The sequence below is a fragment of the Kribbella sp. NPDC051586 genome (assembly GCF_044453965.1).
Lineage (GTDB): Bacteria > Actinomycetota > Actinomycetes > Propionibacteriales > Kribbellaceae > Kribbella.
Genome location: NZ_JBITDF010000004.1, coordinates 334,305 through 390,339, shown reverse-complemented (window position 1 = coordinate 390,339; position 56,035 = coordinate 334,305). Strand labels below are relative to the sequence as shown.

The following is a 56,035-nucleotide window of genomic DNA, read 5'->3' as shown; positions in this document are numbered from 1 at the left end:
CCGAGTACGCCGACGGCTGCGTTGTCACCATGCCCACCCGCGCGTGGGACTTCGGCTACCCACCCCGGACCCGGTCAGTCGGCGTCCACTTCAAGCCGTGGGGGCCGGCGCCGTTCCTGCCGATGCCGGCGGCCGAGCTGTGTGACCGGCCAGTGACGATAGAGCAGGTTTGGGGCCGCCCCGCCGTTGCTGAGCTGCGCGACCGGCTGGCCACGGCGGACGGACCACACGAGATGCTGACGCTGCTCGAGGAGGAGCTGATGCGACGGCTGTGCGAGACCGCCGGCCTGGGGCTGGTCCGCCATACGAGCAGCGTTATCGCGGCGACGAGCGGGGCGGTCGCGATCGGCGATCTGAGCGTGGCAACCGGGGTCAGCAGCACTCATCTAGCCAAGCGGTTCAAGGAGCTCGTCGGCGTCACACCGAAGCGGCTGGCCCGCAGTTACCGCTTCGCCGGCACCGTGTTGGCGATCGACCCCGCCGGACCGATTGACTGGGGCGAGCTCGCTGCTCGCGCAGGCTACTTCGACCAGGCCCATTTCGGCCACGAGTTCCAGGCATTCACCGGGCTCACGCCGACCCGGTACGTCGAAGTCCGGCGCCGGTTCCTGCGCGAACACCCCGGTCACACGCTGGACGGCTGGCCGCTACCGGCCGATTGATTTCGTACAAGAGCGACAGCTCACGACACGCTAATTTGAGGGCATCCCAAAGCAGAGGAGGGCCCCGTGGGCAAGGTGGTCATGTACAGCTCGGTGTCGGTCGACGGCTTCGTCGCGGACGAGAACGACCAGCCTGGACCGCTGTTCGACTGGCTGTCCGGCGGTGACGTCCCGTTGGACGAGAGCGGCGCGCTGAAGGTGTCGCAGACCTCCTACGACTACATCCGGCCGTACTGGGACCAGATCGGGGTGACGGTCGTCGGCCGCCACGTCTTCGACTTGACGGACGGCTGGGACGGCAAGCCGCCGGGCGGGATGGACCACATGGTCGTCGTGACGCACCGGCCGGAGCCCGAGGGCTGGGACTCTGAGGCGCCGTTCCACTTCCTCGACGGCGTCGAGGCAGCCGTGGCCAAGGCGCAGGAGCTTGCCGGTGACCGCCTGGTCGAGATCGCCGCCGGCGACGTCGGCGGCCAGGTGCTTGCCGCGGGCCTGGTCGACGAGGTGCGCATGGACGTCGTACCCGTGGTGTTCGGGTCCGGCAAGCGCTACTTCGGGTCGGTCCACGCGCAGCACCTGTTGGAGGATCCCGACGTGATGATCCAGGGCAACCGGGTGCTTCACCTGCGCTATCAGGTACGCCGTTGACCGATCCGAGCGGGATCACGCGGTCCGATGGGTGTCGGCAAAATCCGCGACCCCGTCGTGCGTGGGGGCGGTTACGGTCGACGGCGTTGTTCCTGGCGTTCTCGCCAGCCGCACGGGTTCTCGGCGTGCCAGCGTTGCGTGCGGGAGCGGGTGGTGTCGTAGAAGACCAGGGTGCAGACGTCGCGACCGCAGACCCGAATCCGCAGTGGGTCGATGGTGGCGAGTTCGCCGATGAGGCGTCGGGCAAGTTCCGCGACAACGGAGGCGTCGTCCCAGACCATCTGCTGACGCAGTCCTTCGTCGGCGACCACAAGCTCGACTCGCGCCGTTGCGCCGCGGGCCAGGATATTGAGCTGCCTGACGTCTGGACGGCGGCCGGCCACCAACGCGTCTGCTGCCTTGCTGGCCGCCTGCTGCAGCCGGCGAAGGTCGGGCAGGTCGGCCTCGCGAACGGCCCGGTCAACGATCCCGGTCAGCTGCCGGGCAGCCGTCTCGGGGTCGGGGAGCACCGGTTCGGCCTCGCTGGTGCGGGTCCGCGCGGGACGGCGCGGTCGACCGAGGTTGGCTAGCTGCACCAGTGTGTCCGCGCCCCCGGCGCTCGTGGGGCTAACAACGCCCATCGTCCGCGTTTCCCGGCCGGAGGTCTTTCGGGTCAGCCGGGTCGACCGTGCCATGGCAACCCATCAAGCCGGGTTTGCCACGATCCGGCGGCGCGGCTCGGTCACCAGCTCGTTGGCAGCGACGGCGTTGGGATGCCCGGCGTAGGCGCGCAGTGCGGCGTCCGCGGGTGCCTGACTCGTCCATTGGCTGACCACCAGCAGGTGCCCCGGATCGTCGGCGTCGACGAGGAGCTCGTGCCGCAGGTAGCCGTCGAAACCGAGCATGTCCTGCCAGATCGCCTTGGTGATCGTGCGCCCCCGCTCGGCTGCTTCAGGCGGGAACCGAGATTCCCAGATCGAGTACGTGGCCATGCCGCCTCCTACCTTGTCACGGTCTAACCATTAAATAGACCGTGACCATCGAACGCAAGACCTGCCTGGGCGCTCGCCGGGCCGCTCACGAGACGCAGGCTCCGCAGTGGCTCCGCAGGGTCTTCAACGTATCTCCGTGATCTGCCTCAACTGGGCAGCCCGCTCGCTCGACCTGCCACCTCGGACCGGAGCCCGCTGGAGCGAGATCCGCTGACCATGGCAGCTGACCACACGCCGGTCACAAGGTCACTCACAGGTGCACGGCGGGTACGGCGAGACCAGCGGGCCGCCCGGGTGAGGTGTGGAATCGTCAGTTTTGTGAGGCTTTGAGTTCGTCGCGGTGGTTGTCGAGCCAGGTTGCGAAGGACTCGAGTTCGGGGTTGAGGTCGCGGACCTTTGTGAGGTCGCGGTCGCCGGTGAAGCGGGCGTGGTCTTCGGCGTAGAACTGGAACATGTTGGACATTTCTACGGCCATCGGGAACGGGTACTCGCGGAACTCCTCCCACGACGGGGCGTGGTAGATGACCTCTTCGCCGAGGGCCTCGGACAGGGCGGCGGCGTATTGCTCACCGGTGAGGTGGTCGCCGGCGATGCTGATGGTTTCGCCGATGAGGTCGGGGTGTTTGAGGATGGCCAGCGCCGTGCGGCCGATGTCTTCGGAGGCGACGCCGGACAGGGGGCGGTCGGCCATCGGGATGGTGATGGTCAGCTTGCCGTCGGCGTTGCGGGTCGGCGGCATGCCGTTGATGAAGGCATCGAAGTAGAACGTGGTCCGCAGGAACGTCGTCGGCACGCCGTACTTCGTGAAGATCTCGTCGGCCTCGCCCTTCGCGTCGAAGTGCGGGACCTTGTAGCGCCCGTCGTCCAGGCTCGGCACGTCGTCGCGGCCGGCGAAGAACCTCCTCGTGTCCTCGAGCGTCGACCAGACCAGGTGCTCGACGCCGGCGTCGCGGGCGGCCCGGGCGGCGATCTCGGCCTGGTCGAGCTCCATCTCGGCGCGGGTCCGCGCGGCCTCCTCCTCGGGGGTCCGCTCGACCCAGTAGTTCGTCACCACGAACGCGCCGTACACGCCGTCGAACGCGGCCCGCACGCTCGCCTCGTCGTCGAGGTCGGCGGCGACCACCTCGGCGCCGGCCGCGGCCAGCTCGCGCGACTTTGCGGAGTCCGGGTTCCGGGTCAGAGCCCGGACGGCGAACTCGCCGGAGGTGTCGGCCAGGATCGCGCGGACGAGGCCGCCGCCCTGGCTTCCGGTGGCGCCGACGACAGCGATCAGCTTGCTCATATCTGCTCCCAGAAGGTTGGGTTGATGTGTCAACTCAACCGATCGTAGCTCGTTTGGTTGATGTGTCAACCCGACCGGGTAGGATGGTGTTCGTGAGCAAAGGACCGTGGCTCGACGACGACGAGCAGAAGGCGTGGCGCAGCTATCTGCTGATGACCCGGACGCTGGAGACGCACCTGGAGCGCCACCTCCAGCGGGACTTCGGCCTGTCCAAGTCGGACTTCGAGATCCTGGTCAACCTGTCGGAGTCGGCGTCCGGGCGGATGCGCGCGTTCGAGCTGAGCCGGTCGACCCAATGGGAGAAGAGCCGGCTGTCGCACCACCTGACCCGGATGGAGAAGCGCGGCCTGATCCGCAAGGAGGCCTGCGAGTCCCGCTACCCGGAGATCGCCATCACCGAGGAGGGCCTGGCCGCGATCAAGGAGTGCGCTCCGGCGCACGCGGCCCGGGTCCGCGAGTTCTTCGTCGACGTGTTCGGCCCCGACCGGATGACGGTCCTCGGCGAGGTCTCGGACGAGGTCGTCGCCACCATCGGCAAGCACTGCGACACCGCCTGCCCGCTGGAGGACCGCTCCTGAGAAGCCCTCTCAGAGAGCTTTCAGCAGAACTTGACGGTGGCTTGATCCTCTCTTGGAGTGCGGCTGAGGAGCTTCGACCGAGGCTGATGCCATGGTCACCACAGGCAAACCCCAGTCCACCCGCCGGCGCTGGCTGCACCGGGCGTCCGCAGCCGCGATAGCCACCGCCGTACTCGGCGTCGGCGCGACCGGGATCTCGGTCGCGGTCGTGTCGGCCAAGAACTCCGACAGCGGGAGCACCGGTACGACGGCAACGTCGACCAGCTCCGACGACTCAAGCTCGAGCAGCTCGGGCTCGAGCAGCTCGGACGACAGCAGCAGCTCGAGCGGGCTCGGCTCGTCGAGCTCCAGCTCCAGCTCCAGCTCGCAGGGTGGGAGCAACGGGTCATGACCGCCTCCCGCACCTGGACCGCGTGGAGTTGCACGGTCCGCCTGACCGTCGACGACCCCGCCGTACTGGGGGCGGCCTGCGGTGAGCTCAAGGCGCTGATGGACCGCGTCGACAAGGCCGCCAGCCGGTTCCGGCCGGACTCCGAGCTGTCGATCGTGAACAGCCGCGCCGGCGCGCTCGTACCGGTGTCCCGGCTGCTCGTCGATCTGGTCGACGTCAGCCTGGTCGCGGCCCAGATGAGCGGCGGCGCGGTCGACCCGACTGTCGGCCCGGCGGTGATCGCGGCCGGGTACGACGCCGACATCGAGACGGTACGGCGCCGCTTCCCGCAGGCACCCGACGAGGCGAAGCCGGTCGTGGGCTGGCAGGAGGTCCGCCTCAACCGCAAACTCGCCCTGCTCGGCGTGCCCAAGGACTGCGCTCTCGACCTGGGCGCTACCGCCAAGGCCTGGACCGCCGACCGCGCTGCCAACGTCATCAGCAAGCGCTACGGCTGCGCAGTCCTCGTAGAGATCGGCGGCGATCTCCGGGCAGCCGGTGCGCCGACGAAGCCCTGGGTAATAACGGTCGCCGAGCGCGCCGGTGAGAAGGGCATACTCGTCACGCTGGCTCACGGCGGTCTCACGACGTCGACCCGCACGGTACGGCGTTGGCAGACGCCAACTGGCTACAACCACCACGTGATCGACCCACGCACCGGACTGCCCGCGGAAGGTCCGTACCGGACCGCATCCGTCTGGGCGCCGACCGCAGTACGTGCGAACACCTTCAGCACTGCACTTGTGGCCACTGGCGACGCTGCACTCGGTCGGCTGAAGCTGGCCGGTCACCCGGCCCGGCTGGTCGCCGACGACGGTGAGATCACCGAGCTGTCGGGCTGGCCGACGACTCGCAGGGCTGCCTGATGACGCTGTGGTACCTGGCCCGCGCCGCCGGTGTGGTCACCATGGTCATGTTCACGCTGTCGGCCGTGCTCGGCATGGTCATGCCCAACGTCCGCCGACCGGAGCGCAGGTTCTGGCTGCAGTACGTGCACCGCTCGGCCGCTGTGACCGGACTGGTCCTCCTGGCGACCCACCTGACCGCGGTGATCGCCGACAGCTACGTGGCCATCAGCCCGACCGTTCTGGTGTGGCCGTTCGCCTCCGGCTACCGGCCGTTCGCGATGGCAGTCGGCGTGCTCGCTCTCTACAGCCTGGTACTGGCGTCTCTCCTCGGCGCAGCCCGTGGTCGGTTGGCCGCCTCCGCGACGTTCACGAAGTACTGGCGCAAGCTCCACATCGCCGCATCGGTCGGCTGGCTGCTGTCCATCGGGCACGCGCTCCTCGCCGGTACTGACCGCAGTACGCCGTGGATGCTCGCCATCACCATCAGCTGCCTGGCCGCAGTCGCCACTGCCGGCTTCTACCGACTCAACGCAGCCCCGAAGCTCACCCGTGCCTGGAGGACCCAATGATCACCGTCGACGACGTCAGAGTCATCGGTGAGGCCAGAGTCCTCGCCGGACTCGACCAAGGCCGCCTGGACCTGCAGCGTCATCTCCTGACTCATGGCAGCCTGCCTGGGCTGACCCGTGACCAGTACACCCAGCTGTGCGAAGCGGTGGGACTCAGGGGACGTGGTGGGGCGGCGTTCCCGGTTGCGCTGAAGCTGCAGGACCTCCCAGCTCGCGGAGTGGAGGCGGTCGTGATCAACGGCTCGGAGAGCGAGCCCGTCAGCCGCAAGGACCGCTTGCTCCTCACTCGGTCGCCACATCTCGTACTCGACGGTGCGGTCGGCCTCGCGCACGCACTGGGCGCGCCGCACGTGCTCATCGCCGTACACGATGCTGCTGCGGCCACCTCGGTTCGTGAAGCGCTGATGGAGCGTGACGACCGGCTGGCGATCGAAGTGACCGACACCCCCGGACGATTCGTCGCAGGGGAGGCCCGTGCAGTGCTGAGTGCCCTGGAGGGCGGTACTGCGGTACCTCCTGGTCGGAGGGTGCTGCCGACGCGAAAGGGGTACCACCAGCGGCCGACGTTCCTGTCGAACGTCGAGACCTTCGCACAGCTCGCCGTACTGGCGCGGCTCGGTTCACGTGGCTTCAGCAGCACCGGACTGATCAGCGAGCCCGGCACTCAGCTGCTGACGATCGCCGGCGCCGTGCAGCGGCCCGGTGTGATCGAGACACCGACCGGTATCCCGCTGGACACGGTCCTGCAGTACGCCGGGGCGGAGGCCGGACCTGTGCTGCTCGGTGGGTACCACGGCCGCTGGCTGGAGCAGACCCAGGGCGTGACGCTCCAGCGACCGGAGGTGTCCGCAGGGATCATCCTGGCGCTCGGATCCGACACCTGTCCGCTCGGTGAGGTCACTCGCGTCGCACAGTGGCTGTCCAGTCAGTCAGCCGGCCAGTGCGGGCCGTGCGTGTTCGGCCTGGCCGCTCTGGTCGACGACTTCGCCAGACTGACCGTCGGCGACCCGCAGGGCTGGCACGACGCGCACCGGCACCTCGGTCTGGTTCCGGGCAGGGGAGCGTGTGCGCACCCGGACGGGAGTGCGAGATTCCTCACGTCCGCGCTCGAGGTTTTCGACGACGACGTACAGCGTCACCTGACCGGACGCGGATGCGGCCGGCCGGTGCTGGGACTTCTTGGAGGAGCCCGATGAACACGCTCGAGATCGACTGGACCAGGTGCGACGGGCACGGCCTGTGCGCGGGCCTGGCGCCCGACGACATCCTGCTCGACGAGTGGGGATTCCCGGTCCTCCGCGGCCGCGAAATCACCGCCGGTGAACTGCCGGATGCGCGCCGCGCAGTCCTCGCCTGTCCCGCTCTGGCACTCCGCCTCGACAATCGCTGACAGGCCCGTCCCGACACCACACCAGTGACAAAGGTGGACTAATCTCTGAGTGACCGCACAATGTCGTGCGGTCCGGCGCGAGCGACGCCGACGTCACGTGTGGAGACGGTGGGGAATGCAGAGCAAGCTGGACGTCCAGAAGGCAGATGTGCTCGCCAAGGCGGTGGCCGCGGGCACCCACGGGCACGACAAATCGGTCGACCCGGGCAAGCTGAGGACGTTCCTCGAGCAGTACTACCGGCACGTCGCCGCCGAGGACGTCGCCGAGCGTCAGCCGAACGACTGCCTGGGCGCCGCGCGGCACCACTACAAGTCCGCGATGAGCCGCCCGCAGGGTACGGCGAAGGTCCACGTCTTCACCCCCACCGTCGACGAGCACGGCTGGTCCGCGAGCGGCCGGACCGTCGTCGAGATCGTCATCGACGACATGCCGTTCCTGGTCGACAGCGCCTCGATGGCGATCACCGACCGCAACCTCGAGCTCCAGCTGCTGATCCACCCGCAGTTCGTGGTCCGCCGTGACGTCGCCGGCACGCTGCAGGAAGTCCTGGACGACACCGCGCCGGCGGACGGGCACGACCTGGTCCGCGAGAGCTGGATGCACCTGGAGATCGAGCGGATCGCGGACGTCGCCGAGCACCGCGCCCTCGAGCGGGAGCTGCAGAAGGTGCTGAACGACGTGCGCGAGGCGGTCGAGGACTGGCCGAAGATGCACGAGAAGGCGGTCAGCATCGCCGCCGGGCTGAACGCCGCCGACCTGCCGGTCTCCGAGAGCGAGGTCGAGGAGGCCCGCGAGCTGCTGGAGTGGCTGGCCGACGAGCACTTCACCTTCCTCGGCTACCGCGAGTACGACTTCACCATGGAGGGCCAGCAGGGCATCCTGCGCGGCCGCCCGGGGACAGGGCTGGGCATCCTCCGGCCGGATCCGAAGCCGGGCTCTGGCAAGCTGCCGCCCGAGGTCAGCGCCAAGGCGCAGGAGCGGAAGCTGCTGATCCTCACCAAGGCCAACTCGCGGTCCACGGTGCACCGGTCGACGTTCCTCGACTACGTCGGCATCAAGCAGTTCGACGAAGCCGGCGAGCCGGTCCGGGAGTGCCGGTTCATCGGGCTGTTGTCGTCGACGGCGTACACCGAGAGCGTCATGCAGGTGCCCGTGCTGCGGCGCAAGGCGCTGGAGCTGTTCCGCCTGACCGGCTTCGACCCGAACAGCCACAGCGGCAAGGGCCTCCTCGACGTACTGGAGACGTACCCGCGCGACGAGCTGCTGCAGGCTCCGGTGGAGGACCTGCTGCCGATCGTCCAGTCGGTGCTGCACCTGCAGGAGCGGCGCGCGGTCAAGCTGTTCGTACGGCGTGACGTCTACAACCGGTACCTGTCCTGCCTGGTGTACCTGCCGCGCGACCGCTACACCACCGCGGTCCGGCTGAAGATGCAGCAGATCCTCAAGGACGCGATCGGCGCCGAGGGCGTCACGTACGCCGCCTACGTCACCGAGTCGGTGCTGGCGCGGGTGCACTTCGTGGTCCGGATGAAGCAGGGCGAGACGGTCGGGGAGTACGACGCCGACCTGCTCGAGCAGCAGGTGATCGACGCGACCCGAGCGTGGGCCGACGACTTCAACGCGGCCCTGCACGCGCAGGGTGGGGACGGCGCGGTCACTAAGCTGTCCCGCCGGTACGCCCAGGCGTTCCCGGAGGCGTACAAGGAGGACTTCGACGCGCGCGTCGCGGTCAAGGACGTTCACGTGCTGGAGAGCCTGCCTGCCGACGACGGCCTGGCCATGTCGCTCTACAGCCCGATCGACGAGGAGTGGGAGGGCGAGCGCCGCTTCAAGGTCTTCCGGACCGGTACGGCGCTGTCGCTGTCGCAGGTGCTGCCCCACCTGAGCGCGATGGGTGTCGAGGTGATCGACGAGCGGCCGTACGAGATCCGCTGCGACGACGGCACGATGGCCTACATCTACGACTTCGGCCTGAAGGCGCCCGAGGACACCGAGGAGCGGGAGGAACTGCGCAAACTGTTCTCCGACACGTTCCAGGCCGTCTGGCAGGGCCGGGCCGAGTCCGACAAGCTGAACGCGCTGGTACTGCGCGGCAACCTCAGCTGGCGGCAGGTGTCGATCCTGCGCGCGTACCAGCGCTACATCCGCCAGGGCGGTACGCAGTTCAGCCAGGACTACATCGAGAACACCTTCCTCAACCACGTCGACGTCGCCGGGCTGCTGGTGCAGCTGTTCGAGACCAGCTTCGACCCGGCCCGCGGCCCGGCCGACGACCCGGACCGCGTGATGCGGATGGACCAGCTGGAGAAGGAGATCCTCGCCGCGCTGGACACCGTGCGGAGCCTGGACGAGGACCGGATCCTGCGGTCGTACCTGACAGTGATGAAGGCGACGCTGCGGACGAACTACTTCCAGCCGGGCGCCGACGGGCAGCCGCGGTCGTACCTGTCGCTGAAGCTGGAGCCGAAGGCGATCCCGGAGCTGCCGCAACCGCGGCCGAAGTACGAGATCTTTGTGTACTCGCCGCAGGTCGAGGGTGTGCACCTGCGGTTCGGCGCGGTCGCGCGCGGCGGGCTGCGCTGGTCGGACCGGCGCGAGGACTTCCGCACCGAGGTGCTCGGCCTGGTGAAGGCGCAGATGGTGAAGAACTCGGTGATCGTGCCGGTCGGCGCGAAGGGCGGGTTCTACGCCAAGCAGCTGCCGGATCCGTCCGTCGACCGGGACGCGTGGCTGGCCGAGGGCATCGCGTCGTACAAGACCCTCATCTCCGGGCTGCTGGACATCACCGACAACATCGTTGCCGGAGACATCGTTCCGCCGCGCGACGTGGTCCGGTACGACGGTGACGACGCCTACCTGGTCGTTGCCGCCGACAAGGGCACCGCGACGTTCTCCGACATCGCGAACGGGGTCGCCAAGGAGTACGGGTTCTGGCTGGGCGATGCGTTCGCGTCCGGCGGCTCGGTCGGGTACGACCACAAGGCGATGGGCATCACCGCCCGCGGCGCGTGGGAGTCGGTCAAGCGGCACTTCCGCGAGATGGGCCACGACTGCCAGAACGAGGACTTCACCGTCGTCGGCGTCGGTGACATGTCCGGCGACGTGTTCGGCAACGGCATGCTGCTGTCCGAGCACATCCGGCTGGTCGCCGCGTTCGACCACCGGCACATCTTCCTCGACCCGACGCCCGACGCGGCGCCCTCGTTCGCCGAGCGGCGGCGGCTGTTCGACTTGCCGCGGTCGTCGTGGGCGGACTACGACGCGTCGCTGATCTCCGCCGGCGGCGGCGTGTTCCCGCGGACCGACAAGGCGATCCCGATCTCGGCCGAGGTTCGCGACGCGCTCGGCATCGACAGCAGTGCGGTGACGCTGACGCCGGCCGAGCTGATGAACGCGATCCTGAAGGCCCCGGTCGACCTGTTCTGGAACGGCGGCATCGGCACGTACGTGAAGTCGTCGGCCGAGTCGAACGCCGACGTCGGCGACAAGGCCAACGACGCGATCCGGATCAACGGCTCCGACCTGCGCGCCCGCGCGGTCGGTGAGGGCGGCAACCTCGGCTTCACCCAGCTGGGCCGGATCGAGTACGCCGCGGCCGGTGGCCGGATCAACACCGACTTCATCGACAACGTGGCCGGCGTGGACACGTCCGACCACGAGGTCAACATCAAGATCCTGCTGGACAAGGTGGTTGCCGACGGCGACCTGACCGAGAAGCAGCGCAACGACATCATCGCCTCGATGACCGACGAGGTCGGCGCGCTGGTGCTGAAGAGCAACTACCGGCAGAACATCGCGCTCGCCAACGCCGGCGCGCAGGCCGCGGCACTGATGCACGTCCACCAGGACTGGGTCCGGCGGCTGGAGCGGCAGGGTCTGCTCGACCGCGAACTGGAGTTCCTGCCCAGCGTCACGGAGTTCAAGCGGCGCAAGGCCGAGGGCCGCGGGCTGACGTCACCGGAGCTGTCGGTGCTGATCGCCTACACGAAGATCGTGATGGACGCCGAGCTGCTGAAGACGACGCTGCCGGACGATCCGTTCCTGAAGCACAAGCTGGCCAGCTACTTCCCGAAGGAGATCAAGGAGCGGTTCGCCGACCAGATCCAGAGCCACCAGCTGCGGCGCGAGATCATCACCACGCAGGTCGTCAACGAGTTCGTGAACACGTCGGGCATCACCGCGTACCACCGGCTCTCGCTGGAGACCGGCGGGACGGTCGAGGACGTCGTGCGCGCGAACCTCGCGGCCAGCAGGATCTTCTCGCAGCCCGAGCTGCTGTCGCGCAACGCCGAGCTGGACAACGTCGTCGACGCCGAGACGCAGACCCACATGCGGCTGGAGACCCGGACGCTGGTCGAGCGCGCGACGCGCTGGCTGGTCAGCAACCGGCGGCCGCCGGTCGACATCGAGGACCTCATCGAGTTCTTCGGCCCGGGGATCGCGAAGCTGACCACGGCGCTGCCCGACGTACTGCGCGGTCGCGAGCTGGCTCTGTTCGAGCAGCGGCGGGAAAGCCTTGTGCAGAAGGGGGTTGCGGACGATTTCGCGACCCGGATCGCGGTGCTGCCCCCGGCGTACGCCGGCCTCGGCATCGTCGAGACCGCGTCCCGCGACGACATCGACATCCTCGAGGTCGCCAAGGTCCACTTCGCGCTGGGCGAGCGGCTGCAACTCGGCCGCTTCCTGGAGCGGATCATCGGCCTGCCCCGCACCGACCGCTGGCAGACGATGGCCCGCGCCGCCCTCCGCGACGACCTGCACGCGGTCCACTCCCGCCTCACCCAACAGGTCCTGGCCACCACCGACGCCTCCGCCGAGCCCGAGGACCGAGTCATCACCTGGCAGGACCAGAACGCCGTAGCCCTGTCCCGAGCCTCCTCCATGCTCGAGGAAATCGTCGAAACCGAAGGCCCCGAACTGGCACAGCTCTCGGTCGGCCTCCGCCTGGTCCGGACCCTGATCGCCAACCAGGGCTGAAACAGCGCACCTCCGTTCCCTCGATCGGCAGACCGAACCGCGTCCAAGGTCCGGTCTGCCGACCGTGTGGGCGCGCGAACTCAAATCGTTATCCAGGGCCCGGGTCGCGGCCTTCCGGAGACATTTCCCCGTGCCGATCGAAAAACCTCCGTGCCCTCTGGTTTCGTCCCACGGCGTCGCGGCGCACGGGTCTGCCGACGACATCCCGTCCCTGCGTTCAGGGCAGTTTTTCGCGTCACTTTCATAACCTGAACCACCGAGGAATCCCATGTAGAACGGCAGTTTCGGCCCCATCGGGATTGTTGACGAAGGATGGTTGCTTATGGTCGAGTGATCGCCCGTCACCGAAATGCGGTGGCTTCAGTGGAATAGGGCGACGGCCATTGCCGTCGTGCTGACTGGAGGTCCCGTGTCTCGAACGGTCGGCCCGCACGAGCGCAATGTTGCTGTCCTGCGACGGCTTAACGCGGCAGAGTGCATCGTTGCCCTCCGCGACGGAGTGGCGGGTTCTGTTTCCGAGTTGGCTCGGGTGACCGGCTTGTCACGTCCGACGGTCGAGGCCCTGCTCGTCGAGTTGGTCGATCAGGGCCTGGTCAGCGTTGATCAGGCCCGGATCGTCCAGCGATCCACCGGAGGCCGGCCGGCCCGCCAGTACCGCTTCCGCGCCACCGCCGGCTATGTCGCGGGTGTAGAGGCCGGAGTCCGCGACATTCGCGTGCTGCTGGCGGATCTGGCGGGAACCGTCGTCGCCGAGGTCACCGTCGCGGTCCAGGACGGTGCGAACGCGGTCGATCGCGTCGGATGCATCCGATCGGCCCTCGACGAAGCACTCGCCACAGCTGGTATCGGCAAGCACGCCCTTTCCGCTGTCGGCATCGGCGTTCCGGGAGTCGTTTCGGCCGACGGCCGGATCGCGATCTCGCCGCGGATACCCGGGTGGACGGGGGTCGAGGTCGGCGCTCGGGTCGGTGTGGCGCTGTCCTGCCCGGTCGAGGTGGATCAGGACGTCGACCTCGCCGCGCTGGCCGAGCAGCGTCTCGGCGCGGCCCGCTTGATCGATGACCTGGTCTACCTCACCGGGACGGCCCCGCCCAGCGCCGCGATCGTCATCGGTCGGCGGGTCCATCGCGGCCGGCATCGAGCGGCCGGCGCGCTCGCCGCCGCGACGGGCCGGCCTGACGGCCAGGCCGGAAAGCTGACGAGCGCGGACGAGTTGGCTGCGAGCATCGCCGCACTGGCTGCCTGCGTCGACCCGGATGTGGTGGTGCTCGGCCAGGATGTTTGCGCCGACGCCGATCAGCTGGAGTCTTTACAGAACAAGGTCTCCGGCGATCAGGCGATTCCCTTTCCGCCGAAGCTTGTGCTCTCCGAGCTCGGCAGCGACGCGGTGAGTCTCGGAGCTTTGCTGCTGGCTTTCGACTCGGCGTCGGTGCACGTGTACGGGTCGGAGGCGGTGCCCGCGCCGATGATCACCCGAGCATCGCCCCAGGAGACGACGTACCCGAGCGAGCCGGAGCACGACGCGCTGCTCGCGCCACGGCCGACCGTGCTGGGCTTCGACGTCGATGCGGCCGAGTTGCGGATCGGCGTGGTAGGCGTCGGCGCCCGGGGCCCGCTCGCGACCTGGGCACATCGCCGCCAGATGCACGCTCGCGTCGTCGCAGTCGCCGACCCACATCCTGCCGCCGGACGGCGCGCCCGGAAGCTGTTCGGCGCCGGCGTCGACGTGGTCGACAGTCATCATGAGCTCATCTCGATGGAGCCGAGGCTCGACGCCGTCTTCGTGATGAGTCCTGACTACACGCACGCCGAGGTCACCAGCGACCTGCTGCGGGCCGGCATTCCGGTGTATCTCGAGAAGCCGATGGCCACCACGGTGGAAGACGCCGACCGGGTGCTGACCATCGCCCAGGAAACCGGCACCCGGCTCTATGTCGGGCACAACATGCGGCACATGGCCGTCGTCAGCACCATGTTCGACATCATCGAGCGGGGCGAGATCGGCGAGGTCAAGGCGATCTGGTGCCGCCATTTCGTCGGCAACGGCGGCGACTTCTACTTCAAGGATTGGCACGCCGATCGCCGCCGCTCGAAAGGCCTGCTCGTGCAGAAGGGTGTGCACGACATCGACGTCATCCACTACCTCGCCGGCGCCTACACCAAGGACGTGGTCGGCATGGGGGACCTGGTGCTGTACGGCGGGATCGACGACCACCGGGACAACTCCGATCAGCTGATGCAGGACTGGTTGTCCCTGGACCATTGGCCACCGTCGAGCCAGACAGCGTTGAACCCTGTGGTCGACGTCGAAGACCTCTCCATGGTCACGATGCGATTGAGCAACGGCGTGCTCGCTTCGTACCAGCAGTGCCACTTCACGCCGGACTACTGGCGCAACTACACCGTCATCGGAACCCACGGCCGACTTGAGAACTTCGGTGACGCGGACGGCGGGATCGTTCGGGTCTGGAACCGCCGGACCTGGTTCAGCGCCGAGGGAGATCTCGCCTACCGCGTCTCGGGTGACGTGGCCGGTCACGACGACGCCGACGAGCGCACTGTGTCCGAGTTCCTGCACTTCGTCCGCACCGGCGATCGGACCGCCACCTCACCGGTCAGTGCGCGCTATTCGGTCGCTGCCGGAATCCTGGCCACCGACTCGCTCCGCGGTGGATCCGTTCCCCTGCACGTTCCTCGGCTGCCGCTCGACGTGGAGCAGTACTTCGCCGACGGACAGACCACCCGCGCGGACGCGAAGATCCCCTCCCACTGACCACCCGCGAAGACCGCCGGAGGCCTCTCCGCGCGGGCCGCAATGACTAAGGAGAGACGATGCGTCGCATTCGCGCCGGCATCACCGCGTTGATTCTGACCGCACTTGTCACGAGTTGCGGCAGTGGTACGTCGTCCGGGGACGACGACCAGGGCAGCACCTCGGACCCGACGGCCATCAAGGGCGACATCACCTACAGCATGTGGGACGCCTCGGCGTTGCCCGGGATCAAGGCCCAGATCGCCGACTTCAACAAGACCTACCCGAACGTCAAGGTCACACCCGAAGTCACGCCCTACGACCAGTACTGGACCAAGCTGCAGACCCAGGGCTCGTCGAACACTCTGCCCGACGTCTTCTGGATGAACGACCTCTACATCAAGCTGTACGCCTCCAACGGGCTGCTGAGTCCCATCAGCGACCTGGTCAGCTCACACCGGGTGGATCTGGCGAACTATCCGGCCGCGCTCAACCAGCGATTCACGGTCGACGGCAAGGTGTACGCCGTCATGACCCAGGTCGGCAGCAACGCAGTCTGGTACAACAAGAAGCTCTTCGACGAAGCCGGGCTGCCGCACCCGAAGGCCGGTTGGACCTGGTCGGAATTCGAGAACGACGCCAAGACGGTCAGCGACAAGCTGAAGAGCCGTGGGATCTACGGCGTTGCCTCTGATCTCGGCAACCAGACGACGTACTACAACACCATCTACCAGAACGGCGGCACGGTGATCTCGCCCGACGGCAAGAAGTCGGGCTATGGCGATCCGGAGACGATCGCAGGTCTACAGGTCTGGGCCGACCTCATCGCCAACGGGTCCTCGCCGACCGTTCAGCAACTGTCCGACACCCCTGGCAACAAGATGTTCGAAGCCGGCAAGGCCGCGATGCACTGGGACGGGTCCTGGACAGTGAAAGAGGTCAGTGAGAGCAGCGTCGCCCACGACGTCGACGTGGCTCCGCTTCCGTGCGGCAAGAGGTGCGGCAGCATCGTCGCCGGTCTCGGCAACGTCATCAGCAAGAACACCCGGAAGATGGATGCGTCCAAGGCGTTCGTCACCTATCTCGACTCCAAGGCCGCGGCCCTGATCATGGCGAAGCAGGGGTCCCTCATCCCGTCGTTCAACGGTAGCCAGGCGACCTGGGCGGCGGCCGCACCGAACTACGGCCTCCAGGTCTTCGTCGACGCAGCGACCAAGAATCCTTTCCTCTTCCCCATCTCCAAGAACACCGGAGCATGGGAGAACCTCGAGTCCAAGATCCTTCCGGACGCGTTCGCCGGTGGCACCGCGATGGCAGATGCGGGCCGGACGCTCGCAGATCAGATGAACGCGGCGCTGGAGCACGAGTGAGCCGGACCAAGGAACAAACGGTCGACCTGCCGAGGTTGGCCCGGCCGGCACGGATATCGACCGCGCGGCGTCGGCCGTCGGTCACCTCGTCGGGGCCCTGGCCGCTGGTTTTCGTCGGTCCGCTGATGGCCGGTATCGCCGTGTTCTACCTGTGGCCCGTCGCCAGGACCATCTACTTCAGCTTCACGAAATGGGGGGTCTTCGGGGGTGCCAGGTGGATCGGCCTGGAGAACTACCGGCGGCTGGCGTCCGATCCGGAGATCGGACGCGCCCTCCTCAACACGGTCGTCTACACGTGCATCGCGCTCGTCGGCGTGCCGATCGCGTTGTTGCTCGCAGACCTGATGAGCCGGCCCGGGTTGCGCTGCCGCCAGGTTTATCGAGCACTGTACTTCCTGCCGTACATCACGATGCCGGTCGCGATCGCGATGATCTGGCGGATCATCTACAACGGTGACTTCGGAGTGCTCAACTGGGTGCTCGGCCGGTTCGGAGTGCCTGCACAGCACTGGCTCTCCACCGAATGGCTGGCCCTGGTCTGCGTTGCAGTCGTCGGCGTGTGGATGGAAGTCGGCTTCTACGTCATCATCTTCTCCGCGGCGATGAATGCCATTCCCGCAGACGTGAACGAGGCTGCCGCACTTGACGGCGCAGGCTCGTGGCGCCGCTTCCGATCGATCACCGTCCCGCTCCTCACACCGTCGATCTTCTTCGTCACGGTGATCACGGTGATCGCTGGATTCCAGGTGTTCGACCTGCTCTTCGTCCTGCTCGGGCCGAGCAATCCGGTCACCGCGCAGACACAGTCACTCGTGTACCTGTTCTACTCCGACGCGTTCGTCAGCAACGACAAGGGCTACGGCGCGGCCGTCGCCGTGGTCATCCTGGCCATCGTCGGTCTGGTGACAGTCGTGCAGTTCAGACTGCAGCGGAAGTGGGTGCAGTATGGCTGAGACACGGCGGTTCACGGTGCGGCGATCAGGACTCCTCGAGAGCAATAGTTGGGCTCACGTCATCCTCACGATCGGCGCTGTGACGATGGCCTTCCCGTTCCTGTGGCTGATCATCATGGCGCTGTCGACCAACGCACAGATCATTCACGTCCCGCCCACCTGGTGGCCGGGCACGCTGCGATTCGGCAACTTCGCGCAGGTGTTCCGGCAGGTTCCGTTCCTGAGCGAGTTCCGGGTCTCGATCACGATCACCGTCCTTCGCACCGTCGGGCAGCTCCTCCTGTGTTCCATGGCCGGATACGCCTTCGCCCGGATGCGATTCCGAGGTCAGAAGCTCCTCTTCGGCATCCTCCTGTCCATCCTGCTCGTCCCTCCGCAGGTCTTCTACCTCCCGCAGTACCAGATCATCCTGCAGCTGGGACTGCTGAACACGACCGCAGGTATTGTCCTTCCCGGCTTCTTCAGCGCGTTCGGCGTCTTTCTGATGCGGCAGTTCTTCTCGGGCCTGCCGGTAGAACTGGAGGAGGCGGCGCGGTTGGACGGCTGCAACCCGTGGCAGTTGTTCTGGCGGGTGATGCTTCCGCAGGTCAAGCCGGCTCTCTCGGCGCTGGCCGTCATCACGGTCCTGTGGTCATGGAACGACCTGATGTGGCCGTTGCTGGTCACGACGTACTCGGAGAAGATGCCGCTGTCCGTCGGGATCGCGACCTTGCAGGGCCAGCATGACGTGAACTTCGCGATGATGATGGCCGCCAGCCTGATGGCGATGGCACCCGTCATCGTCGCGTTCATCGCGATGCAACGGCGTGTGATCGCCGGCGTCGCGTTCTCGGGATTGAAGTAGCGGCTCCGGTTGCTCCGAGCGCTGCCGGGGTCAGCGCTCGGAGACGACCACGTCGACCGAGTAGTGGTCGGCTCGGTAGCAGTGGTTGCCGTATTCGATGGGGGAGCCGTCGGCGGCGTAGGCGGAGCGGGTCATGGTGACCAGGGGCTCGGCCTTGGACATGTGGAGGGTACGGCGCTCGTCGGCGGTGGCGTTGCGGGCGCCGATGCGCTGGCGGGCGACCGTCGGGCGGATGCCGCGCGCCCGGAGTACGGCGTACAGGCCTTCGGTCGTCAGCTGTTCGAGGGTGAGGTCGTTGAGGGCCGGAGGCAACCAGTTACGCATGATGGCGAGCGGTACGTCGTCGGCGTAGCGGAGCCGGACGATCGAGACCAGCGGTGTGCCGGGCGGGAGCTCCAGGATCGTCGCGGCGTGGTCGTCCTGCGCCTCGCAGTCGAGTGACAGGACCTCGGTGCGCGGCGTACGGCCCTCGCGCTCGAGGTCCTCGTACAGGCTGGTCAGCTCGGCTTTGCGGTGCACCATCTGGCTCGCGACCGTGGTGCCGATGCCGCGCCGGCGGACCAACAGTCCCTGGTTGACCAGCTCGGCGATCGCGCGGCGCACGGTCGGCCGGGACAGGCCGAGCCGGTCCGACATGGCGATCTCGTTCTCGAACGGGTCGCCCGGGCGGAGCGAGCCGTCGGTGATGGCGGACGTCAGCTGCTCGGCCAGTTGGTGGTAGAGCGGCACCGGGCTGGCCCGATCGATACTGACCGGAAGAGCAACCATGGGCGGATGTTACATGATCAAGGTATGTATGTCGTGACGTGAAAATGTGTTAACAAAGTGTTGACACCCCTGCTGCCCGCCGGGGAAGCTGACGGAGGCGTGCTGACGGGCCGGGGCGAGCAGAGAGGTGACCGGGATGCGGATCGGGTTGGTCGGGGTCGGGCGGATCGGGGCGTTCCACGCCGCGACGCTCAAGGGTTTGCCGGCGGTGGATCAGGTGGTCGTCGCCGACGCGGACCCCAGCCGGGCGGAGCTCGTCGCGAAGGATCTCGGCCTGGAGTTCGCACCCGACGTCGACGCGCTGCTGGCGAGCCGTCCGGACGGCTTCGTCATCGCGGCCGCGACCTCCGCACACGCATCCTTGATCGAAGCGGCCGTCGCGGCTGGTGTGCCGACCTTCTGCGAGAAGCCGGTCGCGCTGGACCTCGCCGAGACCGAACGGGTGCTGGCGTTGGTCGAGGCGTCGACGGTGCCGGTGCACATCGGTTTCCAGCGCCGCTTCGACGTCGGTTACCAGACGGCCCGGGAGGCGGTCCGGTCCGGCGAGCTCGGTTTCGTCCACCACATCCGGGCGAACACCAACGACGCGTTTCCGCCGCACCACGAGTACATCCCGCAGAGCGGCGGGTTCTTCCGCGACTGCACGGTGCACGACTTCGACATCATCCGGTACGTCACCGGACGCGAAGTGGTCAGCGTCTACGCGACCGGGGCGAACCGCGGCGAGGCGTTCTTCGGCGAGTACGGCGACGTGGACTCGGCGGCCGCGCTGCTCACGCTGGACGACGGCACGTTCGTCGCGGTGAGCGGGACGCGGTACAACGGCGCCGGGCACGACGTACGGATGGAGCTGCACGGCAGTCTCGGTTCGATCGCGGTCGGGCTGGATTCGCACACCGCCCTGCGGTCGGCGGAACCCGGTGTCACCTTCCCCGAGGGGCAGCCGCACATGACGTTCATGGACCGCTTCCAGCCGGCGTACGTCGCGGAGTTGACCGCATTCACCGAGGTCGTCGCAGGCACTCGCGAGGTGCCGTGCACGGTCCGGGACGCGCTCGCCGCCTTCCAGATCGCCGACGCCTGCGAACTGTCCCGCCACGAGAACCGCATCATCACGCTCTGAGGAGACCTACTCGCATGACTGATCTCGCTGCTCGCATCGCCGGCGCTCCGATCTCCTGGGGAGTCTGCGAGGTTCCCGGGTGGGGCTGGCAGTACGACGTCGAGACCGTGCTCGCCGAGATGCGCGACGCCGGGCTGGCCGCGACGGAGTTCGGGCCGGACGGATTCCTGCCGGAGGACCCGGCCGAGAAGGCGAAAACCCTTGCAGATGTGGGCCTTCGGGCGGTCGGCGGGTTCGTGCCGGTCGTCCTGCACGATCCGTCGTACAACCCGGCTCCCCAGGTGGCCACGGCGCTCGAAGGCTTCGTAGCCGCCGGCGCCACGACGCTGGTGCTCGCCGCGGCGACCGGCCAGGAGGGGTACGACGACCGCCCTGTGCTGGACGAGACGGGCTGGAGCACCTTGCTCGGCAACCTTGACAAGCTGTCCGCGCTGGCGGCTGGTTCTGGAGTGCTCGCGACGATCCACCCGCATGTCGGGACGATGGTCGAGAACGCCGACGACGTCGAGCGGGTGCTGAACGGGTCGTCCATCGGTCTCACGCTCGACACCGGCCACCTGCTGATCGGCGGAGTGGACCCGGTGGATCTGGCCGTCAAGCACACCGACCGCATCCGGCACACGCACCTGAAGGACGTCGATGCCGGGTGGGCGGCACGGGTCCAGGCCGGCTCGGTCTCGTACACCGACGCCGTACGCCAGGGGATGTACCGGCCGCTGGGCGCCGGCGACATCGACATCGCGACCATCGTCAGCACCCTGGAGCAGTCCGGGTACGACGGTTGGTACGTCCTGGAGCAGGACACGATCCTGCAGTCGCGGCCCGAGGGCGAAGGTCCGGTCGTGGATGTTCGAGCCAGTATCGATCATTTGCGGGCGATCGCAGAGACGGTCCGATGAGGTTCGCGCCGACCCGCGTGGATGGGATGGTCTGACGATGGACGACGTACTGACGATCGGGCGGATCGGGGTCGACCTGTATCCGCTGCAGGCCGGGACACATCTGGAGGACGTCGAGTCCTTCGGGAAGTTCCTCGGCGGGAGCGCGACGAACGTGGCGGTCGCGGCGGCCCGGCACGGGCGGAAGTCGGCGGTGATCAGCCGGACGGGGAACGATCCGTTCGGGACCTTCATCCACCGGACGCTGCGGGAGCTCGGCGTCGACGACCGGTTCGTCTCGCCGGTCGACGGGCTGCCTACGCCGATCACGTTCTGCGAGATCTTTCCGCCGGACAACTTTCCGCTGTACTTCTACCGGTTCCCGAAGGCGCCGGATCTGGTGATCAACCCGTCGGAGCTCGACCTGGAGGCGATCCGGGAGGCACGGATCTACTGGTCGACGGTGACCGGGTTGTCGGCTGAGCCGTCGCGGTCGGCGCACTTCGCGGCGTGGGAGGCGCGGGGGCGGAAGCCGATCACGGTGCTCGATCTCGACTACCGGCCGATGTTCTGGGCCGATCCGAGCGAGGCGCACGAGCAGGTTTCGCGGGCGCTGGAGTTCTGCACGGTTGCTGTCGGCAACCGTGAGGAGTGTGAGGTGGCGGTCGGCGAGACCGACCCGGACAAGGCGGCGCAGGCGCTGCTCGATCGGGGTCTTGATCTTGCTGTCGTGAAGCAGGGGCCGCGGGGGACGTTGGCGCGTACTCGCGACGAGCGCGTCGAGGTGCCGCCGTACCCGGTCGAGGTGGTCAACGGCCTGGGCGCCGGCGACGGCTTCGGCGGGGCGCTGTGCCACGGGTTGCTGTCCGGCTGGCCGCTGGAGAAGGTCATCCGCTTCGCCAACATCGCCGGCGCCATCGTCGCCTCCCGCCTCGAATGCTCCACCGCGATGCCCACGACCGAAGAAGTCCTGTCCAAGTTGGGTGACCCCTCATGACCAGACGAGACCAGGACCCGTACGACGAGGACGCCCGCCCCATCCCCATCCAGCGCCCCGACCCCGACGACGAACCCACCGTCTTCGAACCAGGCCCCAACGACCCAACGATCGCCCACCGCGGCACCCCCAGCGACTCCCCGTTCGCCCCTCAACCAGGCCCCAACCACCCGACAGCCGCACAACGCGGTGCCCCGAGCGACTCCCCGTTCGCCCCTCAACCGGGACCCAACGACCCGACAGTCGCTCAACGCGTGGCGCCGAACGAGTCACCGTTCGCACCGCAGTCAGGCGCAAACGACCCGACGGTTGCGGTCCGTCCTGGTGCGAACGATCCGATCGTCGCGCAGCGCGGTGTGCCGGGCGACTCGCCGTTCGCCCCGCAGCCGGGTGCGAACGACCCGACGGTTGTCGCCCAGCGGCCCGGCCCGACCACGCCAGCCCGCCCGGCCCACCAGGCAGCTCCGGGTGGTTTCGGCGATCCGACGGTTGGTCAGCGCGTCGCGCCGAACGATTCACCGTTCGCACCGCAGGCAGATGCGAACGGGCCGGAGGCCACGCAGAGCGGTGTGCCGGGCGGCTCGCCGTTCGCGCCGCAGCCGGGTGCGAACGACCCAACAGTTGCCGCTCAGCGTCCAGGCTCGGGCGCCTCTGCACGCCCCGCGCATCAGGCGGCTCCGGGCGGGCAGGGCGACCCGGCGGCCTCGCCGCAGCTGGCTGCGGACGCCGACGATCCGACAGTTGCCTCCGACCGTCATGGCGACTCCGCGCAGGGGGCGGCTCCGGCCTGGCAGGACGAGGTGACTGTGATCGCCAGTCCGCCGGGTGGCGCGCCAGGGGTCGGGTCTGCTGACCAACCAGTTCCAGGTGGTCAGGGCGGTCCGATGGCTTCCACGTATTCGGGCGCCGGGTCGAACGATCCGACGGTCGAAAGCCCCGTGCGGCTGCCCACGGGGGTGCAGACGGGTGCACAGTCCTCGGGCGAGCAGGGAGTCGCCGCACGGGAGGCGGGTCTGCAGCAGCCTGTGGCGGAGCGAGCGGGCGAGCAGGAAGCCGCCGCATGGCAGGCGGTCCAGCAGCCCGTGGTCCAGCAGCCTGTGGCTGAGCAGCCTGTGGTTGAGCAGGCGGGCGCGCGGGAGGCCAGCATGCAGGAGGCCGGTGTGCGTGAACCCGGTGTGCATGAACCCGGCGGAGAGCAGGGCGTGGCGCAGCAAGAGGGTGTGCAGGGGGATGGGGTGTGGTTGCCGGATGGGCAGACCACGGTGATTGGCGATCTGGCACTGCCGGCCGAGCAACCGGTTTGGGACGGTCCGCAGCCGCGGTACCAGGAGTACGGCGCTCAGCTTGCCGAGCTCACTGAGATTCGGGTGCGGCATCCGGAGCGGGTGGCTGAGGCCTGGCAGCAGCGGCGGACTCGGGGGTTGGTGGGCGACGACGGCCGCCTGCTGATTGTTGCCGCCGACCATCCGGCCCGCGGCGCGCTCGGCGTACGCGGCGACCGGATGGCGATGGGCAGCCGTCCGGAGTTGATCGCTCGACTGATGACCGCGCTCGCACGGCCCGGTGTGGATGGCGTCCTGGCGACCCCGGACATCCTCGAAGACCTTCTGCTTCTGGGCGCGCTGGAAGGCAAAGTGGTCATCGGCTCGATGAATCGTGGTGGCCTGCAAGGTGCTGCGTTCGAGGTGGACGATCGGTTTACGGCGTACCGCACGGCTGACGAGATCGCTGCCCGCCGACTCGATGGCGGGAAGATGCTGACGCGCATCGACCTCGGCGACCCCGGCACCGTCTCCACGCTCGAAGCCAGCGCGGCGGCAGTCACCGGCCTGGCCGAGCACAAGCTGATGGCGATGGTCGAACCGTTCTGGTCGACCCGCACCGAGGGCGGCCGGGTGACGAACCTGCTCGACCCGGACTCGGTGATCAAGTCGATCCACATCGCCTCCGCCCTCGGCGCGACGAGCGCGTACACCTGGCTCAAGCTGCCGGTAGTCGACGAACTGGATCGGGTCATGGAGGCAACAACCCTCCCGACGCTTCTGCTCGGCGGCGACCCGACGGTCGCACCGGAAGCGACGTACGCCTCGTGGGGCAAGGCTCTCAGCCTCCCCTCGGTCCGCGGTCTCGTCGTCGGCCGGGCTCTCCTCTTCCCACCCGACGGCGACGTATCCGCGGCCGTCGACCACGCCGCGATGCTCGTCCACGGAGGTGCCGCATGACCGAGTGGTTCCGGCCCGCGGGCTCCACGGCGTATGAGGGTTTCGAGCTGATGGTCCGGCCGGGCGAACCCGACTGGCACCACACCGGCCTGTCGATCCGCACCCTGCTGCCAGGGCAGTCGGTCGAGATCGACACGGGGGACTGCGAGTACATCGTCCTCCCGCTGAGCGGCTCGGCCGAAGTGATCATCGACGGCGAGTCGATCCCGCTCGGCGGTCGCGCGGATGTCTTCGCGGGTACGGCGGACCTCGCCTACGTACCGCGCAATTCGACGTTCGCAGTCGTCAGCGCGGGCGGGGCGAGGATCGCCTTGCCGAACGCGAAGGCCGCCAAGGACTTCCCGTTCCGGCGGATCGCGGCCGACGAGGTCGAGACCGAGTTGCGTGGCGCGGGGGTCTCCTCTCGCCAGGTCCGGAACTTCGGCGTACCCGGTGTGCTGGACGCCGACTCGATCATCGCCTGTGAGGTGATCACGCCGGCCGGCAACTGGTCGTCCTACCCGCCGCACAAGCACGACGAGCACAAGCCGGGCAAGGAGAGCGAGCTCGAGGAGATCTACTACTTCGAGCTGCAGCTGTCGGACGACGTGCCGGAAGGTGTCAAGGGCAACGATCCGATCGGCTACCAGCGCGTGTACGGCACGGACGACCGGCCGATCGACGTGCTGGCCGAGGTGCGTAGCGGGGATCTGGTGCTCGTCCCGCACGGCTGGCACGGTCCGGCGATGGCGCCGCCCGGCTACGACATGTACTACCTGAACGTGATGGCCGGTCCCGGCACCGAGCGGCAGTGGCTGATCACCGACGACCCGCAGCACGCCTGGGTCCGAGAGCTGTGGAACACGCAACATATCGATCCTCGCCTACCTTTCGGGACAGCAGAGACATTCGGAGGAGAACAGTCATGACGGTGCGCCTCACGGTCGCCCAGGCCCTGGTGCGATTCCTGAGCGTCCAGTACTCGGAGCGTGACGGCGAACGACAGCGGCTGATCGCGGGCTGCTTCGGCATCTTCGGGCACGGCAACGTGGCCGGCGTCGGCCAGGCGCTGCTGCAGTCCGAGCTAGAGGATCCGCAAGCACTGCCGTACATCCTGTCCCGCAACGAGCAGGCAATGGTGCACACGGCAGCCGCGTTCGCCCGCACCCGTGATCGGCTCCAGACCTACGCCTGCACGGCAAGCGTCGGTCCAGGGTCGACCAACATGGTCACCGGTGCGGCCCTCGCCACCGTCAACCGGCTGCCGGTCCTGATCCTCCCTTCGGATGTGTTCGCGACCCGGGTGGCCACGCCCGTGCTGCAGGAACTGGAGAGCTTCGGCGCCGGAGACGTCTCGGTGAACGACGCCTTCCGCCCGGTGTCGAAGTACTTCGACCGCATCTCGCGGCCCGAACAGTTGCCCTCGGCCCTCATGAACGCGATGCGGGTGCTGACCGACCCGGTCGAGACCGGCGCCGTGACCGTTGCGCTGCCGCAGGACGTCCAGGCCGAGGCCTACGACTGGCCGGAGGAGCTCTTCACCGAGCGCACCTGGTACGTCGCACGACCGTTGCCCGAGGCATCAATTGTCGACAAAGCGGCAGAGCTCCTACGGTCCGCGCAGCGACCGCTGATCGTCGCCGGCGGCGGAGTGCACTACTCCGGCGCCGAGGAGGCGCTGCGCGAACTCGCCGAGCAGACCGGCATCCCGGTGTCGGAAACCCAAGCGGGTAAGGGATCTCTGCGCTACGACCACCCGCAATCGGTCGGCGCGGTCGGCTCGACCGGGACCACGGCAGCCAACGCCCTGGCCCGCGAGGCCGATCTGGTGATCGGGATCGGCACTCGCTACAGCGACTTCACGACGGCCTCGCGGACCGCCTTCCAGAACCCGGAGGTCCGCTTCCTCAACATCAATGTGGCGCGCTTCGACGGTGGTAAACATGCCGGCCTTCCGCTCGTCGCCGATGCTCGGGAAGCCCTTGTTTCGTTGGGATCCGCGCTCGACGGGTGGTCCGTGGAGGCCAAGTACACAGCCGATGCCCAGGAACTCGCAAGGAACTGGAACGGAACTGTGGACGCAACTTACCGGCCCTCCGCCGACGTGACGGCGAAGCTGGCCGAAGGTCTGCTGACCCAGGGTGAGGTGATCGGTGCCGTCAACGAATTGTCGGCGGCGTCTGATGTGGTTGTCTGCGCGGCCGGCTCGATGCCGGGTGAGCTCCACAAGCTGTGGCGCACGCGCGACCCGAAGGGATACCACGTCGAATATGGCTTCTCCTGCATGGGATACGAGATCGCCGGCGGTCTCGGTGTCCGCCTGGCCGCACCCGAGCGCGATGTGTTCGTCATGGTCGGCGACGGGTCGTACCTGATGATGTCCAGCGAGCTGGCCACCGCGGTCCAGGAGAACATCAAGATCATCGTGGTTCTCGTCCAGAACCACGGCTTCGCGTCGATCGGCGCGCTGTCGGAGTCCCTCGGCTCCCAACGGTTCGGCACGGCGTACCGCAAGCGCACCGGCGACGGCAGGCTCGACGGCGACTACCTCCCGGTCGACCTGGCTGCGAATGTCCGCAGCTTCGGTCTCGAGGTGATCGACGTCCACAGCCGGCCGGAGCTGGAGAAGGCCATCCAGACCGCCAAGGCGGCCACCGGCCCGATCGCGATTCATGTCACCACCGATCCGTTGATCGGCGGTCCGGACAGCGATTCGTGGTGGGACGTTCCGGTCAGCGAGGTCTCCGAGCTGCAGTCCACACAGGCGGCGTCGGCGACGTACGAGGAGAGCAAGAAGGCCCAGCGTCCGTATCTGGCTCCGATCGAGGGCGACGCCTGATGGGCAGGGTCGACATCGGTACGGCGCCGGACTCGTGGGGAGTCTGGTTCGCCGACGATCCGAAGCAGACCCCGTGGACGAGGTTCCTCGACGAGGTCCAACGGGCCGGCTACACCAGGATCGAGCTCGGTCCGTACGGCTACCTGCCCACCGACCCGGTCCGGTTGAAGGACGAGCTCGACCAGCGCGGTCTCACGATGACGGCCGGTACGACATTCGAGCACGTGCATCGCCCCGACGGGCTGGAGTCGACCTGGCAGGACGTCGTCAAGACAGCCGAGCTGACGGCGGCGATGGGCGCCAAGCACCTCGTCGTGATGCCGTCGATGTGGCGCGGCGACAACGGCGAGATCGTCGAGGAGCGTTTCGACCACGACATGCAGGCCAGGCACGGGTGTGCGGTGACCGAGCTGGGCAGGCGGTTGGCGGAGGAGTTCGGGCTGCAGACGCAGTACCACCCGCACGCGGACGGGCATGTGGACACCCAGGACACCGTGGAGCGCTTCCTGGCGGAGACCGACAGCGCCTACGTGAATCTCTGCCTCGACACCGGTCACATCAGCTACTGCCGTGGCGACAACCTGGAGCTGATCCGGAAGTACCCGGACCGGATCCGCTACGTCCATCTGAAGCAGGTCGACCCCGCCATCCTGGATCAGGTCGAGGCCGAAGGCCTGGCGATGGACGAAGCGGTGCGGCGGGGCGTGATGTGCGAGCCGCCGAACGGCGTACCCGATCTTCCGCCGGTGCTGGACGCGCTGGCAGCGCTCGACGTCGAGCTGTTCGCGATCGTCGAGCAGGACATGTATCCGTGTGCAGCAGGCGTCCCGCTGCCGATCGCGGAGCGGACGCTGGCCTATCTGAGCTCTCACGGGGGTGGCGTATCGAGATGACGGCCAGGGGAGTGTGACACTCTCTGGTCCCACGCAACTCCGCGGAGTGGCCGCGGTTCACCTGAAAGGCTGGTTGAGTCATGGTTCGGTGGCAGAGGAAGGTCGTGGCGGGTGCCGCGGCGCTGGTGCTGGCCGCGGCGTTGGCCGCGTGCAGCTCCTCCGGGGGGAAGCAGAAGGAGGACAGCTCCAGCGGTAGCGGCGGGGGCGTCGCCGACACCCCGAAGATGAAGGTCGCGCTGATCACCCACTCGGGGCCGAGCGACACCTTCTGGGACATCGTCCGGCGCGGTGCCGAGGCGGCCGCGAAGAAGGACAACATCGAGCTGCAGTACTCCGCCGACCCTGACGGAGCGGCCCAGGCGAACCTCGTGCAGACCGCGATCGACTCCAAGGTCGACGGCATCGCGGTCACGCTGAACAAGCCCGACGCGGTGATCCCGAACGTCAAGAAGGCGATCGCCGCCGGCATCCCGGTGAGCGTCCTCAACGGCGGCCTCGACCAGTGGAAGACCACCGGTGCGATCGGCTACTTCGGCCAGGACGAGCGGATCGCGGGCGAGGCCACCGGTGAGAAGCTCAAGCAGCTCGGCGCGAAGAACGTCCTCTGCGTCATCCACGAGCAGGGCAACGTCAGCCTCGAGGCTCGCTGCCAGGGCATCAAGGACAAGCTCCCCACGACCCAGAACGTGAACGTGAACGGCACCGACCAGCCAGGGACCCAGGCCACGCTGACCTCGAAGCTGCAACAGGACAAGACCGCGGACTACGTCGTCGCGCTGAACGCGGGGATCGCGCTGACCGCGGTGCAGGCGGCGAAGGACGCCGGCTCGTCGGCGAAGATCGGCAGTTTCGACATGAGCAAGGAGATGGCGAAGGCGGTCTCGGACGGCACCGTACAGTTCGCCGTCGACCAGCAGCCGTACCTGCAGGGCTATCTGGCGATCGACTCGCTTTGGCTCTACAAGAACAACGGCGACACCATCGGCGGCGGTGAGGCGACCCTGACCGGGCCCGCCTTCATCGACAAGTCCAACATCGCGGCGGTGCAGAAGTACGCCGAAGCCGGGACGCGTTGAGGTAGCGCCATGGCATCGACCATCACTTCACCGACCTCGTCGGACGATCGGGTCTCCAGCCGGTCCGTGGGCGCGCGATTGCTCAGCCGGCCCGAGATCGGCTCGCTCGTCGGCGCGGCCGTCATCCTGGTGTTCTTCCTGATCGCGGCGCCGCCGTTCCGCAACATCGACAACACGGGCACGATCCTGTACCAGGCCGCACTGATCGGTGTGATGGCGGTGCCGGTCTCGCTGCTCATGATCGGCGGCGAGTTCGACCTGTCGGCGGGTGTCGCGGTGACGACGTCCGGCCTGACCGCGGGCATCTTCGCCTACCAGCTCAGCGTGAACGTCTGGATCGGCGTCGTCGTCGCCCTGGTGCTCTCGCTGACGATCGGCGCGTTCAACGGCTGGCTGTTGATGCGGACGGGGTTGCCCAGCTTCCTGGTGACGCTGGGCACCTTCTTCATCCTGCAAGGCCTGAACATCGCGGTCACCCGGTTGACCTCCGGCGCCGTCGCGTCGAACTCGATCGGTGACATGGACGGGTTCGGTGCGGCGAAGGCGCTGTTCGCGTCGGAGTTCAAGCTCGGTGGGGTCACCGTCAAGATCATCGTCGTCTGGTGGGTCGTGTTCGTCGCGATCGCCGCCTGGGTGCTGCTGAAGACGCAGATCGGCAACTGGATCTTCGCGGTCGGCGGCGACGCGGCGGCCGCGCGGGCAGTCGGCGTGCCGGTGAAGAAGGTCAAGATCGGGCTGTTCATGGCGGTCGGATTCTTCGCCTGGTTCACTGGCATGCAGTTGTTGTTCAACTCCAACGGTGTCGTGCAGTCCGGTGAGGGCGTCGGCAAGGAGTTCCTCTACATCATCGCGGCGGTCGTCGGCGGCTGTCTGCTCACCGGCGGGTACGGCTCCGTGGTGGGCGGGGCGGTCGGGGCCCTGATCTTCGGGATGGTCCAGCTCGGCGTCGTGTACGCCGGCTGGAACCCGGACTGGTTCAAGGCTTTCCTCGGTGCGATGTTGCTGCTGGCAACCATCGTCAACCTCGTCGTCAAGAACCGGGCGGAGGCACGATGACCACCACGGAATCGTTCGCCGCCGATGCATCGTCCAGCCCGAACACACCGATCGTGATGCTGGACGACATCGGCAAGAGCTACGGCAACATCAACGCCCTGCGCGGGGTGTCGCTGTCGGTCCGGCAGGGCGAGATCACCTGCGTGCTCGGCGACAACGGCGCGGGCAAGTCGACGCTGATCAAGATCATCGCCGGCCTGCACGACTACACCTCGGGCCGGATGTCGGTGAACGGCCAGGAGCGGCACTTCTCCTCGCCGCGGGAGTCGCTCGACAGCGGTATCGCGACCGTCTACCAGGACCTCGCGCTGGCACCGCTGATGTCGGTCTGGCGGAACTTCTTCCTGGGCAACGAGATCACCAGGGGACCGTTCCGGCGGCTCGAATCGGCGAAGATGAAGCGGATCGCGCAGGAGGAGCTGACCAAGATGGGGATCTCGATCCCCAATCTCGAGCAGCCGGTCGGGAAGCTGTCCGGCGGCCAGCGACAGTGTGTGGCGATCGCGCGGGCGATCCATTTCGGCGCCAAGGTGCTGATCCTCGACGAGCCGACGGCCGCTCTCGGCGTGAACCAGTCGGGCGTCGTGCTGAAGTACGTCGTGAAGGCGCGCGACGCCGGGATCGGGGTCATCTTCATCACGCACAACCCACATCACGCCTACCTGGTCGGCAACCACTTCGTCGTACTGAAGCTGGGCCGGGTCGCGCTCGACACGCACCGGGCCGACATCACCCTGGAGCAGCTGACCACGGAGATGGCCGGCGGGTCGGAGCTGGAAGCGCTCAGCCACGAACTGCGGGACATCAACCCCGAGGTCGTCGTGGACAATGACGGTAAGGGCGAGGAGGGGATATGACCGATCTCCGGGTCGGCATCGTCGGTGTCGGGGTGATGGGCGCCGACCACGCCGAGCGCATTGCGCGGAAGACGTCGGGCGCGCGACTCGTCGCGGTCTCCGACGCCGACCAGGCACGGGCCGAGGCGCTCGCCGCGAAGCTGTCGGAGGCGGCCACTGAGCGGCCTGGGAAGTCTGTCAGCAGCGGCCGCCACTCGGGCGGGACGGCGGCGGATGCCGACGGCACTGTCCGGGTTGTCGAGAATCCGCTGGAGCTGATCGCCGCCGAGGACGTCGACGCGGTGATCATCGCCTCGCCGGGGTTCGCGCACGCCGAGCAGTTGCTCGCCTGCCTGGAGCACGGGAAGCCGGTGCTGTGCGAGAAGCCGTTGACCATGGACGCGGCCTCGTCGCTGCAGGTCGTCGAGGCCGAGCACAAGCTCGGCCGGCAGCTCATCCAGGTCGGGTTCATGCGGCGGTTCGATCCGGAGTACGCCGCTCTGAAGAAGCTGCTCGACTCGGGTGAGCTCGGCCGGACGCTGCTCCTGCACAACGTTCATCGGAACAAGTCGGCGCCGCCGATGTTCCAGAGCGAGATGATCGTGCGGGATTCGATGGTGCACGAGGTCGACGTCGCCCGCTGGTTGTTCGGCGAGGAGATCACCCGGATCACCGTGCACACCCCGAAGCCGTCGAGTCTTGTCGGCCTCGGCGTCCTCGATCCGCAGCTGGCCGTGTTCGAGTTGGCGAGCGGCGCGATGGCCGACGTCGAGGTGTTCGTGAACTTCCAGGTCGGGTACGAGGTTCGGTGCGAGGCGGTGGGCGAGCGTGGGAGTGCGACGATCGGACTCGGGTCAGGCGTGTTCGCGCGTGCCGACGGGCGGTGGGGCGGCGCGATGCCGGCCGACTTCCGGGTCCGGTTCGAGCAGGCCTACGACCTGGAAGTACAACGCTGGGTCGACGCCGCGGCCCGCGGCGAGATCGACGGGCCGAGCGCCTGGGACGGGTACGCGGCGGCCGTCGTCTGCGAGGCCGGCCTTGAGTCGCTGAGCAAGGGTGGACCCGTCGACGTCGTTCTGGCCGACCGCAACACAGTCCTCGGACAAAATCCCAGCAGTGAGGAAGCATCGTGAGTACTGACATCAAGCGCATCACCCACCTTGTCGGTGGCAGCTCGTGGACGGGCGTGGCCGAGCGGACCAGCAGCGTCTACAACCCTGCGACGGGTCAGGTCACCGGCGAGTTGGACCTGGCGTCGGCCGCGACCGTCGACGAGGTCGTCAAGGTCGCCCACGAGGCCTCCAAGGCCTGGGCGCAGACTTCGTTGACCAAGCGGGCCCAGGTCCTGTTCGCGTACCGCGAGCTGGTGAACCGGGACAAGGAGCGGATCGCGGCGATCATCACCGCCGAGCACGGCAAGGTGCTGTCCGACGCGCTCGGTGAGGTGACCCGCGGGCTCGAGGTGATCGAGTTCGCCTGCGGCATCCCGCACCTGCTCAAGGGCGGATTCAGCGAAGGCGTGTCGACCAAGGTCGACGTGTACTCGATCCGTCAGCCGCTCGGCGTCAGCGCGGTCATCTCGCCGTTCAACTTCCCGGCCATGGTGCCGATGTGGTTCGTCCCGATCGCGGTTGCCTGTGGCAACAGTGTGGTGATCAAGCCGTCCGAGAAGGACCCGTCCGCGGCGAACGCGATGGCCGAGCTGTGGAAGGAGGCCGGTCTGCCGGACGGCGTGGTCAACGTCCTGCACGGCGACAAGGAGGCCGTCGACCGCCTGCTCGAGCACCCTGACGTCAAGTCGGTCTCGTTCGTCGGCTCGACCCCGATCGCCAAGTACGTCTACGAGAACGGCACCAGGAACGGCAAGCGGGTGCAGGCCCTCGGCGGTGCGAAGAACCACATGATCGTGCTGCCGGACGCGGACCTCGACCTGGCCGCGGACGCAGCGGTGAACGCCGGCTTCGGTTCGGCCGGCGAGCGCTGCATGGCGATCTCCGCGCTGGTCGCGGTCGAGCCGATCGCGGACGAGCTGATCGGCAAGATCAAGGACCGGATGGCCAAGCTGAAGACCGGCGACGGGACGCGCGGCTGCGACATGGGTCCGCTGGTCACGGGTCCGCACCGCGACAAGGTCTCCGGGTACGTCACCGCCGGCGTCGAGGAAGGCGCCGAGTTGGTCGTCGACGGTCGCGAGGGTGACTTCGACGGCGCGGACGACGGGTTCTGGCTCGGTCCGACGCTGTTCGACAAGGTGACCCCGGAGATGTCGATCTACACCGACGAGATCTTCGGCCCGGTCCTGTCCGTCGTCCGTACGCCGTCGTACGACGCGGCGCTCGACCTGGTGAACTCCAACCCGTACGGCAACGGCACGGCGATCTTCACCAACGACGGCGGCGCGGCGCGGCGGTTCCAGAACGAGGTCGAGGTCGGGATGGTCGGCATCAACGTGCCGATCCCGGTCCCGATGGCGTACTACTCGTTCGGCGGCTGGAAGAACTCGCTGTTCGGTGACACGCACGCACACGGCACCGAAGGCGTGCACTTCTTCACCCGCGGCAAGGTCGTCACCTCACGCTGGCTGGACCCGTCCCACGGCGGCATCAACCTCGGCTTCCCGACGCACGACTGAGCCCGTCAAGCAGGTGCGCCGCCGCCAAGCCTCTCCTGGGCGCGGTCGGCGGTGTCCCTGCCCACGAGTGAAAGCAGCCGTTTGGGTGTAGCTTCGAAGGCAACCCCCGGGGCATGAGGAGTACCGCGGCGTACGGCAGGCCGTTGGCCCGTGCGATATCAGCGATCTTCAACCTTCGGGAGTGCGTCATGTCGAAGAACAAGGGCGGACGTGAGGTCCGCAAACCCAAGCAACCTAAACAGCCGAAGGCGAAGCCGGCCGACAGCGCGGTCATCCCGCCCACGAAGCAGGCGCGGAAGTAACCGCCGCCGACCGCCGTTGACCGATGGAACGAGGTTGGGTAGCTTCTTGAGGGCGTCGTGAGGACGCGCCGAGACTCGCCGGAAGGCTGGAAGCCACCTCACGTTCCGTCAGGTTGTGCCACTGACGCTCTCTTGTGGCCCGTGCGAGTCCGGGCGCGAGAGGATGCGTTGTGAAGCTGCTGTCTGATCGGCCGAATATCGAGTTCCTGCGCAAAGAGGCCAAGGATCTCCTCGTGGCACTGCGCGAAACCACGCCGTCCGCGACGCTGGCGGATGCCCAGCGCGCGCTGGCGGGCGAGTACGGACTGCGCGACTGGCCGGCGTTGAAAGCTGAAGTCGAACGCCGGCTCACGGCGACACCGGCCGCGCCAGCCGGGTTGGCCGACGCGTTGGCCGAATCGTTCGGCCTCGGCGCCGTGATCGGCCGGCCCCGACCTGTCGCGTTCACAGCGATGGGCAGATGCTGGGACTTGGCCACCGACTGTGGACGGTGGTTGGCGGTGACAGTCTTCGACTGGATCACTGACGAGCAGGCAGAGCTCGGCGCTCGACTGCGCGATGCCGCGGGGGCGGTCGGGGTGGCGGCGCCGGTCGCCGTACGGAGTCCGCAGGGGCGGCTGGTCGAGAGCGTGCGGGGTGAGAACTGGCGCGTCCACGAGTGGCTCGAGGTAGGGCCGTCGCCCGCGTTGCCCGTGTCCGCGGCGGTGGCTCGGCGGGCGGGTGCGGCGTACGGGAAGCTGCATGCGCTGGCGATCCCGAGCGAAGTGCCGATGAATCCGTACGTCGTCTGGCGGCGACCCGAGTCCGAGTGGGACAAGCTCCTCGAACGGGCGCGAAATGCCGGCAAGCCGTGGGCCGATCGGCTCGAGGCGATGCTGCCGGTGTGGTTTGATCTGCAGGCGATCGAGGCCGACGTCGACCCAGGGGAACTCATCCTCTGCAACAGCAATCTGATCCCGACGCATGTGCGGCTGGGGCGTGACGACGAGCTGATCGTGATGGAGTGGGATTTCGCCGGCTCGATGACGCCCGCGCTGGAGCTGGGGGCGGCGCTGACGCAGTGGGTGATGCGGCCGGCGATCAACCGCAAGGCGCTGGCGGCGTTCCGGGAGGGGTACGGCGACTGGCCGGCGATGGACCTGTCGTCGTTCGGTGTCGCCATCACCGGCTGGCTGAACTGGACGTACAACTCGATCTGCGAGGCGATCGACCCGCAGGACCCGGACCATGCGGACTTCGCCGAGCGGGAGGCGATCGGGGTGCTGGACCGGCCGATGACCCGTGCGGGCCTCGAGCAACTACTTGAGGTTTGAGAGCAGGGCGGCCGCCGGTTCGGACAGGTCGCCGTGGAGGAGTTCGGTCCGGTGGACCAGGCGCGGGGTGGTCAGCGGGACGGTGTGGGGCGCGTCGGCCGATCGTGGGAGGACGGCCAGGCCCTGGCCGCTGGCGATCAGGGTCAGAAGGGTGTGGAGGTCGGTGCCGGCGTAGGTGAAGGCCGGCGGGAAGCCGTCCGAGCCGGTGGCTGCGCGGAGGACCGGGAGTGGCGCGGCGATGTCGGGTGCGTCGATCCAGCGGGCGTCGGCGAGGTCGCGGAGGGAGAGACCTCGCCGGCCGGCCAACGGGTGATCGTTGGGGAGGGCAACGACCAGGTCGTCCTGTGCCACCGCGGTGGTCTGCGGGTGCACGGTGTCCGACAGCCGCAGCGGATCACTCGGCGCAGCCACTCCGTCGACGAGCCCGATGGCGAAGGTCCCGGCGGCCACGCCCTCCACCACCTCGTCCCGGCCACAGACAGTCAGCGTGACCTCGGTCCCCGGGTGCGCACGTCGTACCTCGCGCAGCGCCGTCGCGAGCGTTCCACCGAGGGTGGCGAGCGGGGTGGTTGCGACGGGGAGAGCGGTCGGCGGTTGGGCGACGGTCCGGCGTACGTCGGCTCGGGCGGTGGCCAGGCGGAGCAGGATGGGGGCGGCGTGCTCGAGGAGTCGTTCGCCGGCCGGGGTCGGGGTGACTGGGCGGCGGCGAAGCAGCGGCGTACCCAGGTCGTTCTCGAGCGCGGAGATGTGCTGGGAGACGGCTGACTGGGTGTAGCCGAGGCGCTCCGCGGCGGCGGAGAACGAGCCGCATTCGGCGACGGTCACGAACGTCCGCAGCAGATGAGGATCCACGCACATCAGTATCGCTTATCGACGGTGCAGAGATCATCGTTGGCGCTGATACCGCCCGAGCGGTGAGGATGAGAGCCATGAACGCTTACTCAGGACGCATCGCTCTCGTCGCCGACCGCTCGCCGCATGTCCGCTCGCACGTCCGCGTACCGGTGCTCGTCGACCGCCTCCGCGACCGCGACAACCTCGACTTCGACGTGTACTGGATCCCGACCGACCAGGCGGACGAGGCGCTCGAAGGCTTCGACGGGATCTGGCTGCTCCCCGGCAGCCCGTACCGCAGCGAGGCGGGTGCGATCACCGCGATCCGGATCGCTCGCGAGAACGGCATCCCGTTCCTCGGCACGTGTGCCGGGTTCCAGCACGCCATGCTCGAGTTCGCCCGCAACGTCTGCGGGGCCACGAGTGTGCAGCACGGCGAGCGCAACCCGGACTCCGACGACCTGCTGATCGTTCCGCTCGCGTGCTCGCTCGACGGTCACGAGGGCGCGATCCAGGTGACGCCGGGCACCCGTGCGGCCGCCCTGCTGGGCGTCGAGCGGTCGATGGAGCGCTACCACTGCTCGTACGGTCTGAACAGCACCAGGCTCGATCTGCTTCGCGAGCACGGGCTGGTCTTCAGCGGGTACGACGACGACGGCGATCCGCGCATCGCCGAGCTGCCCGACCACCCGTTCTACCTGGCCACCCTGTTCCAGCCGGAGCTGGCCGGCGACGGCACGCGACCGCACCCGTTCATCCAGGCGTTCGCGCATGCGGTCGCCGACCGCAGTGCTCAGACCGCCGAAGCAGGTCGCGGAGTCATCCCGGCCGCCACGTAGCAGGCGTCGATCAGCTCCATCGTCGCCAACGCGTCGTCGACGTCGGTGAGCACCGGCGCGCCGTTGCGGATGGCGCCGGTGAAGGCCTCCAGCTGATACGTGTACGAGGTACGTGTGCCGCGGTGCTCGACCCAGGTGTCCTCCTTGGTCGTCACCACTACCCGGTCGTCGCGCTGCGGCAGCACGTAGAACGGGGCGAAGGCCTCACCCCGGCTGCCGACGACCTTCAGGCTGAACTCGACGCTCTCCGCCGCCATGCTGGTCCGCACGGCACCGGTCGCGCCGTTCGGGAACTCGAGGTCGGCGTTGAGCCACTCGTCGACACCGGGCAGCCGCTTCCGCTCACCTGCGCGCGCGCTGACGAGCTTCGGCGCGCCACCGGCGTACGGCGCGAACATGCGCTGCGCGTGCAGTGCATAGCAACCGACGTCCATGACCGCACCGCCGGCCAGCGACAGCGACCAGCGCGGGTCGTCCTCGGCCGGTGGGGGCATCACCATGGTGGCCTCGACGTGCTGCAGATCGCCGAGCTCGCCCTTCGCGACGAGCTCCTGCAGCCGACGCATCACCGGGTGGTACGCGTAGTGGAACGCCTCCATGAACACCAGTCCGGACGACCGGACGGCGTCGCGCACCTGGAGCGCCTCCGCGGCGTTGCTGGCCGACGGCTTCTCCGTCAGCACATGTTTGCCAGCGGCAAGTGCCTTGAGGTTCCACGGCCCGTGCAGGCCGTTGGCCAGCGGGTTGTAGATCGCTTCGACCTCGGGGTCGTCCAGCAGGTCCTGGTACGTCGCGTGCACGCGTTCGACCCCGTGCTCGGATGCGAAGGCCTCGGCGCGGCCGGCGTCACGCGCGGCCACGGCGACCAACCGGGCGCCGGTCAGCTTGGCGGGCTCGACGATGGCCCGGCCCGAGATCCGGGCGGCACCGAGGATCCCGATGCGCAGCGGTTCCATGCCTTCTCCTTCGGGGGGTCGGCCGCACAGGCGGCGTACGGGGCGGTTCGTCCAAGGGGAGTGTGTTCCGCCGGTAAGGGTAGCCCTCAGCGCCGACGGGGAACGCGCCATCCTGCCTGACGATCACCCCGCCCGCACAGCGGCTGCCCGTGATCCGGACTCGGTTCACGCAACGTTCACGCGTTTCTGTCGTGTGTCCGGCGCCGTCCGGCGTGCTCGACGAGCGCCTGATGCAGCTGGTCCGGGCGCCAACGCTCTGTGACGGCGGAGCGCAGTAGGTCGGCCTGGGACTGCGGAGCCAGCCCGCCGATCGGCTGGTCGCGATCGAGATTGGTCGGGAACGCGTAGCCCTCGGCCGTTGCCGCGATCACGTTCTCGACCGCCATCGGATCGGTCTGTGCGAGCAGGGCGGGATAGACCGCTTCTGTCATCCGGGCCCGGTCGATGCTCTCCATTGCGCGACCGAACGCCGACGAGACCTGCAGCAGGTTCGCCATCCGCTTGATGTCGCTCGAGTGGTTGCTCCCGGCAGCGTGGAACAGCGCCGGGTTGAAGAACACCGCGTCGCCCTTCTCCAGCGGCAGCTGCACGTGGTTCTCCGCGAAATGCGCCTGGAACTCGGCCCGCCGGTACGCCAGGTAGCCCAGCCCGTACTTCTGCGAGTGCGGCAGATACAACGTCGGCCCCGACTCCACCGGCATGTCACAGTGTGCGACCGCGCCCTGCAACGTCAGCACGGACGACAGCCGATGCACATGCTCCGGGTACTGCGCTGCCACCTCGTCCGACTGGAATCCCAGGTGGTAGTCGCGGTGGACGGTCTGCCCCTCGCCGCCCGGGTTCACCACGTTCACCTGCGAGGTGACCTGGTACGCCGGGCCGAGCCAGGCGGCCGACGCCAACGCGAGCAGGTCGTTCGCGTAGTACGCCGTGAACACCTCGGGGGCACCGACCGCGAGCTTCTCGAGCGCGTTCCAGACCCGGTCGTTCGCGCCCGGCTTCGCGAAGTGGTCGCCCGCCGCGGTGCCGGACTTGTGCTGCTCGTCGATCAGCCGGTTGAACTCGATGGTCGCGGCATCGATCACATCGTTGCTGAAGGCACCTTTCAGTACGACGATCCCCGGGCCGTCGGCGAACGCCCGGACGAATTCGGTCTGCACTGCGCGTGGATCCGCTGCCCGGATCTGTACGGCGTCGTACACCGGCACTTGCTGCTCGACGGTCGCGGCGTGCGGGTAGTCGGCCGGATCGGTCTGGTCCTTGAGCACGCTCAGCAGCTCGTCGAGCCGGGCGTCGGCGGGGTTCAGCCACATGGGATGGCTCCTTTCGGTCGACATTCTAGATTGGGGGCTGGTTGAAGGGTGGCCGTCCGGCCGGCCCCGAGCAGCCTGCACCCGATCACGCCGTTCAACCTGCCCAGCTGAGCACCTGCCCCCGCTCGACCAGCCGAGCCCGCAGTTTCTCCATATCCACCTCTTGTACGTCGGTCTGCGCGCGGAGCGACTGCACCGCGGCAACCGCGGCGGACTCCGCGAGGACGCAGAAGACGGGCTCCATGCGCGTCGCGGCGTACCCGATGTGGGAGGCGGACAGGCACACCGGGACCAGAAGGTTGCCCAGCTGCTGTGGAGTGATGGCACGGTAGGGAACCGGGTACGGCCGACCTGTGCCCAGGTGACCGCCGATGAACATGTCGCCCTCCGTGGCTACGCCTAGCTGACCGGATGCGTTGCGGCTGGCGATCCGTCGTACCGGATAGACGTCTACACCGAACAGAGCGAGGCCGATGCTGTCCGGTGGCTCGGTCTGGTTGATCACGTCCGCGTGGGTGATCGTGTACTGACCTTCCAGCCGTCGGCACACCCGGATGTACAGCTGCGGCGGCCAGCCCTCTGTCTCCGGGAAGACGCTCCCGTCCAGGCCGTACGCCGCTGTCTCTGCACGAAACGCTGCGGGCACACTCGGGTCCGTGGAGAGGAAGTGGTGGAGTCCACGCAGATAGTCGAGGTGCTGACGCCAGATGCGTGAGCGCACGTCCCAGCTGCCGTCCTGGTACTCGCGGCTCAGTCCCAGGGGAGCGTTGGTGATCAGCGAACCACGCTGGTAGTTGTACTCGCCTGAGTTGAGCCAGCCGGGGAAGATGCCGGACAGGTCGTCCGCGTGCTGCAGGTATCGGCGGACGAGCTCGTAGTCGGCGGGTGAGTAGCCGTCGGGTGGGGTGATCTCCACGCGGTTCTTTGGATCAGTGGTCACGTAGAAGCGGTAGTTGTAGGCCTGCGTGTAGTCATCGCCTGCACCCGTCGGAAAGCCATGGTCCTGTTCGACCAGCGGTAGTAGCCCGCTGGTGCTGTCGCCAGGCACGACGTACGGGTCGATCGGAGTCCAGTTGGTGACCGGACGGACTCCTGCGATCTCTTCGCCGAAGACGTCCTGGGACTCACGTCCGGTTCGGTACGGGACGCCGGCGAGGGCCATCAGGTCACCCTCGTACGACGCGTCGATGAAGAACTTCGCCTGGATCTCGCGATCGAGATGAGAGTCGGCGGCCGGGACGCCCCACCGGTCCGGCGGCGATGTCTCGAGTTGGACGGACGTGATCCGGTTGCCGGTGCGCGACACCGATCGCACGCGGCGTTCGAAGATCACCTCGATGCCGGCCGCGGCGATCCAGTCGTGGAACGCCCGCATCACGTCGTACGGGTGATTGCCGAAGCCGAACACCACGTCCCGCGTCAGCCCACCCGCGGCGGCCGGGATCGGGCAGTCCTGCGCCGGCTTGATCCCCGCACCGAGCATGCCGCCGAGCCAGCGACTCGGCTCGATCAGCACCACCGACGCGCCTTCCTGGTACGCCGTCATCGCCGCGACACAGCCGGCGGCGGTTCCTCCGAAAACGCAGACGTCTGTCATGCCATGCACTCTGCAAGCTGGAAGGCCTCCTTAAAATAGTGGTTCTGAGCATGCCCATGTACTTTCTTGTCATGCTCGAGTTGGACGGTTACCTCCTCGCGCCGTCCCGGCCGCAGTTCAGCCTGCCCTTCGACACCTATGACACCTGGTGCCTGCTGCTTCCGATCGCCGGGTCCTTCGACTACGGGATCGGCGACGCGCAGGGGACCGTCAAGTTCGGCGACATCGTCGTCTGCCCACCAGGTGGCACGCTTCACCGCCGCATGCGCACCCGGACGTCGTTCTTCCATGCCCGTTTCACCACCGAGCTGGAGCCACCACCCGGCCGCACCCGAGTCCGCGACCTCGATCGCCTCCGCGGCAACCTCGCCTTGCTCGGCAACTCCGACACCGCGATCGCCACCCACGTCGTCACCGACCTGGTCCTGATGCTCCGCCGAACCCGCTTGCCGCAGGACCCACTGGTCCACAGCGCGATGACGTACCTGCAGGAGCACTACGCCTCACCAGACGTGTCGTTGACCGAGTTGGCAGCCTCCCTGGGCATCAGCCCGTCGCAGTTGTCCCGGCGCTTCCGCACAGCCCGCGGTATCACCCCGGTTTCGTATCTGCGCGACCTCCGCCTGCAGCAGGCGCGTGAACTGCTGGCCGAGACCGATCAGACGCTGCAGGTCATCGCCGAGCACACCGGGTACCGCAGCGCGTTCTACCTCAGCCGGGTGTTCAGCGCGCAGACGGGCCACTCGCCGTCGGAATACCGCCGTACCACTCGCGTCTGATGCGGTCGGGTGGTGGAGCGGAGTTCCCTGGCGCAGACTGGATCGCTCTGGCCCCAACTGTCGAAGGGGATTGACGATGCGCACAGACCACGGGCTGCCGGTAGTGCGGCTGGGACTGATCGGAGCCGGCCGGATCGGCACGATGCACGCCGGCAACCTCGCCCGGCAGGTGCCCGGCGCCGAGCTGGCGGCGATCGCCGACACCAGGCCGGAGGCGGCCGGGCAGCTCGCAGCGCGGTACGACGCGCAATCCCTGACCGTCGACGAGCTGCTGAAGGATCCCGAACTCGACGGTGTGGTGATCACCTCGCTCGCGATCGCGCACTCCGAGCTGATCACCCGCGCGGCCGAGGCCGGCAAGGCGGTCTGGTGCGAGAAGCCGGCCTCGCTGACGCTGGCCGAGATCGATCAGGCGATCGCCGCGACCGACCGCGCGGGTGTGCCGTTCCAGGTCGGCTTCAACCGGCGGTTCGCGAAGGACTTCGCGGCGGCGCACCGGACGATCGAGGACGGCGGTATCGGGACGCCGCGGCTGATGCGCTCGATCACGCGCGACCCCGGCGGTCCTGGCGGACTGCGGTACGCGGACCGGATCCCGCAGTGGACGATCTTCCGAGAGACGCTGATCCACGACTTCGACGTGCTGCTCTGGCTGAACCCTGGCGCGCGGCCGGTCGAGGTCTACACGACGGCGGATGCGCTGATCGCGCCGGAGTACAAGGACGCCGGACTGCTCGACACCGCGGTCGTGGTGATCACCTTCGACAACGGGGCGATCGCGACGGCCGAGGCGAACTTCTCGTCGTACTACGGGTACGACGTGCGCGGTGAGGTCTTCGGCAGTGAAGGCATGGTGGTGGCCGGTCAGCTCGCCAGTAGCCCGATGGCGCACTACAACGCAGCCGGAATGCATCAGCAGACGCTGCGTAGTGACGAGGAGATGTTCCACGACGCGTACGTGCAGGAGCTCGCTGACTTCGCGGAGGTGGTGCGGACGGGCGGAGTACCCGCGGTGACCGGGCAGGACGCGCGTAACGCCTTGCAGATCGCGCTGGCGGCGATGGCGTCGTACGAAGAGCACCGGCCGGTGCGGATCTGATCAAATCCGGGTGGTGGGTCGACGGAATCGGGTCCAGCCTTCAGGATGTGCCCATGAGTACCGTCCAGGTCCAGGTCGATCGGAACAGCCGTACGCCGTTGCACGTTCAACTGGCACAGCAGCTCGAAGCGGCCATCCAGGGCGGTGAGCTGCCGGTCGGCTCCCGGCTGAGCAACGAGGTGGATCTGGCCGAGGCCTACGGACTCAGCCGGCCAACAGTGCGGCAGGCGATCGCCCGACTGGTCGACCAGGGCCTCCTGGTCCGCAAACGCGGCGTCGGCACGCAGGTCGTCGGGAACTCGGGTCAGGTGCGCCGGTCGCTCGAGCTGACCAGCCTGTACGACGACCTCGCCGCAGCGCACCGCAAACCCGAAACCGAGGTACTGCGCTTCGGCGTCTCGCCAGCGACCGCAGACGTAGCCACTGCACTGCAATGCGAGCAGGGGGACCGGGTGCTGCGGCTGGAGCGACTGCGCCGTGCAGATGGCGAGCCGCTGGCGCTGATGCGCAACTGGCTGCCGCCGGACCTCCTGGAGACCGACCCGACCACGCTGGCCGAGCGAGGGCTCTACCAGCTGCTGCGGGCCGAGGGCGTCCGGCTGAAGGTGGCGCACCAGACGATCTCCGCGATCCCGGCAACACCGGAGCAGGCGCGGATGCTGTCGGAGGAGCCGGGCTCACCACTCCTGGCGACCACCCGCATCACGTACGACGACCACGGCCAGCCGGTCGAGTACGGCTCCCACCTGTACCGTGCGAGCCGATACTCCTTCGAGCACACGCTGGTCCACCGCTAGGAGACCCGTGGCGGGTACACCCACTGCTTGCTGCGAGCAATCTGGGTGAGTTGTGTGATCGACAGGATCGGTGCGGGCCGGCTGTGCTCGACACCCTGGTCCTTCGGTGCGTTGTAGTTGCTGAGGCTGATCTGCCGCCCGTCCGGGTAGAACACCTCCACTGTGGTCACCGCGATGCCACCGGGGTTCTCATCGGCGTAGAGCGGCCGGTTGGCGTAGGCGACGTACACCGTGCCGTCCGGCTCGACGGTGCAAGCGCCGGCCGGGGATCCGTTGCAGTCGGTGTTCGGCTGTGCGGTCATCATGTCGACCGTCAGCAGTCCGCCACCCTTGCCGTCGTCGAGCACTACGGACAGCGTGCCGTCGTCAGAGGTGGCGGCCTTCGAGCGGTGAAGGCTCTTGGGTAGCAGGGTGGCCAGAGTCTCCGCGGGAGTCACCGCGCGCGTCAGGTGATGGGCACGGGGCGGGGCGGCGGGCTCCACCGCGGGCGCTGCGCCGTGCTGGAGGAGTTGAGTGCTGCCGACGATGATGCCGACGGTCGCCAGTACGGCGGCCGCGCCGGACAGGCCGGCCAGTGCGGTCCGGCGGCGGCGCAGGACCTTGCCGCGACGGATGCCCCGGGCAACCAGCTCGGGAGTGGCCGGCTGGAGGTCCTCGGTGGCCCGCCGCATCAGGTCGGGGAGGCTGTCGTGAAGGTCGGTCATGGTGCTCCCAGCTCAATGTGCGGTCAGGTGGACGGCCTCGTCGCCGAGGACGGCCCGTAGGCGGCTCAGAGCGCGCGACGTACGCGTCCTGATCGCACCGGTGTTCTTGCCGAGGTCCTGCGCGACCTGCTCGGTACTGCGGTCCTCGAAGTACCGCAGTACCAGCACAGCGCGGTCCAGCGGGGACAGCTCTTCCAGCGCCTGCAGCAACGACAGGCGCAGCGCGTGGTCGCCCGGGTGGTCTGCCCGGTCGGGAGTCCGCTCGACCGGCCGCTCGGTGGAGCTCCTGCGCCGCCGCTGGGAGATGTAGGTCCGCGCCAGCACGGTCTGGGCGTACGCCGCCGGGTTGTCGGCCTGCTCCACCCGCCGCCAGGCCCGGTACAGCTTGGCCAGCGTCTCCTGGACCAGGTCCTCGGCCAGGTGATGCTCACCGGCGAGCAGCCAGGCAGACCGGTACAGCTGCGGCGTCCGCGCTCTGGCGAACTCCTCGAAGTCCTGTGTAGACCGTGTCAAAGCACCCTCCCGAGGTCCCTTACACGGTTCGACGCCACGAGTCGGGATTCTGTTACCGCTCGATTGCAACAAGATGCAACTTTCTGGACCGGTCGTGAGCCGATGGATACGGTGAGTGAGCCATCGGCGTGTCACGGTTGTCCACAGGGCGGCTGACGCGAGTGGCGCCGGGTGCCCCGCGGTTGAAAGGATGGTCGCGCATGGTGACCGCGTGGTCGCCAGACGGGACATACACGGGGAGATCGATGACAGCGGACAGACTCGACGCGCACCGATCCGGGTGGGACGGTGCCATCGAGTTGATCGACGCCCAGGTGCGCGACGTCGTGCGCCGCGAAGGCATCGACCCGCTCCGCGATCCCGGTTCGGTGAGCGCGATCGTCGCCCTCGTCGTCAAGGAGTACGACGAGCGCAGCCTGACCGGTGTCGTCCCGCCGATCGGTGACGTGGAGGCCGTCAGCCGGGAGGTGCACGACCGGGTCGCGGGCTTCGGGCCGCTGCAGCGCTACCTGGACGACCCGAGCGTCGAGGAGATCTGGATCAACGAGCCGAGCCGGGTGTTCATCGCCCGCGAGGGCCGGCACGAGCTGACCACCACTGTCCTGACCGAGGAGGAGGTCAGCGACCTGGTCGAGCGGATGCTGAAGACCACCGGCCGCCGGATCGACGTGTCGCAGCCCTTCACCGACGCCCGGCTGCCGGACGGGAGCCGCGTGCACATCGTCCTCGGCGGCATCACCCAGCGGTATGCGGCGATCAACATCCGCAAGTTCACCGTGCGCGCCACCCGGTTGACCGACCTCGTCCAGCTGGGTTCGCTGACGCCGCACGCAGCCGCGGTGCTGGAGGCATCCGTTGCCGTCGGCCTCAATGTGCTCGTCTCCGGCGGCACCCAGGCCGGCAAGACCACGATGCTGAACGCGCTGGCCGGTTCGATCCCGGGCAGCGAGCGGGTGATCAGCTGCGAAGAGGTCTTCGAGATCAAGCTGCCGATCCCCGACTGGGTGTCGATGCAGACGCGCCAGGCCGGTCTCGAGGGCACCGGCGAGGTGCGGCTGCGCGACCTGGTCAAGGAGTCGCTGCGGATGCGGCCGTCCCGGGTGATCGTCGGCGAGGTCCGCGGCGAGGAGTGCCTCGACCTCCTCCTCGCGCTGAACAGCGGCCTCCCCGGCATGTGCACCATCCATGCCAACTCCGCCCGCGAGGCGCTGATCAAGATGTGCACGCTCCCGCTCCTCGCCGGTGAGAACATCGGCTCCCGGTTCGTGCTGCCGACCGTGGCGGGCTGCGTCGACATCGTCGTACACCTCGGGATCGCGGCGGACGGACATCGGCGGGTGCGGGAGATCGTCGCGGTCACCGGACGGGTCGAGGACCAGGCGATCGAGACCGAGTCGCTCTTCGTGACGTACGACGGGTATCTGCGGCGCGCCGAGGGGCATCTGCCGCATCCGGAGCGTTTCCAGCAGGCGGGGTACAACGTCGCCGGGCTGCTGACCGAGTTGCCGCGGAGCGTCGGCTGATGGGACTCCTGATCGGGCTGTTCTTCGGTGTCGGCCTGCTGCTGATCATCGCGGCGTTCGTCGCGCCGTCCGAGGCGCCGGCCGGCACGGACGGGCGGCTGCGTGGGAAGAGCCGCGAGTTGCTTGCCAGCGCAGGGATCGAAGGGCTGACGCCGGGTGCGTTCATCGGCGCCTGCGTGATCACCGCAGTGTCCGGCTTCTTGCTGATGTTCCTGGTGTCCAAGGCTTTGCCGATCGGCGCGGTGTTCGGGCTGATGGCGGGCTGGTTGCCGATCGCGCTGGTGCGGGCCAGGGCGCGTCGGCGGCTGGCCGAGTTCCGGGAGTTGTGGCCGGACGTGGTCGACAACGTCGCGTCCGCGGTCCGGGCGGGGTTGTCGTTGTCGGAAGCCTTGGCCCAGGTGGGCGAGCGAGGGCCGTTGCCGTTGCGAGAGCCGTTCCGCCGGTTCGGTGCGGACTACGCGTCGACCGGCCGGTTCGCCGAGTCGCTCGACCGGTTGAAGGCGCGGCTGGCGGACCCGGTCGGTGACCGCGTGGTCGAGGCGCTGCGGATCGCGCGCGAGGTCGGCGGTGGCGATCTCGGCCGGCTGCTGCGGTCGCTGTCGTCGTTCCTGCGCGACGACGCGCGGACCCGGTCCGAGCTCGAGTCCCGGCAGTCGTGGTCGATCAACGGGGCCCGGGTGGCGGTGGCCGCGCCGTGGCTGGTGCTGGCGATGCTGTCGTTCCAGGGCGATGTGATCCAGCGGTACAACACGCCGATGGGCGCGCTGATCATCGGGGCGGGCGCGGTCATCTGCGTGCTCGCGTACCGGTTGATGCTGCGGATCGGCCGGTTGCCGGAGCCCGAGCGGGTGCTGCGATGAATCCGATGCTGCTCGGCGGTTTCCTCGGTGCGTTGCTCGGTGCGGGGCTGCTCGTCGTCGTACTGCGGCTGCCGTTCCTTCGCAAACCCACTGTGGACGAGCGGATCTCGCCGTACCTGCGGGATCTCGGGGCGCCGGACGTCTTCGTCGGCGTCGTGGACTCGCGGTCGCCGTTCTACGCGATCCTGCGGTTGTTCGGTCCGTCGCTGCGATCGGCCGCGGCCCGCCTGGAGCGGATCCTCGGCGGGGCGAACACGATTCGCCGGCGGCTGCAGCGGGCCGGGATCGAGCGGACGGTCGAGGAGTTCCGGATCGAGCAGTTGCTGTGGGGGACGCTGGCGTTCGGCGCCGGTCTGGTCATCTCGATCGTCTCCGTCGCGCTCAACCTGGGGAATCCGGTCGGCATGATGGTGTTCTGCGTGATTCTCGGTGTCCTCGGAGTGCTTGCCCGGGACACCTATCTGACGTCACAGGTGCGCCGGCGCGAGCGCCGGCTGCTGGCCGAGTTGCCGACCGTCGCCGAGCTGCTGGCGCTGTCGGTGGCGGCAGGAGAGGGTCCCGCCGCGGCGCTGGACCGGGTGACGCGATCCTGCCGGGGCGACCTGGCCGACGAACTGAAGCGTGTCCTGGCGGAGACCAGGGCGGGGGAGACACTGGTCCGCGCGCTCGACGCGCTCGCGGACCGCACCGGGTTGCTGGCGCTGTCGCGCTTCGCGGACGGGCTGGCGGTGGCGCTGGAGCGCGGCACCCCGCTGGCCGACGTACTGCGGGCGCAGGCCGGCGACATCCGGGAAGCGGGGCGCCGCGAGCTGATCGAGTCCGGTGCGCGCCGCGAAGTAGCCATGATGGTGCCGGTGATCTTCCTGGTCCTCCCGGTGACCATCGCCTTCGCCTTCTACCCGGGCGCTGTCGGAATCCGGCTGATCGCCGGATGAATCGAGGAGAGGTCATGTCCCTACACCTGACGAGACTGTTCGTGGCGTTGCTGCTCAAGCCACGTCCGGCGCGGAAGGAGCGCGGCGACGTCCCCGGCTGGGTGCTGATCACCGTGATGACGGCCGGCCTGGTCGTCGCGATCTGGCAACTCGCCGGCCCCGCCCTCGCCAAGATGCTCCAGGACGCCTTGAACTCCGTCTCCAATAAATGAATCGTCGTCGCGACGAGCGGGGCGCGGCCGTTGTCGACTTCGTCCTGGTCTCGATGCTGGTGGTGCCGTTGTTCCTCGGGATCCTGCAGGTCGGCCTGTTCCTGTACGTGCGCAACACCGTGACCGCCGCGGCCTCCGAGGGCGCGCATTACGCGGCCGTGCTCAACCGGGGGCCGGCCGACGGCGAGGCGCGCACGCGCCGGCTGATCCGCGGCGTGGTGCGGGACCAGTTGATCGACTCGGTGTCGGCAGAGGAGACCGATATCGACGGGCAGCCCGGTGTCGAGGTCACCGTGAAGGGACACATGCCGCCGCTCGGGTTGTGGGGACCGGGCATCTCGTTCAGCGTCGAAGGGCACGCCGTCAAGGAGACCGGCGAGTGAGGCGCCGGCGGGACGAGCGCGGGAGCGCCGTCGTCGAGTTCTCCTGGTTGGCGATCCTGCTGATGGTCCCGTTGGTGTACGTGATGCTCGGCGTCTTCGACGTACAGCGAGCCTCGTACGGCGCCACCGCGGCGACTCGTGCGGCCGGGCGGGCGTTCGTCATCGTGCCGGACGGGGTGTCCGAGGACGAGGCGCGGGCGCGGGCGTTCGACGCCGCTCGGCTGGCGATGAAGGACCAAGGGATGGACCTCGGCTCCGACGACCTGAAGATCACTTGCGAACCGACCTGTCTGCAGCCAGGCTCGACGGTGACCGTCACCCTCGACACCCAGGTCAGGCTTCCGCTCATTCCCGACGCGCTCGGCGGCGAGCCACCGGCGATCCACATCAGCGCGTCCCACACCGAGGCGTTCGGCGACTACCGCGAAGCCAAGGGTGCCGGATGAGCCGGCGGAAGCGGGGTGACGACGGGCAGATGACCGTCCTCATCATCGGGTTCACCGCGATCATCCTGCTGATGATCGTGGTGGTGACCGACATCTCGAAGGTGTTCCTGGTCCGCCGCGACCTCGACGCGACCGCCGACGGCGCGGTCCTCGCGGCGGCCAATGGCCTCGCCGCGGTCTACGCGCAGCCCGGCGCGGGCGGCAACGCGGCGATCGATCCCGGCCAGGCCGCCCGGCTGACCGCCGACTACCTCAACGAAGTTGCCGCCAGCAACAGGTTCGACGGGCTCGACTGGTCCGTGGACGTCGAAGGCACGACAGTCACCGTCCGGCTGACCTCGACCACGGACCTCCCGTTCCATCCGCCGGGCTTCCCCACCTCGTCCGACCTTGCCGCCGAGTCCGCCGCCATCGTCCCGATCCGCTGACTCAGCCGAACAGACCGGGGTTGTCCGTGAGCCAGGTGGTGAAGGTTCGGGCGGTGTGGCCGGTGAGGAGTTCGACGCCGGGCTCGACGGCCTGGGGTTCGCCGACGCGGGACTTCCAGTAGGACAGCAGGGTCTCGCGCTGGCCGTCGTCGCGCATGCGCATCTCGGCGCGGGCCTCGTCCGGCGTGAGGTCGACGGCCTCGATCGGTACGCCGGTGGTCGTGGTGATCAGGCTGATCTGATGCCGGCGGGTCATCGACTCCGGGCCGGTGAGCGGATAGCCGCGACCGTCGTGCCCGTTGCCGGGGCCGTCGAGGAGGACGCGGAGCGCCGCGTCGGCGATGTCCAACTCGTGGATCGGTGCTTCCTCGGCGTCGAGGTACGGCAGCCGGATCTGACCGATCGCACGGACCTGATGGGCCCAGTACTTCGCGTTGCTCATGAACGCACCGGGCTGCAGGCGCGTCGTCGCGTACGACCCGTCGGCGATGACGTGCTCGGTCTTCGCGTGGGGATCGTCCGGACCGCCGAGCGAGGACAGCGACGAGAGCAGGACGACCTGCTTCACACCGGCGGCCTCGGCTGCCGCGGCGAAGGCAGGCGCCGTCGACGGGTCGGAGTACAGGAAGACCTGGCTGATGTCTCGCAAGGCCGGCGCGGGGTCGGCGGGGTCGTAGCCGACGGCCGACGGGAGGGCGGAGGGCTCGCGGCTGGCGACGCGGACGTCCTGTCCGGCCGCGATCAGGCCGGCGGTGACGGCCCGGGCGATCGCGCCGCGGCCGCCGGTGACAAGAATTTTCATTGGATCTGCTCCAAAAATGTAGTGACTACATGATTGGAATCAGTAAAGCAGATGCCCTACCCTCGGTGCAATGGAGGTCGGCCGGCGGGAACGCAAGAAGCAGCAGACACGGCACGCCATCTCGGACGTGGCGACGCGGCTGTTCCTCGAGCGCGGGTTCGACGCGGTCACGGTCGCTGAGGTGGCGCGGGCGGCGGATGTCGCCGTACAGACCGTGTTCAACCACTTCCCGGCGAAGGAGGATCTGTTCTTCGACGAGGCCGGCTGGTGGTTGGGCCCGGCGCGGGCGATCCGCGAGGCGCCGGCGGACGCGGATCCGATCGACGTACTCGAGGCGCACTACCTGGCCGGGACGCGGGCGCGGGTCAAGGTCGGGCATCTGGCGACCTGGAAGCAGTTCGTCCGCACGATCGAGGACAGTCCCGCACTCGAGGCCCGTCGCCGGTTGCAGGCCGCGGAGCTGGAGACCACGCTCACCGAAGCCCTCGACGAACGCACCCCGGATCACCTGCGTAACCGGCTGATCGCCGCGCAGTACGCCGCCGCGCAAAAGGTCCTCGAGGAACAGTTGATGCGCGTCCTGCCCGATGCCGCGTCGCCATCGGAGCTGGCCGCGGCCCAGACCGAGCTCGAACAGGCGATCACTCAGGTTTTTGCCGTTCTTCGTCGCGGTCTCGGCTGAGGTACGCTGTTTCGTTGTGGCTGGACTGGATTTTGACGCGGAGCTGAAGCAGCTCGACGTGACGATGACCTCGATCGAGAAAGTGCTTGATCTTCCTGCGCTGCGCAAGGAGATCGACGACCTCGGCGAGCAGGTCGCCGCGCCCGACCTCTGGGACGACCAGGCGAACGCGCAGAAGGTGACGTCGCGGCTTTCCAGCCTGCAGTCCGACGTCGAGCGGGTGACCGCCCTGCGCAGCCGGGTCGACGACCTCGGCGTCCTGGTCGAGCTCGGCCGCGAGGAGAACGACGCCGACAGCATGGCCGAGGCGGAGAAGGAGCTCGGCTCGCTGGCCAAGGCGATCCAGTCCCTCGAGGTCCGCACGTTGCTGTCCGGTGAGTACGACGAGCGCGAGGCCCTGGTCACGATCCGCTCCGGCGCGGGCGGTGTGGACGCCGCCGACTTCGCCGAGATGCTGCAGCGGATGTACCTGCGCTGGGCCGAGCGGCACGGGTACCCGACCGAGGTCTACGACACGTCGTACGCCGAAGAGGCCGGGCTCAAGTCGACCACGTTCGCGGTCAAGGCGCCGTACGCGTACGGCACGCTGAGTGTGGAGTCGGGGACGCACCGGCTGGTGCGGATCTCGCCGTTCGACAACCAGGGCCGCCGGCAGACCTCGTTCGCCGCGGTCGAGGTGGTCCCGGTGCTCGAGCAGACCGACGAGATCGACGTACCGGAAGAAGAGCTGCGGATCGACGTGTACCGGTCGTCCGGCCCGGGTGGTCAGAGCGTCAACACCACCGACTCCGCGGTCCGGATCACGCACATCCCGACCGGCACTGTTGTCTCCTGCCAGAACGAGAAGTCCCAGCTGCAGAACAAGGCCAGCGCGATGGTCATCCTGAAGGCCAAGCTGCTTGCGTTGAAGAAGGCCGAGGAGCGGGCCCAGCTGGACGCGCTGCGCGGCGACGTGGCCGGCTCGTGGGGCGACCAGATGCGCTCGTACGTCCTGCACCCGTACCAGATGGTGAAGGACCTCCGCACGCAGTACGAGTCCGGCAACACCTCCGGCGTCTTCGACGGCGAGATCGACGAGTTCATCGAGGCCGGCGTCCGCTGGCGCCGCACCGGCCAGACGGTTGCCGAGCAAAACTGAGCGCAGGGCAGACCTGAGGGCCGACTGCGCCAACTGCGTCGGCCTCTGCTGCATCGCGCTGACCTTCACCAGGTCGGCGGACTTCGCACTCGACAAGCCCGCGGGTGAGCCCTGCCCCAACCTGAGTACCGACTTCCGCTGCACGATCCACAAAGACCTGCGTAGCAAGGGTTTTCAGGGCTGCACGGTGTACGACTGCTTCGGCGCCGGACAGGCGATCACCAAGCGCGGGCAATCCGCGCCCGAGATGTTCGCGGCGCTACCGATCCTCCGCCAGTTGCACGAGCTGCTGTGGTACCTCGACCAAGTCCTCGAGTACGACGAGCTGGCGCGCGAAGCGATCGCCCGCATCGAGGACGTGAGCCGTACGCCGGACCTGACGACCGTCGACGTCGACGCCGAACGCGCTGCCGTCAACGAGCTGCTCCTCAAGACCAGCCAACGCGTCCGCGGCAAGCAACCCAGGAAGAAGGAACGCCGCGGCGCCGACCTGATCGGAGCGCGGCTCCGCGGCGCCGACCTCGCAAAGGCCAACCTCCGCGGCGCGTACCTGATCGGCGCCGACCTCCGCGATGCCGACCTCCGTCAGGCCGACCTCATCGGCGCGGACCTGCGGGACACCGACCTGCGCGGCGCCGACCTGAGGGGTGCTCTGTTCCTCACCCAGTCCCAGATCAACGCCGCGCGGGGCGACCGCTCCACCAAACTTCCGGACGCCGTTACGCGCCCTTCCCACTGGACCGCAGCTGGTGCGTGACCGGCGTCATCAGTAGTGAGATTGCGGTGATGGCCAGGGCTACTGCGGCCAGCGCGCCGCCTTGGCCCCACGAGGTGCCGGCCAATGACAGGTAGGCAGTGCCGACGGTGGCCGCCCCCAGCGCGAGACAGGTCTGCTGGCTGGTCAGCAGGATGCCGCTACCGAGACCTGCTTGAGCTGCTGGGACCTGACCGAGCACCACGCCCATCAACGGGACCATGACCAGCCCGGCGCCGAAGCCTGCGATCAGCATCGGTACGGCGAGCTTCAACGGGTTCACGTCCGGCCACAGGGTGAGCGCCACGACCGCGAGTACGGCGTACCCGACGCCCTGGATGATCCAGCCGCGCAGGATGAGTCCGGCGCCGTACCGCACCTGCAGGCGCGGTCCGTAGATCGAGGTGACCAGGAACCCGACCGCCATCGGCAGCAGGCTCAGACCGCCTTTCAGCGGGGACATGTGCGCCTCGCCCTGGGTGGCGATCGCGAACACGAACATGAAGCCGCCGAACGTGGTGAAGAACGCAACTGCCAGCAGGAGGCCGATCCGCATCGCCCGCAACCGCAGCACAGTCGGGGGAATCAGCGGAGACAGTCCGGACCGCTCGGACCGGTGCTGGTGCGCACGGAGTACCAGTACGGCCGGAATCGTCCCGGCCAGGCAGAGCCAGGTCCACAGCGGCCAGCCAAGCGGTCTGCCCTCGGTGAGCGGCAGCAGCAGGAGTACGAGCGTCAGCGCGAGCAGTGCGGCTCCGACGAGATCCACCCGCTGAGCCTTGGCGGCCTTGGTCTCCGGGATCAGCCGGATCGCAGCGGCCACGCCCACAATGCCGACCGGCACGTTGACCAGGAACACGGCTCGCCAGCCGAGGTCGAACACGTTCGCCTCGACCAGTACGCCGCCGAGAATCTGACCGAACGCGGCAGCGGCTCCGCCCGCCACGCCGTACATGGCCATGGCCCGCGCGCGGTGCTCGCCGGTAAGCAGGCTGGTGATCGTCGCCAGCACCTGTGGGGTGACGGCGGCGCCGGCCGCCCCCTGGACGACCCGGGCGACCAGCAGTACGCCGATAGTCGGGGCGATCGCGCAGATGAGCGACATCACGGTGAAGCCGACCAGGCCGATCAGGAACAGGCGTTTGCGGCCGAACGTGTCGCCGAGACGACCGCCGACCACGAGCAGGGTGGCGACGGCGATGCCGTAGCTGCCGACCACCAGTTGGAGCTCGCCGGAGGTCGCCCGCAGGTCGGAGCCGATCGCGGGCAGCGCGACGTTGATGACGAAGAAGGAGAGCATCGGCAGGAAGGCGCCGAAGATGAGAGTCGTGAGGGCCACCGGCTTCAGCGGCGTCGCGACGGCCTGCGGCCGGGCGGGCGCTCCGGTGGTGGCGGCTTGGAGCTGGTCTGTCATGCGTCCAGCCTGAACGCGATCGGAGCCTGGTGGTGAGAGCCTGGTTATCCTATTACTCACAGCACCTGGCACCAGGCTCGATCTCTGCCCATGATGGAACCATGACCACTGTCCCAGCCGCCACCGACACAACCGCGACTGCCCAGCGGCGGGAGCTCGGCGTGTTCCTGCGCAGCCGGCGCGAGCGCATCCGGCCGGACGAGGTCGGGTTCGCGCCGGGCGGCCGACGGCGTACGCCGGGACTGCGCCGCGAGGAGGTCGCGCTGCTCGCCGGGGTCGGCGTCACCTGGTACACCTGGCTCGAGCAGGGCCGCGACATCAACGTGTCCTCGCAGGTCCTGGATGCGATCGCGACGGCGCTGCGGTTCGACCGGCAGGAGCGCAGCCACCTGTACCGGCTGGCCGGGACCCGGTTCGGTCCGACGCCGGGAGTGTGCTCGGCGTTGCCGCCGTCGGCGCAGAAGACCCTCGACGCGGTCTCGCCGTACCCGGCGATGGTGATGAACAAGCGGTACGACATCCTCGCCTTCAACCAGGCGTACTGCCGGGTCGTCATCGATCTGGAGAAGGTGCCGATCGAGGACCGGAACCTGCTCTGGCTGAACTTCGTCTCGAACGAGTGGAACTGCAGCTTCGTCGACGCAGAGTCGACCAAGCACCACATGGTCGCGGCGTTCCGCGCGGCATCTGCCGACCACCTCGGTGATCCGCTCTGGCAGGACCTGATCCAGAGCCTGCTCAGGATCTCGCCGTACTTCGCCGAGCTGTGGGAGCGGTACGACGTCGCAGCGCCGAGCACCCGGACGAAGATGCTGGAGATCGACGGGTTCGGGATCCTGCGGATCGATCCGATCAACCTGTGGCTGTCGCCGGTCGGGCCGCTACGGGCGACCGTGTACACGGCGCTCGACGACGAGACCGAGGCCAAGCTCCGGCAGATCGTCGATGCGCCGTCGGCGAAACCTGCCTTCCGGCTCAGCTGATCAGGCCGTGTCGCGGTCGGGCCAGGCGGACTTCAGGGTGGCGAGCGTGACCGCGATCGCCGGGCGGCGCGACGTGGTCGTCCGCCAGACGGCGTAGAGGCGGCGAGTCGGCGCGGGCTGCAGCGGTACGACGACCACGCCGTCGGGGACCGGGCCACGGCCGAGACGCGGGAGCAGGCCGATGCCGATGCCGCGGGCAAGCATCGCAAGCTGGGTCTGGTACTCCGCGATCGAGTACGCCACGTCCGGCTCGACGCCCGCTCGGCGCATCGTCCGGATCAGCCATTCGTGGCAGATCGACCCGGTCGGCTGACAGATCCAGCGCTCGCCGACCAGGTCCTCCGCGCGGACGAACTCCTTGCCTGCCAGGCGATGCGAGGCCGGCACGAGCACATCGGCGGGATCAGTGCCGAGCTTCGCGCGCGACAAACCTTCCGGCAATGCGAGTGGCGTGTTGTGCCAGTCATGCACGACCGCGACGTCGACCTCGCCACGGTTGACCGCGGCAACGGCCTCGAACGGATCGGTCTCCCGAACGCGAATGTCCAGACCCTCGTGCTCGTGGAGAAGCCGCACCAGCGCCGCCGGCAGCAGCCCACGGGCCGCAGTCGGAAACGCGGCGATGCTGAGCGTCCCGATCGCCTGCCCACGCTGCTCGTCCAGCGTCAGCTCAGCGTCCTCGACCAGCTCGAGAATCCGCGCTGCTGTCGACGCCAATTGCTGGGCCGCGTCGGTCAGCACGATCCCGCGCCCTTGCCGCTCGACCAGCGTTGTCCGCGTCTCGCGCTCCAGCTTTGCCAGCTGCTGCGATACCGCCGAGGGCGTGTAGCCGAGCACCTCGGCCGCCCGGTTGAC

At 68.3% G+C, this 56,035-nt stretch carries 54 protein-coding genes (2 of these 54 only partly in view); 40 read left to right on the top strand and 14 right to left on the bottom strand.

Annotation, left to right across the window (positions count from 1 at the left end; translation table 11 throughout):
• Window positions 1–662 carry the 3' portion of a helix-turn-helix domain-containing protein gene (locus tag ACIA58_RS28655; RefSeq protein WP_396406896.1) on the top strand. The gene continues 178 nt to the left of window position 1, outside the view, so 662 of the gene's 840 nt are visible here — the last part of the coding sequence; its start codon lies beyond the left edge, outside the window; the stop codon is at window positions 660–662.
• A gap of 66 nt (window positions 663–728) precedes the next feature.
• Window positions 729–1,310, top strand: coding sequence for a dihydrofolate reductase family protein (locus ACIA58_RS28650; RefSeq protein ID WP_396406895.1), 582 nt, complete (start codon window positions 729–731; stop codon window positions 1,308–1,310).
• A gap of 71 nt (window positions 1,311–1,381) precedes the next feature.
• Here ACIA58_RS28650 and ACIA58_RS28645 read toward each other — a convergent pair whose 3' ends face one another.
• The 3 genes from ACIA58_RS28645 to ACIA58_RS28635 form a co-directional block, all read right to left on the bottom strand.
• On the bottom strand, window positions 1,382–1,885 hold the full coding sequence (locus ACIA58_RS28645; protein WP_396406894.1) for a CGNR zinc finger domain-containing protein: 504 nt from the start codon (window positions 1,883–1,885) through the stop codon (window positions 1,382–1,384).
• Window positions 1,886–1,993: 108 nt separating this feature from the next.
• Entirely contained in the window at window positions 1,994–2,281 is a 288-nt protein-coding gene (locus ACIA58_RS28640; RefSeq protein ID WP_396406893.1) for a putative quinol monooxygenase, read from the bottom strand.
• A gap of 310 nt (window positions 2,282–2,591) precedes the next feature.
• A complete protein-coding gene (locus tag ACIA58_RS28635; protein WP_396406892.1) occupies window positions 2,592–3,563 on the bottom strand; it encodes an NmrA/HSCARG family protein in 972 nt (323 codons plus the stop codon).
• Between the two features lie 83 nt (window positions 3,564–3,646).
• Here ACIA58_RS28635 and ACIA58_RS28630 point away from each other — a divergent pair, with 83 nt between their 5' ends.
• Complete coding sequence (locus ACIA58_RS28630) at window positions 3,647–4,141, top strand: MarR family winged helix-turn-helix transcriptional regulator (protein WP_396406891.1); 495 nt, start codon at window positions 3,647–3,649, stop codon at window positions 4,139–4,141.
• Window positions 4,142–4,150: 9 nt separating this feature from the next.
• On the opposite strand, the gene ACIA58_RS28625 is transcribed toward ACIA58_RS28630, so the two are convergent.
• Entirely contained in the window at window positions 4,151–4,522 is a 372-nt protein-coding gene (locus tag ACIA58_RS28625) for a hypothetical protein (RefSeq protein ID WP_396406890.1), read from the bottom strand.
• 6 nt (window positions 4,523–4,528) lie between these two features.
• Here ACIA58_RS28625 and ACIA58_RS28620 point away from each other — a divergent pair, with 6 nt between their 5' ends.
• The 9 genes from ACIA58_RS28620 to ACIA58_RS28580 all read left to right on the top strand — a co-directional run bounded on the left by ACIA58_RS28620 (window position 4,529) and on the right by ACIA58_RS28580 (window position 18,275).
• Window positions 4,529–5,437, top strand: coding sequence for an FAD:protein FMN transferase (locus ACIA58_RS28620; protein WP_396406889.1), 909 nt, complete (start codon window positions 4,529–4,531; stop codon window positions 5,435–5,437).
• Entirely contained in the window at window positions 5,437–5,988 is a 552-nt protein-coding gene (locus ACIA58_RS28615; RefSeq protein ID WP_396406888.1) for a hypothetical protein, read from the top strand. Before ACIA58_RS28620 ends, ACIA58_RS28615 begins: the two co-directional genes overlap by 1 nt.
• A complete protein-coding gene (locus tag ACIA58_RS28610) occupies window positions 5,985–7,184 on the top strand; it encodes an NADH-ubiquinone oxidoreductase-F iron-sulfur binding region domain-containing protein (RefSeq protein WP_396406887.1) in 1,200 nt (399 codons plus the stop codon). Before ACIA58_RS28615 ends, ACIA58_RS28610 begins: the two co-directional genes overlap by 4 nt.
• On the top strand, window positions 7,181–7,378 hold the full coding sequence (locus ACIA58_RS28605; RefSeq protein WP_396406886.1) for a ferredoxin: 198 nt from the start codon (window positions 7,181–7,183) through the stop codon (window positions 7,376–7,378). Before ACIA58_RS28610 ends, ACIA58_RS28605 begins: the two co-directional genes overlap by 4 nt.
• Before the next feature lie 115 nt (window positions 7,379–7,493).
• The gene (locus tag ACIA58_RS28600) at window positions 7,494–12,356 is read left to right on the top strand and encodes an NAD-glutamate dehydrogenase (RefSeq protein ID WP_396406885.1); all 4,863 of its coding nucleotides are present in this window, start codon (window positions 7,494–7,496) and stop codon (window positions 12,354–12,356) included.
• 409 nt (window positions 12,357–12,765) lie between these two features.
• Window positions 12,766–15,129, top strand: a complete 2,364-nt coding sequence (locus tag ACIA58_RS28595; protein WP_396406884.1) for an ROK family protein — start codon at window positions 12,766–12,768, stop codon at window positions 15,127–15,129.
• Window positions 15,130–15,188: 59 nt separating this feature from the next.
• Window positions 15,189–16,478: an ABC transporter substrate-binding protein gene (locus tag ACIA58_RS28590; protein ID WP_396406883.1), complete on the top strand. Its 1,290-nt coding sequence runs from the start codon at window positions 15,189–15,191 to the stop codon at window positions 16,476–16,478.
• Window positions 16,475–17,431 (top strand): carbohydrate ABC transporter permease, encoded by a 957-nt coding sequence (locus ACIA58_RS28585; protein WP_396406882.1) that lies wholly within the window; start codon window positions 16,475–16,477, stop codon window positions 17,429–17,431. Before ACIA58_RS28590 ends, ACIA58_RS28585 begins: the two co-directional genes overlap by 4 nt.
• A complete protein-coding gene (locus ACIA58_RS28580; RefSeq protein WP_396406881.1) occupies window positions 17,424–18,275 on the top strand; it encodes a carbohydrate ABC transporter permease in 852 nt (283 codons plus the stop codon). The genes ACIA58_RS28585 and ACIA58_RS28580 overlap by 8 nt, the downstream gene beginning before the upstream one ends.
• A gap of 30 nt (window positions 18,276–18,305) precedes the next feature.
• Here ACIA58_RS28580 and ACIA58_RS28575 read toward each other — a convergent pair whose 3' ends face one another.
• Window positions 18,306–19,043 (bottom strand): GntR family transcriptional regulator, encoded by a 738-nt coding sequence (locus ACIA58_RS28575; protein ID WP_396406880.1) that lies wholly within the window; start codon window positions 19,041–19,043, stop codon window positions 18,306–18,308.
• Between the two features lie 136 nt (window positions 19,044–19,179).
• Between ACIA58_RS28575 and ACIA58_RS28570 the strand changes: the two genes are divergently transcribed.
• The 13 genes from ACIA58_RS28570 (at window position 19,180) to ACIA58_RS28510 (ending at window position 35,189) form a co-directional block, all read left to right on the top strand.
• A complete protein-coding gene (locus ACIA58_RS28570; RefSeq protein ID WP_396406879.1) occupies window positions 19,180–20,166 on the top strand; it encodes a Gfo/Idh/MocA family oxidoreductase in 987 nt (328 codons plus the stop codon).
• A 14-nt stretch (window positions 20,167–20,180) separates the two neighbouring features.
• Window positions 20,181–21,065, top strand: a complete 885-nt coding sequence (locus tag ACIA58_RS28565; protein ID WP_396406878.1) for a sugar phosphate isomerase/epimerase family protein — start codon at window positions 20,181–20,183, stop codon at window positions 21,063–21,065.
• A 37-nt stretch (window positions 21,066–21,102) separates the two neighbouring features.
• Window positions 21,103–22,041 carry a 5-dehydro-2-deoxygluconokinase gene (gene iolC / locus ACIA58_RS28560; RefSeq protein WP_396406877.1) on the top strand — a complete coding sequence of 313 codons (939 nt, stop codon included), beginning with the start codon at window positions 21,103–21,105 and terminating at the stop codon, window positions 22,039–22,041.
• A 1,361-nt stretch (window positions 22,042–23,402) separates the two neighbouring features.
• Window positions 23,403–24,263, top strand: coding sequence for a deoxyribose-phosphate aldolase (locus ACIA58_RS28555; RefSeq protein ID WP_396407826.1), 861 nt, complete (start codon window positions 23,403–23,405; stop codon window positions 24,261–24,263).
• Window positions 24,260–25,171, top strand: coding sequence for a 5-deoxy-glucuronate isomerase (gene iolB / locus ACIA58_RS28550; RefSeq protein WP_396406876.1), 912 nt, complete (start codon window positions 24,260–24,262; stop codon window positions 25,169–25,171). The genes ACIA58_RS28555 and iolB overlap by 4 nt, the downstream gene beginning before the upstream one ends.
• Window positions 25,168–27,081, top strand: a complete 1,914-nt coding sequence (iolD, locus tag ACIA58_RS28545) for a 3D-(3,5/4)-trihydroxycyclohexane-1,2-dione acylhydrolase (decyclizing) (protein ID WP_396406875.1) — start codon at window positions 25,168–25,170, stop codon at window positions 27,079–27,081. The genes iolB and iolD overlap by 4 nt, the downstream gene beginning before the upstream one ends.
• Window positions 27,081–27,974 carry a TIM barrel protein gene (locus ACIA58_RS28540; protein WP_396406874.1) on the top strand — a complete coding sequence of 298 codons (894 nt, stop codon included), beginning with the start codon at window positions 27,081–27,083 and terminating at the stop codon, window positions 27,972–27,974. Before iolD ends, ACIA58_RS28540 begins: the two co-directional genes overlap by 1 nt.
• An 80-nt stretch (window positions 27,975–28,054) precedes the next feature.
• Window positions 28,055–29,050, top strand: a complete 996-nt coding sequence (locus ACIA58_RS28535) for a sugar ABC transporter substrate-binding protein (protein WP_396406873.1) — start codon at window positions 28,055–28,057, stop codon at window positions 29,048–29,050.
• 9 nt (window positions 29,051–29,059) lie between these two features.
• Window positions 29,060–30,106 (top strand): ABC transporter permease, encoded by a 1,047-nt coding sequence (locus ACIA58_RS28530; protein WP_396406872.1) that lies wholly within the window; start codon window positions 29,060–29,062, stop codon window positions 30,104–30,106.
• Window positions 30,103–30,963 carry an ATP-binding cassette domain-containing protein gene (locus ACIA58_RS28525; protein ID WP_396406871.1) on the top strand — a complete coding sequence of 287 codons (861 nt, stop codon included), beginning with the start codon at window positions 30,103–30,105 and terminating at the stop codon, window positions 30,961–30,963. The genes ACIA58_RS28530 and ACIA58_RS28525 overlap by 4 nt, the downstream gene beginning before the upstream one ends.
• Window positions 30,960–32,075 carry a Gfo/Idh/MocA family protein gene (locus tag ACIA58_RS28520; protein WP_396406870.1) on the top strand — a complete coding sequence of 372 codons (1,116 nt, stop codon included), beginning with the start codon at window positions 30,960–30,962 and terminating at the stop codon, window positions 32,073–32,075. Before ACIA58_RS28525 ends, ACIA58_RS28520 begins: the two co-directional genes overlap by 4 nt.
• A complete protein-coding gene (locus tag ACIA58_RS28515; RefSeq protein WP_396406869.1) occupies window positions 32,072–33,574 on the top strand; it encodes a CoA-acylating methylmalonate-semialdehyde dehydrogenase in 1,503 nt (500 codons plus the stop codon). The genes ACIA58_RS28520 and ACIA58_RS28515 overlap by 4 nt, the downstream gene beginning before the upstream one ends.
• 472 nt (window positions 33,575–34,046) lie before the next feature.
• Entirely contained in the window at window positions 34,047–35,189 is a 1,143-nt protein-coding gene (locus ACIA58_RS28510) for a hypothetical protein (protein ID WP_396406868.1), read from the top strand.
• Here the strand turns inward: ACIA58_RS28510 and ACIA58_RS28505 are convergent.
• On the bottom strand, window positions 35,175–36,041 hold the full coding sequence (locus tag ACIA58_RS28505) for a LysR family transcriptional regulator (protein ID WP_396406867.1): 867 nt from the start codon (window positions 36,039–36,041) through the stop codon (window positions 35,175–35,177). The two genes, ACIA58_RS28510 and ACIA58_RS28505, sit on opposite strands and share 15 nt — an antisense overlap.
• A 77-nt stretch (window positions 36,042–36,118) precedes the next feature.
• Between ACIA58_RS28505 and ACIA58_RS28500 the strand changes: the two genes are divergently transcribed.
• Window positions 36,119–36,862 carry a hypothetical protein gene (locus tag ACIA58_RS28500; protein ID WP_396406866.1) on the top strand — a complete coding sequence of 248 codons (744 nt, stop codon included), beginning with the start codon at window positions 36,119–36,121 and terminating at the stop codon, window positions 36,860–36,862.
• Here the strand turns inward: ACIA58_RS28500 and ACIA58_RS28495 are convergent.
• From ACIA58_RS28495 to ACIA58_RS28485, 3 genes are all read right to left on the bottom strand, one after another.
• On the bottom strand, window positions 36,817–37,818 hold the full coding sequence (locus ACIA58_RS28495; protein WP_396406865.1) for a Gfo/Idh/MocA family protein: 1,002 nt from the start codon (window positions 37,816–37,818) through the stop codon (window positions 36,817–36,819). The two genes, ACIA58_RS28500 and ACIA58_RS28495, sit on opposite strands and share 46 nt — an antisense overlap.
• Window positions 37,819–37,994: 176 nt before the next feature.
• Window positions 37,995–39,131, bottom strand: a complete 1,137-nt coding sequence (locus ACIA58_RS28490) for a phytanoyl-CoA dioxygenase family protein (RefSeq protein ID WP_396406864.1) — start codon at window positions 39,129–39,131, stop codon at window positions 37,995–37,997.
• 94 nt (window positions 39,132–39,225) lie between these two features.
• Window positions 39,226–40,728, bottom strand: coding sequence for an FAD-dependent oxidoreductase (locus ACIA58_RS28485; RefSeq protein WP_396406863.1), 1,503 nt, complete (start codon window positions 40,726–40,728; stop codon window positions 39,226–39,228).
• A gap of 71 nt (window positions 40,729–40,799) precedes the next feature.
• Here ACIA58_RS28485 and ACIA58_RS28480 point away from each other — a divergent pair, with 71 nt between their 5' ends.
• From ACIA58_RS28480 to ACIA58_RS28470, 3 genes are all read left to right on the top strand, one after another.
• Window positions 40,800–41,507: a helix-turn-helix domain-containing protein gene (locus ACIA58_RS28480; protein WP_396406862.1), complete on the top strand. Its 708-nt coding sequence runs from the start codon at window positions 40,800–40,802 to the stop codon at window positions 41,505–41,507.
• A 76-nt stretch (window positions 41,508–41,583) separates the two neighbouring features.
• Window positions 41,584–42,606 carry a Gfo/Idh/MocA family oxidoreductase gene (locus ACIA58_RS28475; RefSeq protein WP_396406861.1) on the top strand — a complete coding sequence of 341 codons (1,023 nt, stop codon included), beginning with the start codon at window positions 41,584–41,586 and terminating at the stop codon, window positions 42,604–42,606.
• Window positions 42,607–42,659: 53 nt separating this feature from the next.
• Window positions 42,660–43,403: a GntR family transcriptional regulator gene (locus tag ACIA58_RS28470; protein WP_396406860.1), complete on the top strand. Its 744-nt coding sequence runs from the start codon at window positions 42,660–42,662 to the stop codon at window positions 43,401–43,403.
• On the opposite strand, the gene ACIA58_RS28465 is transcribed toward ACIA58_RS28470, so the two are convergent.
• Together ACIA58_RS28465 and ACIA58_RS28460 are read right to left on the bottom strand one after the other, a co-directional pair.
• A complete protein-coding gene (locus ACIA58_RS28465) occupies window positions 43,400–44,107 on the bottom strand; it encodes a hypothetical protein (protein ID WP_396406859.1) in 708 nt (235 codons plus the stop codon). The two genes, ACIA58_RS28470 and ACIA58_RS28465, sit on opposite strands and share 4 nt — an antisense overlap.
• Window positions 44,108–44,119: 12 nt before the next feature.
• Window positions 44,120–44,620, bottom strand: a complete 501-nt coding sequence (locus ACIA58_RS28460; RefSeq protein ID WP_396406858.1) for a SigE family RNA polymerase sigma factor — start codon at window positions 44,618–44,620, stop codon at window positions 44,120–44,122.
• 245 nt (window positions 44,621–44,865) lie between these two features.
• Between ACIA58_RS28460 and ACIA58_RS28455 the strand changes: the two genes are divergently transcribed.
• Genes ACIA58_RS28455 through ACIA58_RS28425 form a run of 7 tightly spaced genes read left to right on the top strand, consistent with a single transcriptional unit; the run spans window position 44,866 to window position 49,407 of the window.
• Window positions 44,866–46,143: a CpaF family protein gene (locus ACIA58_RS28455; protein ID WP_396406857.1), complete on the top strand. Its 1,278-nt coding sequence runs from the start codon at window positions 44,866–44,868 to the stop codon at window positions 46,141–46,143.
• Window positions 46,143–47,003 (top strand): type II secretion system F family protein, encoded by an 861-nt coding sequence (locus ACIA58_RS28450; RefSeq protein WP_396406856.1) that lies wholly within the window; start codon window positions 46,143–46,145, stop codon window positions 47,001–47,003. The genes ACIA58_RS28455 and ACIA58_RS28450 overlap by 1 nt, the downstream gene beginning before the upstream one ends.
• Window positions 47,000–47,938 carry a type II secretion system F family protein gene (locus ACIA58_RS28445; RefSeq protein WP_396406855.1) on the top strand — a complete coding sequence of 313 codons (939 nt, stop codon included), beginning with the start codon at window positions 47,000–47,002 and terminating at the stop codon, window positions 47,936–47,938. Before ACIA58_RS28450 ends, ACIA58_RS28445 begins: the two co-directional genes overlap by 4 nt.
• Before the next feature lie 14 nt (window positions 47,939–47,952).
• The gene (locus tag ACIA58_RS28440; protein ID WP_328997393.1) at window positions 47,953–48,150 is read left to right on the top strand and encodes a hypothetical protein; all 198 of its coding nucleotides are present in this window, start codon (window positions 47,953–47,955) and stop codon (window positions 48,148–48,150) included.
• Window positions 48,147–48,533, top strand: coding sequence for a TadE/TadG family type IV pilus assembly protein (locus ACIA58_RS28435; RefSeq protein WP_396406854.1), 387 nt, complete (start codon window positions 48,147–48,149; stop codon window positions 48,531–48,533). The genes ACIA58_RS28440 and ACIA58_RS28435 overlap by 4 nt, the downstream gene beginning before the upstream one ends.
• The gene (locus tag ACIA58_RS28430) at window positions 48,530–48,979 is read left to right on the top strand and encodes a TadE/TadG family type IV pilus assembly protein (RefSeq protein ID WP_396406853.1); all 450 of its coding nucleotides are present in this window, start codon (window positions 48,530–48,532) and stop codon (window positions 48,977–48,979) included. The genes ACIA58_RS28435 and ACIA58_RS28430 overlap by 4 nt, the downstream gene beginning before the upstream one ends.
• Window positions 48,976–49,407, top strand: a complete 432-nt coding sequence (locus tag ACIA58_RS28425; protein ID WP_396406852.1) for a pilus assembly protein TadG-related protein — start codon at window positions 48,976–48,978, stop codon at window positions 49,405–49,407. Before ACIA58_RS28430 ends, ACIA58_RS28425 begins: the two co-directional genes overlap by 4 nt.
• Before the next feature lies 1 nt (window position 49,408).
• Here the strand turns inward: ACIA58_RS28425 and ACIA58_RS28420 are convergent, their stop codons facing one another.
• Entirely contained in the window at window positions 49,409–50,209 is an 801-nt protein-coding gene (locus ACIA58_RS28420) for a hypothetical protein (protein WP_396406851.1), read from the bottom strand.
• A 70-nt stretch (window positions 50,210–50,279) separates the two neighbouring features.
• On the opposite strand from ACIA58_RS28420, the gene ACIA58_RS28415 reads away from it, so the two are divergent.
• Genes ACIA58_RS28415 through ACIA58_RS28405 form a run of 3 tightly spaced genes read left to right on the top strand, consistent with a single transcriptional unit; the run spans window position 50,280 to window position 52,786 of the window.
• On the top strand, window positions 50,280–50,891 hold the full coding sequence (locus ACIA58_RS28415; RefSeq protein WP_396406850.1) for a TetR/AcrR family transcriptional regulator: 612 nt from the start codon (window positions 50,280–50,282) through the stop codon (window positions 50,889–50,891).
• A gap of 16 nt (window positions 50,892–50,907) precedes the next feature.
• Window positions 50,908–52,029, top strand: coding sequence for a peptide chain release factor 2 (gene prfB / locus ACIA58_RS28410; RefSeq protein WP_396406849.1), 1,122 nt, complete (start codon window positions 50,908–50,910; stop codon window positions 52,027–52,029).
• The gene (locus ACIA58_RS28405) at window positions 52,013–52,786 is read left to right on the top strand and encodes a pentapeptide repeat-containing protein (protein WP_396406848.1); all 774 of its coding nucleotides are present in this window, start codon (window positions 52,013–52,015) and stop codon (window positions 52,784–52,786) included. Before prfB ends, ACIA58_RS28405 begins: the two co-directional genes overlap by 17 nt.
• On the opposite strand, the gene ACIA58_RS28400 is transcribed toward ACIA58_RS28405, so the two are convergent.
• Window positions 52,749–54,197: an MFS transporter gene (locus ACIA58_RS28400; RefSeq protein ID WP_396406847.1), complete on the bottom strand. Its 1,449-nt coding sequence runs from the start codon at window positions 54,195–54,197 to the stop codon at window positions 52,749–52,751. The genes ACIA58_RS28405 and ACIA58_RS28400 overlap by 38 nt on opposite strands.
• A gap of 101 nt (window positions 54,198–54,298) precedes the next feature.
• Between ACIA58_RS28400 and ACIA58_RS28395 the strand changes: the two genes are divergently transcribed.
• Complete coding sequence (locus tag ACIA58_RS28395) at window positions 54,299–55,180, top strand: helix-turn-helix transcriptional regulator (protein ID WP_396406846.1); 882 nt, start codon at window positions 54,299–54,301, stop codon at window positions 55,178–55,180.
• Here the strand turns inward: ACIA58_RS28395 and ACIA58_RS28390 are convergent, their stop codons facing one another.
• On the bottom strand, window positions 55,181–56,035 hold the 3' portion of the coding sequence (locus ACIA58_RS28390) for a LysR family transcriptional regulator (RefSeq protein ID WP_396406845.1). Its footprint extends 54 nt past the window's final position; the window shows 855 of its 909 coding nt (coding positions 55–909); its start codon lies beyond the right edge, outside the window; it ends in the stop codon at window positions 55,181–55,183.

Bases quoted from the DNA above. Each gene is read 5' to 3' on its own strand.
- ACIA58_RS28575 (WP_396406880.1), bottom strand. From the start codon at position 19,043: ATGGTTGCTCTTCCGGTCAGTATCGATCGGGCCAGCCCGGTGCCGCTC.
- ACIA58_RS28635 (WP_396406892.1), bottom strand. From the start codon at position 3,563: ATGAGCAAGCTGATCGCTGTCGTCGGCGCCACCGGAAGCCAGGGCGGC.
- ACIA58_RS28525 (WP_396406871.1), top strand. From the start codon at position 30,103: ATGACCACCACGGAATCGTTCGCCGCCGATGCATCGTCCAGCCCGAAC.
- ACIA58_RS28640 (WP_396406893.1), bottom strand. From the start codon at position 2,281: ATGGCCACGTACTCGATCTGGGAATCTCGGTTCCCGCCTGAAGCAGCC.
- ACIA58_RS28415 (WP_396406850.1), top strand. From the start codon at position 50,280: ATGGAGGTCGGCCGGCGGGAACGCAAGAAGCAGCAGACACGGCACGCC.
- ACIA58_RS28470 (WP_396406860.1), top strand. From the start codon at position 42,660: ATGAGTACCGTCCAGGTCCAGGTCGATCGGAACAGCCGTACGCCGTTG.
- ACIA58_RS28605 (WP_396406886.1), top strand. From the start codon at position 7,181: ATGAACACGCTCGAGATCGACTGGACCAGGTGCGACGGGCACGGCCTG.
- ACIA58_RS28450 (WP_396406856.1), top strand. From the start codon at position 46,143: ATGGGACTCCTGATCGGGCTGTTCTTCGGTGTCGGCCTGCTGCTGATC.
- ACIA58_RS28420 (WP_396406851.1), bottom strand. From the start codon at position 50,209: ATGAAAATTCTTGTCACCGGCGGCCGCGGCGCGATCGCCCGGGCCGTC.
- ACIA58_RS28570 (WP_396406879.1), top strand. From the start codon at position 19,180: ATGCGGATCGGGTTGGTCGGGGTCGGGCGGATCGGGGCGTTCCACGCC.
- iolC (WP_396406877.1), top strand. From the start codon at position 21,103: ATGGACGACGTACTGACGATCGGGCGGATCGGGGTCGACCTGTATCCG.
- ACIA58_RS28475 (WP_396406861.1), top strand. From the start codon at position 41,584: ATGCGCACAGACCACGGGCTGCCGGTAGTGCGGCTGGGACTGATCGGA.
- ACIA58_RS28520 (WP_396406870.1), top strand. From the start codon at position 30,960: ATGACCGATCTCCGGGTCGGCATCGTCGGTGTCGGGGTGATGGGCGCC.
- ACIA58_RS28500 (WP_396406866.1), top strand. From the start codon at position 36,119: ATGAACGCTTACTCAGGACGCATCGCTCTCGTCGCCGACCGCTCGCCG.
- ACIA58_RS28620 (WP_396406889.1), top strand. From the start codon at position 4,529: ATGACCGCCTCCCGCACCTGGACCGCGTGGAGTTGCACGGTCCGCCTG.
- ACIA58_RS28565 (WP_396406878.1), top strand. From the start codon at position 20,181: ATGACTGATCTCGCTGCTCGCATCGCCGGCGCTCCGATCTCCTGGGGA.
- ACIA58_RS28400 (WP_396406847.1), bottom strand. From the start codon at position 54,197: ATGACAGACCAGCTCCAAGCCGCCACCACCGGAGCGCCCGCCCGGCCG.
- iolB (WP_396406876.1), top strand. From the start codon at position 24,260: ATGACCGAGTGGTTCCGGCCCGCGGGCTCCACGGCGTATGAGGGTTTC.
- ACIA58_RS28480 (WP_396406862.1), top strand. From the start codon at position 40,800: ATGCTCGAGTTGGACGGTTACCTCCTCGCGCCGTCCCGGCCGCAGTTC.
- ACIA58_RS28530 (WP_396406872.1), top strand. From the start codon at position 29,060: ATGGCATCGACCATCACTTCACCGACCTCGTCGGACGATCGGGTCTCC.
- ACIA58_RS28610 (WP_396406887.1), top strand. From the start codon at position 5,985: ATGATCACCGTCGACGACGTCAGAGTCATCGGTGAGGCCAGAGTCCTC.
- ACIA58_RS28425 (WP_396406852.1), top strand. From the start codon at position 48,976: ATGAGCCGGCGGAAGCGGGGTGACGACGGGCAGATGACCGTCCTCATC.
- ACIA58_RS28490 (WP_396406864.1), bottom strand. From the start codon at position 39,131: ATGTGGCTGAACCCCGCCGACGCCCGGCTCGACGAGCTGCTGAGCGTG.
- ACIA58_RS28455 (WP_396406857.1), top strand. From the start codon at position 44,866: ATGACAGCGGACAGACTCGACGCGCACCGATCCGGGTGGGACGGTGCC.
- ACIA58_RS28540 (WP_396406874.1), top strand. From the start codon at position 27,081: ATGGGCAGGGTCGACATCGGTACGGCGCCGGACTCGTGGGGAGTCTGG.
- ACIA58_RS28535 (WP_396406873.1), top strand. From the start codon at position 28,055: ATGGTTCGGTGGCAGAGGAAGGTCGTGGCGGGTGCCGCGGCGCTGGTG.
- ACIA58_RS28590 (WP_396406883.1), top strand. From the start codon at position 15,189: ATGCGTCGCATTCGCGCCGGCATCACCGCGTTGATTCTGACCGCACTT.
- ACIA58_RS28495 (WP_396406865.1), bottom strand. From the start codon at position 37,818: ATGGAACCGCTGCGCATCGGGATCCTCGGTGCCGCCCGGATCTCGGGC.
- ACIA58_RS28440 (WP_328997393.1), top strand. From the start codon at position 47,953: ATGTCCCTACACCTGACGAGACTGTTCGTGGCGTTGCTGCTCAAGCCA.
- ACIA58_RS28630 (WP_396406891.1), top strand. From the start codon at position 3,647: ATGGTGTTCGTGAGCAAAGGACCGTGGCTCGACGACGACGAGCAGAAG.
- ACIA58_RS28600 (WP_396406885.1), top strand. From the start codon at position 7,494: ATGCAGAGCAAGCTGGACGTCCAGAAGGCAGATGTGCTCGCCAAGGCG.
- ACIA58_RS28395 (WP_396406846.1), top strand. From the start codon at position 54,299: ATGACCACTGTCCCAGCCGCCACCGACACAACCGCGACTGCCCAGCGG.
- ACIA58_RS28580 (WP_396406881.1), top strand. From the start codon at position 17,424: ATGGCTGAGACACGGCGGTTCACGGTGCGGCGATCAGGACTCCTCGAG.
- ACIA58_RS28435 (WP_396406854.1), top strand. From the start codon at position 48,147: ATGAATCGTCGTCGCGACGAGCGGGGCGCGGCCGTTGTCGACTTCGTC.
- ACIA58_RS28465 (WP_396406859.1), bottom strand. From the start codon at position 44,107: ATGACCGACCTTCACGACAGCCTCCCCGACCTGATGCGGCGGGCCACC.
- ACIA58_RS28445 (WP_396406855.1), top strand. From the start codon at position 47,000: ATGAATCCGATGCTGCTCGGCGGTTTCCTCGGTGCGTTGCTCGGTGCG.
- ACIA58_RS28485 (WP_396406863.1), bottom strand. From the start codon at position 40,728: ATGACAGACGTCTGCGTTTTCGGAGGAACCGCCGCCGGCTGTGTCGCG.
- ACIA58_RS28615 (WP_396406888.1), top strand. From the start codon at position 5,437: ATGACGCTGTGGTACCTGGCCCGCGCCGCCGGTGTGGTCACCATGGTC.
- iolD (WP_396406875.1), top strand. From the start codon at position 25,168: ATGACGGTGCGCCTCACGGTCGCCCAGGCCCTGGTGCGATTCCTGAGC.